A 57,671-nucleotide genomic window follows, 5' to 3' on the forward strand; every position below is an offset into this window, starting at 1 on the left:
TGGCATATGGATACCGGGATAATGAATACTTCTTCCTGAAGATAAAAGCAGCGTTCCCCGGTAAAACGCGATGAACCTTTTTTTAAAGGTGTTCCGGTTGGCCCGCTGATTGCGGCAGGGCTGGTCTCGTTACTGTTTTTTAAATAATAACTCAAAAATCCAGTTAATTTTATTAGATAACAATACCTTAAATTTTTTTAATTTTCTGTTTGTGGTGTCCGGCAGTGTGCGGAAACCCCGGGCAGGTGTGGTGATAAATAACTGAAGCAATGAGCAGGAGTATAAAAGTGAGACCAACCAGTCTGGCTTTAATTATCGGGTTCTCGGTGTTTTCGGGGGCAGGGGTGCAGGCCGCTGACCATCCTCCGGCATCGTCGATAATTGAGCAGGGAAAATATTTATCCGTGGCCGCTGATTGCGGAGCCTGCCATAACTCACCCCATGACGGAGCACCGATGGCCGGAGGCTATGCGATTGCCTCGCCGATGGGGAACATTATTGCCAGTAATATTACCCCTTCAGTAACCGACGGGATCGGCCATTATACGGAAGCCCAGTTTGCCAGGGCGGTGCGTCAGGGGATTAACGCCCGCGGTGACCACCTCTATCCGGCAATGCCCTATACCGCCTACAGTAAACTGACGAATAGTGATATTCATGCGCTGTATCAGTACTTTATGCATGATGTTCCTGCGGTGAATATTGCCGTACCGGCAACAAAACTGCCTTTCCCGTTTTCCATCCGCAGCAGTATGGCCATATGGAATATGCTGTTTGCCGGTGGCCAGCCTTTTACACCGGACAGCCGGCAATCAGCACAGCTGAATCGCGGTAATTATCTGGTCAACGGGCTGGCGCACTGTGATGCCTGCCATACACCACGTAACTTCCTGATGGGGCAGAAAAATGATCAGGCCTTATCCGGCGGACAGGTGGGCAGCTGGTATGCGCCGAATATCACCTCTGATAAGACCGCCGGTATCGGCAGCTGGACCGATGACGAACTGGTTCAGTATCTGAAAACCGGACATGTCGCGGGTAAAGCACAGGCCGCCGGGCCAATGGCGGAAGCTATTGAAAACAGCCTGCAGTATCTGAGTGATGAGGATTTACGGGCGATAGTTCTCTGGCTGCGTCAGGTGCCGCCTTCCACGGCAACTGCTCTCACGTCTCGCTTTACTCAGGGGGCAGCTTCTGACAGTGAAGCTGCACTGCGTGCTACTGAGCATCCGGATGCCGGGTGGCAGATATTCAGCAACAGCTGTGCTAACTGTCACCAGGCGAATGGTGAAGGCAGCCAGTTTTACCCGTCGTTATTTCATAACAGTGCGACCGGAGCGGCACAGCCGGACAACCTGGTTGCCACCATATTGTTCGGTGTCCGCCGTCATACGGGTGATCAGTATGTGGCAATGCCTGCCTTTGGCCCCGCCGCCTCTTTTGCCGACCGGCTGACTGATCAGCAGATCGCTGCGGTGGCCAATTACGTTCTGAAAAATTACGGTAACGCGGCACTGACAGTCACTGCTGACCAGGTGAAAACCCTGCGTGAAGGCGGCCCAACACCGGCGATTGCTTACCTGTCTCATCCGGCGATACTGACGGCGGGGGCCGTTATTCTGGTGCTGATTCTGCTGCTGATCGTGAGTGCATTACGCAGAAGGGGGAAACATGTCCGTAAATAATCATCCATCGGCTATCTCCCGCCGCCGCCTGCTACAGGGAATGGGGATTTTGTCGGTGGCGGGGTTGTGTGGTTCGTTATTTCCTGCGGTACGCGCTGCCGCGGCTGAGTTACATGACAGCGGATTTATTCCGCTGTCCGAATTTCTGGTTAACCGCCGGGTAAACCCGCTACTGGCTGCGCGTTATTACGATGCGCTACATCGCCATGATGATCAGTTTCCCCGGAAGCTGGCACTGTTGCAGCAGGATATCCAGCCGGGAAAATACCGGAATATTGACCCGTTTTTGCAGCATAATCCCGTCGGGTCGGATCTGCGGCAGGCGGCAGCGCAGATCATTTCTGCCTGGTATACCGGGGTGGTCGGAAGTAACGACAAACCGGAGCTTATCGCGTATGCAGAAGCGATGATGTATCTGCCTGCCCGCGGCATTCTTGTGGTGCCAACCTATGGCAGTGGCCCGCTTTCCTGGGCCGCTGTTGATAATAAACCCGCATACCAGGGGCCGGCCGTATGAGTCAGAATAAAAAAGATGCAGATGTCATTATTATTGGTTCCGGTGTGATGGGAGGGCTGCTGGCGACGCAGCTGTCTGGTGCCGGAAAATCGGTGATTATTGTTGAAGCCGGTCCGCGGGTGACCCGCCAGCAGATTGTCGACCGGTTCCGGAATTCGCCGTTTAAAATGTCTCTGACCAATATGAAGCTGCAGGGGGTCGGGTCGCCGTATCCCGATTTGCCTTATGTCCCATCGACTTACGGAGACTACTTACAGCAGATGGGGCCGGTAAAATACCCGACTAAATATCTGCGGGTGGTGGGCGGCACCACCTGGCATTTTGGCTCGGCATTATGGCGGATGATCCCGAACGATTTTAAATTACAGAGCCTGTATGGTCACGGCCGGGACTGGCCACTCGACTATGATGAACTGGAACCGTGGTATTGTGCAGCCGAATATGCACTGGGTGTTTCCGGGGTCGACGGGCAGGATGAAAGTGGCCATGGCGGGCATGCCTGGCCACCGCGTTCCAGGCCTTTCCCGATGCCAGGTCTGCCAACCAGTTATATGTTTGACCGGCTGAGTGAGCTATTAGGTAAGGGTGGCTACCACCCGGTACTGGAGCCTAATGGCCGGGCAACCCGGCCGTGGGGCAACCGCCCGGTATGTGCCGGGAACAACAACTGTAATCCGGTCTGTCCGATCGGGGCCAAATATGACGGGTCTATGCATATTGACCAGGCGGAACGGCTGGGGGCAACCCTGCTGGATAACTCGGTGGTCTATAAAATAGAGGCCGATGAGCAGGGCAGAATTACCCGTATCTGGTATAAAAAACCCGATGCTTCTGAGCATTCTCTGAGCGCAGACCTGTTTATTGTGGCAGCTTATGGCATTGAATCGCCTAAATTATTACTGATGTCGACCTCAGAAAAATACCCCAATGGTATTGCTAACTCTTCCGATCAGGTGGGGCGTAATCTGATGGGGCATACGGGTATCAGTATGAACTTTATGATGGCAGAGGATGTGTGGCCGGGTCAGGGGCCGACTGAGCTGCTGGTCTACCTGAACCATCGGGATGGCGAGTTCAGGAAAAAATTCCCGAGTTACAAAATCAAAGTCCGTAATACCGTACCGACGGCTGATTATGCCTCAGAGTTGCTCAGTAAAGGCGTACTGGGGAGTGAACTGGATGAACAGCTACGCACCCTGTCAGCCCGCTCGCTGAACTTTGCGATAGATTTTGAGACACTGCCACTGGCGCAAAACCGGGTGGTCCCGAGTAAGAGCAAAACGGATGCCATCGGTATCCCGTTACCTGAAATATCCTACAGTGTTACGGATTACTGGCAGGCGGGTAAGGAAGAAGGGCTAAAAGACTTTGCCAATTTTGCACAGTTACTTGGCGGGAAGATACTGAAAATTGATACGGGTTATCAGGACCGTCAGCACATAATGGGCACCACTATTATGGGCGATGACCCGGCAACTTCGGTGGTTAATGCCGATTGCCGGACGCATGACCACCCGAATCTCTATATTGCCGGGACCAGTGTTATGCCTTCAGCATCCTGTATGAACCCGACCCTGACCGGGGCCGCGTTAACCTTACGGCTGGCTGATCATTTGCTGAAAACAGTGCTGGTGTAATCGCGGGCTTTCTGACTGCCGGTAATGATTCTTCCGGCAGTCAGAAGTAGTTACATCAGTTTGTTCAGGGCCGCATATTGCAGCAGCATAATTGTTTTAGCGTCATTAATTGACCCGCACTGCATTGCGGCTAATGCGTCGCTGAAAGACATTTCCAGCACTTCAAGGTCTTCGCCTTCCTCAGGCAGTCCGCCTCCGTCACTGACCTGATCTCCGGGATGATATTCCGCGATAAACAGGTGTAATTTTTCGGTGACCGATCCCGGGCTCATCCATGCTTCAAACACTTTTTCGATATTGTTGATCCGGTAGCCGGTTTCTTCTTCGGCTTCTTTACGGACCCGCTCTTCGGGATGTTCACCTTCCAGCAATCCTGCCGCGACTTCAATTAACATACCATCGCTGCCGTTGATAAAGGCCGGAAGCCTGAACTGCCGGGTCAGGATCACGGATTTCCGCTGACGGTTATATAACAGCAGCGCTGCACCGTCACCGTGATCGTAAGCTTCGCGATGTAATCGCTGCCAGGAACCATCATGACGTTGAAAATCAAAAGTATATTTTTTCAGTAAGTACCAGTCATCAGATAGTGTCTGGGCATCCACTATCCGGACTCTGTGATTGGCTGAGTTCACTACCGGGCCTCCATCGGGTCATTCTGACGTCTGATCATCATGTTTATCGGTCAGCACAACGGCTCTGCCTGATACAACAGGATAGTTTATCGGAAAGTCAGTGTAATGGGGGACGGGAAAATATCATAAGGAAAGGCTGCGCAGGCAGCCTTTCGCGGGGCAGGATCAGAAGTTAATATTCGCGCTCAGACCGCCAACAAAGGCATTTTTCACCCGGCTGACGGCGCCGGGCGCGGTGACGAGCTGCAGATTCGGACGAACCTGTAACCAGCGGGTGGCCTGGACGTTGTAATAGACTTCATAGTCATATTCCGCACCGCTTTGTACCGGCAGATAGGTCGGGCTGTTATAGCTGTTTACACCATAAAAGTGGTTTTCATCGCGTAACATCCGGGTGTAGCTGGAGTTGACATGAATACGCGCCGCACCGACACCAATTTCATCTTCCGGACGGGCATCAAACGGCCCTTTCCAGGTTAACGCAATCGCCTGGTAATTATCTGTTTTAGACGTTTTATGGTCATTCATCACGGCCTGAACCGTCAGGGTAAGGCCACGGTTAACGCTGCCGTGCCAGCTGGTCAGTTGTTGTTGCGCCACCAGATAGCCGCCATAGGCATGTGCCGTATCATGGTAGCCTGCGTTACGCCATGAACCATAGACATTGTCATTGGCTGAAGAGTAGTAATAACCCAGACGGTAATTACCCGGCAGGTTATCTGCGCCCAGTTTCGGGGTCCAGCCGAGTTCCACCGGCACGAGATTACCCACCGTCGGGCTGAATTCCAGGCGGAAGCCATCTCCGCGATCATAGTTATACGGGTTCTGGTTGTAGAAACCGACCTGCATAAATACCGCAGGGGTGATATTCAGTTTAACGCGGCCACCCCACTGTGATACGGGCCAGTTATACCAGTGGTCACCGCGCCAGTTACCTGCCTGGCCATTGCCGAATGCCAGGTTCTGGAACTTACTGTCAATAGTGTCGAAGTCTTCAGCCACGGTCAGACGACCTGCTTTGACATCCAGCATATGATCAAAAAATCCTTTACGTAACCAGAACTGAGTAAGGCGCCACGTCTGTCCGCGGCCATAGACTTCCTGAACGGAAGACAACATACCAGTGCGCGGATCGCCTATCTGGTCTGACAGATTTTTACCGTCACGATTGGTGATGGTCATCTGGAATTCTGCATCATTCCAGTTAAGCAGTTTCTGCAGGTCGAGGTTAACGCCAAAACCCCATTGGTCACTGTAACGGGCAGTGGTTGCCGTGTGATAGCCACCTGCCAGATTAGATGCCGATTCCATGGTGTAGTTGACCTGGAAATCCACACCTTCCTGCTTCAGTTGCGAGCGGGTTCCGCCCCAGTCACCAAACATCCATGGTGATGCCGCACTGAAGGCATCAGCGGCAGAACTGATTGCCGGATAAGCCGATGCACCCAGAATAATCAGGCTTAATAGCATGTTTTTTTTCAGGGGGCTGCGCACTGCGTTATATTTGGTCATGATAGTTATTCTTATTAAATATCGGGAGTTTTACTGTATGAGTCAGGCCGTTAATTGTTTTGGAATATCGTGCTGAGAATAATTGAATTATTCAAATTTTAGATATGGTCCACAAAAAATCTGATGACAACAGCCTGCGGGCATAGAGCAGATAACCCCGTACTATAGGATTTTAATAATATTTTTCTGTTCCGGAGCCGCCGTGCAGAGACTGTTTCTGTGCCGGAAACGGGCTGCACTATACAGTAAAAATGACAGTAATAAACAATAAAGTTAATTTATTGTTACTTTTTTTACTGTTTAATGTTTATGAACCTCAGGTGTTTAATTCCTCGCGAAACCGAAAATTTACTCTGTACTGATAAATTTGTGGCTAACGGATTTTTTACCCGATCATTTGAAATAATTCGTTTTTTTTCATTGTGTTATAAACTTACCATTCACACTCATCTATAGATATTGAGTGCTGTCAGCGGGAAAAAAAAAGATAAAGTATTATTTTTTAAAGTTTTTTAATCTGAATTACCGGAAAGTATTGTTTTTATAACAGGCATGCATTAATTCTGAATAGTTACAAGTGTCTTAATGTTTTTTTGTGATTTACCTTGAAATAAAACACCGAAATCACCGAGAAAATGCTTTCTTGGTCTGAAAAAATCAGGTACATTTTCTGATGTAGGGTACAGAGGTAAGATGTTCTATCTTTCAGACCTTTTACTTCACGTAATCGGATTTGGCTGAATATTAGCCGCCCCGTTCACTCAGGTGAACGGGGCGTTTTTTATTGGAATAATTATTGCGGAAATATCCGGATAATACCGTCAGGGAAAGATTAACTTTCTTCAAAACCTTCGGCAGTAATAGAATACGTACTGAACCAGTTATCCAGTTTCTGAGTTAATTTATCGACGCCTAATTTCTTCAGCGAGGAGAATAACTCAATCTGTACATCCCCATCGAATTTCTGGCTCAGTTCGCGTACCAGGTTCAGTTGTTTTTTTCTGGCACCCGATGCCAGCTTATCGGCTTTGGTCAGTAACACCAGTACCGGAATATGGCTGGTGACCGCCCACTGTACCATTTGCTGATCGAGCTCTTTCATCGGATGACGAATATCCATTAAAACCACCAGCCCTTTCAGGGAATCACGTTTTTGCAGATACTCGGCTAAAGCGCGCTGCCATTTGAGTTTCATCTCTTCCGGAACTTCGGCGTAACCATAGCCGGGCAGGTCGACCAGCCGGATGCCGTCGGCAACTTCAAACAGGTTGATTAACTGGGTCCGGCCCGGTGTTTTACTGGTACGTGCCAGCGATTTCTGGTTAGTTAAGGTGTTTAATGCGCTTGATTTTCCGGCATTTGAACGTCCGGCAAAAGCCACTTCCACACCACTGTCGGTGGGTAAGTGGCGGATATCAGGGGCACTGGTAACAAAATGGGTAACGTGATAATTCCATCCAGACAAGGTCGAACTCCGCATCATTAATTCAGGATAATAACCGCAGTATACCTGTTATAGCAGGAAAGTGCCTGTACCCTGAACCGGGTACAGTCGGCAACAGATCGGCGGTTAGCTGTGTCAGTCATTACTGAAATCATCACAGGGATAGGTGAATTTATTTTAAAGATCATCAGGGAAATATGATCTGACAGACAGAATTATAGTTTGCTGATTGCAGAATCTCAGAGATCGACTACATTACTTCTCACTCAGGACGAGACTCAGGGACTTCATCGCTCAGGGAACGGATGACGGGCACAACCTGCCACGGAACAGGCAGCGGGACGAAATACCTCTGATGGATAAGATAAGTATCTTACCCGGACGTGAGATACACAGCTTTCTGTTATGCAGAAAGTCAGAAATGAGCGACAGCGATAGCTGTCGCTTTTTTCTTGTGCTGGTTTCTGCTAGATTTCGCCGCAATTCTATACTAAAGAAAAACAGTTGAGACTGAACACCATGAAACAACCCGCCAAATCCCCCCGGGGTAAGTCCGCCGATAAACGTAAAACACGTGCTGAACTGAATATGGAAGGCCGTGACCGCCAGCGTCAGAAAAAACGTAAAGGTCTGTCATCGGGTAACCGCAGCAACCCTGATGCGCAGCAGAGCGCAGGTAAACGCAGCGGTAAACAAGCCGCTGATCCGCGTCTGGGCAGTAAAACGCCGGTGCCGTTAGTGGCAGCAGGGCCGGTTGCTGCAAAGCCGGCACTCAAACCCCGTGAAGCTGCACCGGCACTGAGTGCCCGTGATGAGCTGGACGCTCTGGAAAATAACCCGCGCCTCGATGCGCTGCTCGACCGGCTGGAAAACGGTGAAAAGCTGGCGACAGACGATCAGGCATGGCTGGACAGTACTCTGGATCGCATCGAAGTATTGATGGAAAAACTGGGTATTGATCTGGACGATGGCAGCGCAGCAGAAGATCCGGAAGCGGAAGAAGATATGTACCGCTTACTTAAGGGCAACTAAGAGTGCTGACCGGACACAGGGCGTTACCTGTGTCCGAACCTGGAATATTTCATTATGTTTTGGCCGGGATCAATTTTTGCGCTGCTGTATGCGTGTTTTATCCTGTTGTTATTGGGTAAACTACGTCGCCTGTCCCGATTGAAATCGCGGTTAGGCCGCAGGCAACTTTCTCCGCTATCCGGCGCTACGCGAGCTTCTTTCAGACCCCGTCATCGAAAGGAGTGAATATGTCTTTACCACGCATTGAGTGGGATCAGTCACTCATCGAAAAATATAATTACTCCGGCCCTCGCTACACGTCTTATCCGACAGCACTGGAATTCGATCAGCACTTTACCGGACAACACTTTCTGCAGGCTGTTGAGCGTTATCCGCAACGCCCGCTGTCCTTGTATATCCATATTCCGTTCTGCCACCGGCTCTGTTATTTCTGTGGCTGTAATAAACAGGTAACCCGGCAGACGCATAAAGCTGACCAATACCTCGATAGTCTGGAAACAGAAATCCGCAGCAGGGCACCGTTGTTCAGAAACCGTCTTGTCACCCAGATGCACTGGGGCGGCGGAACACCGACATTTCTGACCCCCCGACAGATATCACGGCTGATGGCCGTGTTAAGGCAGCAGTTTACCTTTTCCCCTTCGGCTGAGATGTCGCTGGAACTGGACCCGCGGGAGATAGAGCTTGATGTCCTCGATCACCTTAAAGACGAAGGTTTTAACCGGCTGAGTATGGGGGTGCAGGATTTTAATAAACAGGTCCAGCGGCTGGTGAATCGTGAGCAGGATGAAGCCTTTATTTTTGCACTGATGGACCGGGCACGGGCTCTGGGGTTTGTGTCGGGAAATATTGACCTGATTTACGGGCTGCCTAAGCAAACCTCAGACAGTTTTGCGTTTACCTTACAGAAGGTACTGGAACTCCGTCCCGACCGCCTGAGCGTGTTTAATTACGCCCATATGCCGGAACTGTTTGCTGCTCAGCGTAAAATTCACCGTGCTGACCTGCCGGATGCAGCGCAGAAGCTGGCTATTCTGCAGGAAACTATCCACACCCTGACCACCGGCGGTTACCAGTTTATTGGTATGGACCATTTTGCATTACCGGAGGATGAACTGGCGGTAGCCCAGAGAAACGGGGTACTGCACCGGAATTTTCAGGGATACACCACCTGTGGTGATACAGATCTGCTGGGAATGGGGGTGTCTGCGATCAGTATGATCGGCGACAGTTATGCGCAGAACGAGAAAGTCCTGAACCAGTGGCACCAGCGTGTGGCCTCGCAGGGAAATGCCCTGTGGCGGGGTATCAGCCTCAGTAGCGATGATTGCCTGCGTCGTGACGTCATTAAGGCACTGATTTGCCAGTTCACCCTGAATTTCAGCCAGACAGAGCAGCAGTGGGGCATTGTATTTGAAGACTATTTCGCCGAAGACCTGCAATTACTGGCCCCGTTTATTGAGGACGGACTGGTTACTCTGTCGCAGCGCGAACTGCGGGTGACGGCCCGCGGACGTTTACTGATCCGCAATATTTGTATGTGTTTCGACCGTTATCTGCGCACCAGAGTCCGCCAGCAGCAATATTCGCGGGTGATTTAACCAAACAGCCTGCAGACAGTGCCTGCAGGCTCAGAGGGCGGACGCTATTCCATGCCCAGCTCTTTCAGTTTGCGGGTAAGGGTGTTCCTCCCCCAGCCCAGTAGTCTGGCTGCTTCCTGCTTATGTCCCTGGGTATAGCGCAGAGCTGTGGTCAGTAATGTCCGTTCCATTTCCGGCTGGGCTTCAGATAACAGGTTTTGATGACCGGAACGCAGAGCCCTGTCCGCCCACTGGGCCAGTAACGTTGCCCAACTGTCCGGAGAAGCCTGTAGCGGTGTATCCGGCGGGCTGGTTTCGAACAGCTCCGGCGGCAGGTCCTGTATCAGTACTTCCTGACCTGCGGCCATCACTGTCAGCCAGCGACAGGTATTCTCCAGCTGTCTGACGTTACCTGACCAGTGCAGCCGTGTCAGGGCTGCTTCCGTTTCCGGATGCAGGATTTTGGTTTCCACCCCGAGTTCCCGTGCTGCAACCTGCAGAAAGTAGTGTGCCAGCCGCGGAATATCTTCCCGGCGTTCACGGAGCGGGGGCAGGTGGATACGGATAACATTCAGACGGTGGAACAGGTCTTCACGGAATTTACCTTCCTGCACCCGCAGTTCCAGATTCTGGTGGGTTGCCGCAATAATCCGCACATCGACTTTTACCGGGGCGTAGCCACCGACACGGTAAAACTGTCCGTCGGCCAGCACCCGCAGTAAACGGGTCTGGACATCAAGGGGCATATCACCGATTTCATCTAAAAACAGAGTGCCGCCATCGGCCTGTTCGAAACGTCCCTGGCGCACGGCATTTGCCCCGGTAAAAGCGCCCTTTTCATGGCCGAACAGTTCAGATTCGATTAAGTCTTTGGGGATAGCGGCCATATTCAGCGCGATAAAGGGTGACTTTGCCCGCGGGCTGTGGCGGTGCAGGGCATGTGCCACCAGTTCTTTACCGGTCCCGGATTCTCCGTTAATCAGCACACTGATAGACGAACGGGACAGGCGGCCGATAATACGGAACACATCCTGCATTGCCGGTGCTTCACCGATAATATCCGTTGTCGGCCCGCTGACCGGCTGATTACGCGGCTGCTGCTGTTCCTGATAATGGCTGATGGCCCGTTCGACCAGAGCCACCGCTTCGTCGATATCAAAGGGTTTCGGCAGGTAATCGAAAGCCCCTTGCTGATAAGCGCTGACTGCCGCGTCCAGGTCCGAATGGGCGGTCATTATGATGACCGGCAGCATCGGATGGCGTTTTTTAATTTGTTTCAGTAACGCCAGCCCGTCCATACCCGGCATCCGGATATCGGACAGTAAGACATCCGGCGTTTTGGTGGCCAGCGCATCCAGTACTTCATCACCGTTTTCAAACGTTGTACAACTTAAACCGGCTCCAGTGAGCGCTCGTTCAAGCACCCAGCGGATGGAGCTATCGTCATCGACGATCCAGACTATCCCTCGTTGCATGGAAACCTCACTGGCGAATCGGCAGGAATATCGAAAATTCGGTATGTCCCGGCCAACTGTTAAATTCTATTTTTCCTGAGTGTTGATCTATCAGGCTGCGGGCAATGGATAATCCAAGACCGGTGCCTCCTTCACGTCCACTCACCATGGGGTAAAACAATGTGTCCTGCAGTTGCTGGGGGATCCCCGGCCCGTCATCTTCGATATCAATACGGGCTACCAGCCGGTAACGCACACCGTGCAGGGTCAGCTGAAACGCAGTACGGGTTCGCAGGGTAATAGTCCCGCCCTGTTCGCCTAAGGCCTGCAGGGCATTACGCACCACGTTCAGCAGCACCTGTTCAATCTGGTCCGGGTCATGGGCCAGCTCCGGTAAACTCGGATCATAGTCCCTGACCAGCGAAACGTTATCCGGTAACTCCATGGAGACCAGGTTAACAATACGCTCAGCAACCTGGTGTATGCTCTGGGTGACATGCATTCCCGGTTGCTGCGGGCCGAGCAGCCGGTCGACCAGATTACGTAACCGGTCGGCCTGTTCAATAATAACTTTGGTGTATTCGTTTAACGACGGGTCCGGCAGCGCCCGCGAGAGTAGCTGAGCGGCACCGCGCAATCCGCCAAGCGGATTTTTAATTTCATGGGCCAGTCCGCGCACCAGGTCACGGGCAGCAACCTGTTGTGCATGCTGTATTTGCTCCTGGCTAAGACGGCGCTGGTTATCCATCGGTGCCATTTCCAGCAGAATTTTCTCGCCCGGATACTGCTGGGCGGTCAGAGACATGATATGTGCCCGGCCATCAACCACAATCGTGACTTCGCTGTCCGTAAAACCGAGGCCTTGTTTCAGGCTGTCGAGCATCACCTCAATATTTAAGGAGAAGTAGCCGGTCAGGTCCGGAAGCGGAGTGCCGAACAGTTTACGGGAACTCTGCGCCAGCAACTGCTGGGCTGCCGGGTTCGCGTAATGGATCACCAGATGGCTATCGACCACTAACACACTGTTGATGAGAGAGTTGAGTATCTGCACGGCATCGGGCGGTGTGTTGGTTATCATGTGTTCTTCTCCGTATTCAGCCGCTAAAACCCTTTATTTTATCGTATTCTGACCTATAGTCTGGCGGGTATTAATGATTATTTCCGGACAATAAAAAGTGACTACAGCGGCGGTCACTGCCGCGGAGAGTGCGTTTACTGCTGAATTGGCGGAGAAAAAAGCCCATCCGGAGATGGGCTAATATTTTCCACGGCAACAACACTACAAGAGAGATTAAACGCTGTAGTAAAGTTCGAATTCTACCGGATGCGGCGTCATGCGTACGCGGTCATCATCTTCTTTGCGCAGTGCAATGTAAGCATCGATAGTATCATCAGTGAAAACACCACCACGGGTCAGGAAGCTGCGGTCTTCGTTCAGTGCATTCAGTGCTTCTTCCAGAGAGCCGGCAACCTTTGGAATTTCAGCTTCTTCTTCCGGAGGCAGATCATACAGGTTCTTATCCATCGCATCGCCAGGATGGATTTTGTTGATGATTCCGTCCAGGCCGGCCATCAGCAGTGCGGAGAAGGCCAGGTATGGGTTTGCTGCCGGATCCGGGAAACGGGCTTCGATACGACGTGCTTTCGGGCTGGCAACCACAGGAATACGAATTGATGCAGAACGGTTACGGGCAGAGTATGCCAGCATGACCGGTGCTTCATAACCCGGAACCAGACGTTTGTACGAGTTGGTGGTCGGGTTGGTCAGGGCGTTAATTGCTTTCGCATGCTTGATGATACCGCCGATATAGAACAGGGCAGTTTCAGACAGGCCGCCGTATTTGTCGCCGGAGAACAGGTTGTTACCGTCTTTAGACAGTGACATATGGCAGTGCATACCTGAACCGTTATCACCAAACATTGGTTTTGGCATAAAGGTGGCAGTCTTGCCGTAAGCGTGCGCTACGTTATGTACCACATACTTATAAATCTGAATTTCGTCAGCTTTTTTCACCATGGTGTTGAAGCGGGTTGCCACTTCATTCTGGCCTGCGGTGGCCACTTCATGGTGATGAGCTTCGACAACCAGACCCATTTGTTCCATGGTCAGACACATGGCTGAACGGATATCCTGGGCTGAATCGACCGGAGGTACCGGGAAGTAGCCGCCTTTAACGCCCGGACGGTGACCTTTGTTACCGCCTTCGTAGGCTTTGCCGGTGTTCCATGCGGCTTCGATATCATCGATAGCCACGTGAGAACCGGACATGGTGGCACCGAAACGTACGTCATCAAACAGGAAAAACTCTGGCTCAGGTCCGAACAGTACGGTGTCGGCAATACCGGAAGAACGCAGGAAGTCTTCGGCGCGTTTAGCAATAGAGCGCGGGTCGCGATCGTAGCCTTGCAGAGTGCCGGGTTCCAGGATATCACAACGAATGATCAGGGTCGGATCTTCGAAGAACGGGTCCAGGACAGCGGTAGTCGCATCCGGCATCAGCACCATGTCTGATTCGTTAATCCCTTTCCAGCCGCCGATGGATGAACCATCGAACATTTTGCCTTCTTCAAAGAAGTCTTCGTTAACCTGATGAGCAGGGATGGTGACATGCTGCTCTTTGCCTTTACTGTCAGTAAAACGCAGATCAACAAACTTAACTTCGTGTTCGTTCATCAATGAGAGAACGTGTTCAACGGACATACTCAACTCTCCTGCAATATTCATTGTTGTCGTGGTAGAGAACCTGTCCCGGGAAGAGATCACGAGGCGCCGTGCTTTTCCTGAACAATGTTCCAGACAGTCGTTCCAGCTATTTTGAAATCGTTGTCTTTTGCCTGCGAAATACAAAGCGAAAACTGTGCCAACTTTATATTTTTTCGTAAAACGGTGTACTGACGGGTTTCCTGTCCGGTTTCTGCGATGCACCGCGATGGCTCACTGCACCATTATGATCCATTGCCGGCCGCCGGTGTGCACTATTATAGTGCAACCTATAAAACACGGGCGACATTTGCACTAAAAATGAACGTTGTCCGCTTCGATAATCACCTATAACAAAAAGTCACTGAGAAAGTTTCAACGAATACTGTGAACATATTCAGTCTTTCGACTAATCCGTGTACAATAGCGCGCTATTTCTAATGCCTGAGGCAAAGCTGTGATCGAAAATTTGCGTAATATCGCCATCATCGCGCACGTTGACCATGGAAAAACGACCCTGGTTGACAAGCTGTTACAACAGTCTGGTACTTTTGATGCCCGTACTGAAGCAACTGAACGTGTGATGGACTCCAACGATTTGGAGAAAGAGCGTGGGATTACCATCCTCGCGAAAAACACTGCAATTAAGTGGAATGACTATCGGATCAACATCGTTGATACGCCGGGACACGCCGACTTCGGCGGAGAAGTTGAGCGCGTCATGTCGATGGTAGACTCTGTTCTGCTGGTAGTGGATGCGATTGATGGCCCGATGCCACAGACGCGCTTCGTGACCAAGAAAGCATTTGCTCACGGTCTGAAGCCCATTGTGGTTATTAACAAAATTGACCGTCCGGGCGCGCGTCCTGACTGGGTTGTTGACCAGGTCTTTGACCTGTTCGTTAACCTGGATGCGACCGACGAACAACTGGATTTCCCGATCATTTATGCATCGGCTATCCAGGGAATTGCTGGCGATGACCATGCAGAGATGGCTGAAGATATGACGCCACTGTATGAAGCTATCGTTAAGCATGTCCCTGCGCCAAACGTTGACCTGAATGGTTCGTTACAGATGCAGGTTTCTCAGCTGGATTATAACAATTACCTGGGTGTTATCGGGATTGGCCGTATCAAACGCGGTAAAGTCAAACCGAACCAGCAGGTGACGGTGATTGATGCTGAAGGTAAAACCCGTAACGGTAAAGTCGGTAAAGTTCTGGGCCACCTGGGTCTTGAGCGTATCGAAAGCACCGAAGCAGAAGCCGGTGACATTATTGCGATTACCGGTCTGGGCGAACTGAACATCTCCGACACTATCTGTGATCCACAGAATGTCGAAGCTCTGCCAGCACTGACTGTCGATGAACCTACCGTCAGCATGTTCTTCTGCGTAAATACCTCACCATTCTGTGGTAAAGAAGGTAAATACGTGACTTCACGTCAGATCCTTGATCGTCTGAAGAAAGAACTGGTTCACAACGTTGCGCTGCGCGTTGAAGAAACTGAAGATGCCGATGCTTTCCGTGTTTCCGGTCGTGGTGAACTGCACCTGTCAGTACTGATCGAAAACATGCGTCGTGAAGGTTTCGAACTGGCGGTATCTCGTCCGAAAGTTATCTTCCGTGAAATCGACGGACGTAAACAGGAACCTTACGAGAACGTGACCCTGGATATCGAAGAAACCCATCAGGGTTCGGTAATGCAGGCGATGGGTGAGCGTAAAGGCGACCTGAAAAACATGGACCCGGATGGTAAAGGTCGTGTGCGTCTGGACTATGAAATCCCAAGCCGTGGTCTGATTGGTTTCCGTAACGAATTCATGACCATGACTTCAGGTACCGGTCTGCTGTACTCAACGTTCAGCCACTACGGTGATCTGCGTCAGGGTGAAGTAGGTCAGCGCCAGAACGGTGTACTGATCTCTAACGGTCAGGGTAAAGCGGTTGCGTTCGCACTGTACAGCCTGCAGGACCGCGGTAAGCTGTTCCTGGGTCACGGTGCTGAAGTTTATGAAGGCCAGATCATCGGTATTCACTCACGTTCAAACGACCTGACCGTGAACTGCCTGACCGGTAAAAAACTGACCAACATGCGTGCTTCCGGTACTGATGAAGCCACTACCCTGGTACCGGCGATCAAAATGTCGCTGGAGCAGGCGCTGGAATTCATCGATGATGACGAACTGGTTGAAGTTACTCCGACTTCAGTACGTATCCGTAAACGTCATCTGACTGAGAACGATCGTAAACGTGCATCACGTGGCGGTAAAGAGTCTTAACCGGCCTGTGTCACAGTGATCCGTCTTACGGATAAAAGAGGCTGCAACCTGGTGTTGCAGCCTCTTTTTTTATGGGAGCCAAAAGAGTTATCAGCACCGCCGGCTGGCGGTTAGTGCCGGCGGGGCACTTTTTCCCTGCTGACTGCCCTGTTAACCCGGACGATTTGCCGCTACAGTGAATACACCACTCACGACCAGGGAGGCGACTATGCTCTATATCTTTGATTTGGGAAATGTCATCGTTGATATTGATTTTAATCGTGTTCTGGGCGTCTGGAGCCACTTAAGTGGCGTGCCATTAGCTCAGTTGCAACAGCGTTTTACCTTTGATCAGGCTTTTGAACAGCATGAGCGCGGTGAGATATCCGACCAGCAGTTTGCCGACGCGTTGTGCAAGACTCTGGGAGTCAATCTCAGCTATGCCCAGTTTACGGAAGGCTGGCAGGCGATTTTTGCCGGTGTCCGCGACGATACGCTGGCACAGATGCATGCCCTGCGGGCTGCCGGACACCGGGTGGTTATTTTATCCAATACCAATAACCTGCACTGTACGTTCTGGCCGCAACAGTATCCGCAAATTGAGCAGGCTGCCGATGCAGTTTATCTTTCTCAGCAGCTAAAAATGCGTAAGCCGGAGGCGGCTATTTATCAGACGGTGCTGGAAAAAGAAGGTTTCGCGGCCATGGATGCAGTGTTCTTTGATGATAACCAGGCCAATATTGATGCGGCACGTCAGGCGGGGATCCACAGTGTACTGGTCAGCGGACCGGAGAGTATCCGCCAGTGGTTTGCTGCTCCTGGGGTGTAATGCTGAATGACCGCCACCGGCTGCTGTAGCGGTGTTGTGCAGGGAGCTGAAAACGATGAAACGATGTTTAAAATCAGCCATAAGCTGGCTGGCGGTGCTCTGGCGCAGAATCGATGAAGACAATATGACGGTACATGCCGGTAACCTGACATTTGTCTCACTGCTGGCGCTGGTCCCTTTAGCCACAGTAGTGTTTGCTTTATTTGCCGCCTTTCCGGTATTTTCAGAGATCAGCGTGCAGCTGAAACACTTTATTTTCAATAATTTTGTCCCGGCAGCGGGGACGGTTGTCGAAGACTATCTCGAACGCTTCGTTTCCAATGTCAACCGGATGACGGCAGTCGGCGCTATCGGGTTGATCGTAACGGCATTACTGTTAATACACTCGATTGACAGTGCACTGAATACTATCTGGCGCAGCCCGAAACAACGTCCGCTGGTCTTTTCTTTTGCAGTTTACTGGATGGTACTGACTCTGGGGCCGTTACTGGCCGGGGCTAGTCTGGCGATCAGTTCCCTGCTGTTTTCTGCCCGATGGCTGAATGACAGCGGTGTCACCCATTTTCTGGAACCGGCATTAAGGTTGTTCCCGTTATTACTGTCGGTGCTGGCTTTCTGGCTGCTGTACAGTATCGTTCCCACCCGACAGGTGGCATCACGGGATGCGCTGGCGGGGGCGGCGGTCGCCGGCATGTTATTTGAAGCCGGAAAAAAAGCGTTTTCGCTGTATGTCACCATGTTCCCGTCATATCAGATGATTTACGGGGTCCTGGCGGTGATACCTATCTTATTTCTCTGGGTCTACTGGACCTGGTGCATTGTATTGCTGGGCGCTGAGATTACTGTATCCATTGAACATTACCGGCAGCTTAAACATGCTCCGCAACAAGAGTCAGAGGTTTCATGATTGCGTTAATTCAGCGGGTTACCCGCGCCAGTGTCACCGTCGACGGTGAAATTACCGGACAAATAGCCGCAGGATTACTGGTCTTACTGGCCGTGGAGAAAGATGATGACCAGGCAAAAGCCCGGCGTTTAGCTGAACGGGTGCTGGGGTATCGGGTATTCAGTGATCCACAGGGAAAAATGAATCTTAACCTGCAACAGGCCGGCGGTAGTCTGCTGGTGGTATCGCAATTTACCCTGGCCGCAGATACCCGGAAAGGGATGCGGCCGTCATTCTCCGGAGGGGCGGCGCCGGATCAGGCCCGTGAGTTATATCATTATTTTAGTGACCACTGTCGCCAGCAGGGGGTGAATACTGAAAACGGCCGCTTTGCGGCAGATATGCAGGTCAGTCTGGTTAACGACGGGCCGGTGACATTCTGGCTACAGGTATAGGTGAGTTGCTGGCGACGGCAGCCTCGCTATCGTCGTCAGGCCACAGGGAGGATCGGTTGATGTATCATTTGCGTGTACCCCGGACAGCACTGGAACTGGAACGTTATTTCCGGTTTCGCTGGGAAATGCTGCGTAAGCCCCTGCAACAACCCGAAGGCTCAGAAAGAGAAGCCTGGGATGCTACTGCCCATCATCAGATGGTGGTGGATGAACAGAATAATCCGGTGGCCGTCGGACGGCTGTATATCAACGGGGATTATGAAGCATCAATACGCTTTATTGCGGTAGACCCGGCCCTCAGGGGGAAAGGACTCGGTACCTTGCTGATTATGACGCTGGAATCTGTCGCCCGCCAGGAGGGCGTAAAACGAGTGACCTGCAGTGCGCGGGAAGATGCCATCGAGTTTTTTGCCAAACTGGGGTATATCAATCAGGGCGAAATTATGGCGGCCCGCACCACACCGGTACGCCACTTTCTGATGATTAAACCGATGGTCTCCATGGATGATATTTTGCACCGGGCGGACTGGTGCGGACAGTTACAGCAGGCATGGTATGACCATATTCCCCTGAGCGACAAAATGGGGGTCAGGATCCAGCAGTATACAGGGCAGCGGTTTATGACCACGATGCCGGAAGCCGGCAACCAGAATCCCCACCATACCCTGTTTGCCGGTAGTCTGTTCTCGCTGGCGACTTTAACCGGCTGGGGGCTGATCTGGCTATTGCTGCGCGAGCGTCACCTGGGGGGAAATATTATTCTGGCAGATGCCCATATCCGCTATAAAAAACCGATTACCGGCCGTCCGGCGGCGGTGGCTGATTTAGGGTCGTTATGTGGCGATTTAGACCGGCTGGCCCGTGGCAGAAAAGCCAGGGTCAGGCTGGATGTCTTGTTACAGGGCGATGATGTTACCGGGGCGGTGTTTGAGGGAGTCTATATTGTATTACCGGCAGATCCGTTACTGACACTGGAGCAGGGTGGCTCAGGAAGTGAGTAACGCCCTCAGCCCGGTCACCGCAGGGCGGTAAGCGGGCTGAGGGAGGGGTTACTGATTTTTTCCTGCAGACATATCGTACTGCTGACTGCCGGTTGCGGTGGTTACCCGCAGTGAGCCGCTGACGGACGGACGCAACGGAAGATCAGCCTGTAAGCTGCCGCGGGCATTGAACGTAATATCACCTTTCCCCGGCTCGCCGGTTACCGGCCATCCCCAGTCAGTAAACATACTCACCGGTACCGCCTGACCCCGCAGGCTGAGGCTGAAATCACGTGAAGGCAGCTGAGAAATTTCAGCATTGCCGATCACCGGCCCCTTATCGGCCAGCATTTTGATATCGCTGACACTGATTTTCTGCCCGTCCGCATGCAGCTTCAGCCAGGGGGCGCGGAGATCCCGGCGGTTAAAGGTCGCTTCTGCGGCCTGCCATTCACTGTCCCCTGACCAGATCCCCCACTGATGCTGACGCGCCAGCAGTAACTGATTTCCCGTGGCATGTAATGCCGTCATCTGAAACGGGAAAGCCGGATTGATATCAATGATCAGCGAGTTATCGATAGTCAGCTTATGCAGCATGACAGAGTCGAGCCATTCCGGCAGGGGAGACAACCAGAACTGACGCCAGTCCTGAGGCAGGGTGTATTCCAGCCCGTTAAATGACAGGTTATTCAGTGCCAGTTGCCGGGTATCCTTCAGCCATTCACCGTCAGCGGTCACTGTTCCGTTTACCCAATGGGTACTGAATTTATTGATCTTCAGCCCCTGCGGGGTCGCTTCCAGCTCAGCCTGTGGACGGGTCAGCGCGTAGTCCCGCCAGACGAACTCGTTTGCCTGCAGGGAGAGTGTGCCGTTTTCTGTCAGCAGATTATTTTGCGGTATCGCCGGATTACTGAGTTGCAGAGTGAAATCGGTCACTGCCCAGTCAGGGCCGACAATAGTGGCGTGGTTCACCGAAATCTGCCGCGGGCGGATATTATGTTGTACCAGTGGTGCCAGAAAGTCAGGCAGTGTCTGCTGTGTCTGAAAGCGGGTATTCTCCAGGGACAGCTGCCGGATTTGCCAGTGGCCCTCTTCGCGGGTCATTGAACCGGAAAAGGTTCCGCGTTCTGCGCTGCCGCTTATCGTCTGCAGGTTAATTTGCTGCGGGGTAACGCTTCCCGTCGCATCAATGGCAGTCAGCTGCTGCTGCCCCAGTGTCAGCCGGCCGATACCTGCGCGAAAACGGTAATCACTGCCCAGCATATGAGCCGGGTCAGGTTTCCACGGCGTAATATCTGCAGAGGTCTGGCTGGCCTGAAAACCAGGGGTATCATCAGGCTGCACAATACTGATATTGTTCAGGGATAAGCGGTTGGCCTGCAACGGGAATGCTGTGCCGGGACGGATATTGGCCAGATCAATTTCACCGTCAGTCAGGGTCAGACTGTCAAAATGTGACGGATCGCTGAACTGCAGTAAAGAAAGGCCGAGCGTCACTTTCCCGGCGACCACCATGGCTGGCTGACCATCGTTCCCGAAGGTAAAATCGTCGAGGGTAACGACCAGTGGTGAACTGAGAGAGTGCCGTATTCTGCCGATAGACAGGTGATAAGCAGTATCGTCACTGATCCAGCGGCTCAGCGTACCTGCTCCCCAGGTACTTTTCAGGGCGAACCAGGCAGCAATCACTAACAGCAAAAGGATAAGCAGCAGTATCAGGAAAAATTTTCCAATAAATTTCATTATGTCAGTCCTGAGTCCTGAAAATAAGCTACTGCCTGTTATGCCTGAATTTCGCTCAGACCTCAATGTTGAAGATGCCGGTTACTGTCAAAAAAGCCGATAAATCGCCGGATAAGCGTTAAAAGAAATGAGCATTAAAAGAAAGCAGCCTGCCTCCCGGTGAGGGGGCAGGCCGGAAACTATGCATCCCGTCCGGTTTCCGGAAAAATCAGGTTAAGGATAATGGCGGTCAGGCCACCGGCGGCAATTCCGGAAGAAAGTAATGTTTTTAACCATTCCGGAGCAAATTGCAGAATTAACGGTTGCTGAGAGACACCGAGCCCGACGGCCAGGGAAATAGCAATGATCATAATCGCGCGACGGTCGATAGCCTGTCTTGCCACAATACGTACCCCGGAAGCGGCAATGGTGCCAAACATCACCAGAGTTGCTCCGCCGAGTACCGGTTCAGGAATATGTTGTACGATTCCGCTGACGGCCGGAAATAACCCCAGCAGGATCAGCAGCAGAGCGACTAAAAACCCGACATAGCGGCTGGCAACTCCGGTCAGCTGAATAACCCCGTTATTTTGTCCGAAACAGGAGTTCGGGAAGGTATTAAACAGGGCAGAGACACAGGAGTTCAGTCCGTTGGCCAGTACACCACCTTTCAGACGTTTCATATAGACCGGGCCGCTGACCGGCTGTTCTGAGACATCGGAAGTTGCTGTGATATCACCGATGGTTTCCAGCGAGGTCACCATAAAGACCAGCATTAAAGGCAGTAGCAGGTTCCAGTCAATGCCCAGCCCGTAATAGAAAGGTGTCGGCACCATAAGTAACGGCGCGTCGGCCTGCGGTGCGCTTGCCGGTAACATATTCAGGCACCAGGCCAGCAGATACCCTACTGCCATCGCGATCACCAGTGAGGCAATGCGCAGGTACGGGTTTTTCTGGCGGTTGAGCAAAATGATTGTCAGCAGGACTGCCCCGGCCAGTAACAGATTTTTCGGTGCCCCGAAGGTATGGTTATTCAGAGCGCTGAAACCACCTCCGATAGAGGTCAGCCCGACCTGAATCAGTGACAGCCCGATGATCATGACCACAATGCCCGAAACCAGCGGGGTGATCACCCGCCGGGCATAAGGCAGGATACGGGATAACAGCATTTCGGTGCAGGATGCCAGCATCAGGGTACCAAATAAGGCTGCCATCATACTGCTAATGTCTGCCCCGCCCTGTTTCAGGGCCAGCCCGCCCATGATCAACGGAGAAACAAAATTAAAGCTGGTGCCCTGAATAGATAACAGGCCTGAGCCTACCGGACCCCAGGTCTTGATCTGTAAGACAGAAGCAACGCCGGAAGCGAATAACGACATACTGATAATATGCCGGGTATCCTCAGGGGGCAGCCCCAGCGCCTGGCAAATTAATAATGCCGGGGTAATCACGGCGACAAACATCGCCAGCAGATGCTGGAGTGCCGCGAACAGTGCCTGAGGCAGAGGGGGGCGGTCATCAAGGCGATAAACCAGTTCACTGCGTGAAGATACGCTGGATTGACGGTAATGCGGAGCGTCGGCGGACATGAAACCTTTCCCGGTGGCAGAAAAAACAGCGATTTTAATTATCTGCCGCCTAAAAGCAAACGTTTGCCGGACGAAGGCAGAAAAAATCAGGCATGGCTAAAACGTTCGGTGGCCGGCAGCCAGCGTTCAATTAATGCGGCCGACTGTTGCGGATATTTCTGGTGAAGGTGACGGGCGATACGTTGTATCGCCGGAATCATCGCCTGATCACGCAGTAAATCGGCAACTTTAAACCCGGCATTACCGGTCTGGCGGGTACCCAGCAACTCACCGGGGCCGCGTATTTCCAGGTCATGCTGGGCAATCACGAAGCCGTCATTACTGTCACGTAATACCTGTAACCGTTTGCGGGCGGTTTTACTGAGGGGCGCTTTATACAACAGAACACAGTGTGATGCGACGGCACCACGGCCGACACGACCTCTTAGCTGGTGGAGCTGTGCCAGGCCCAGTCGTTCCGGGTTTTCGATAATCATCAGGCTGGCATTAGGTACATCGACACCCACCTCAATAACGGTGGTGGCAACCAGTAGCTGTAGCTGATTTTCTTTGAACTGCTGCATGACAGCCTGTTTTTCGGCAGGTTTCATTCGGCCGTGTACCAGGCCGATTTTCATCTCAGGCAGTGCCAGTTGCAGCTCCTGACAGGTTGCTTCGGCGGCCTGAGCTTCCAGTTGATCAGATTCTTCAATCAGCGTACATACCCAGTAGGCCTGACGTCCCTGCTGACATGCCTGTTCGACACGACGGATAATCTCTTCGCGGCGGGTATCCGGAATAGCCACTGTCGAGACCGGGGTACGGCCCGGAGGCAACTCATCAATGGTGGAGGTATCCAGGTCGGCATAGGCGGTCATTGCCAGGGTCCGCGGAATCGGGGTAGCGGTCATAATCAGCTGATGTGGGTGAAACCCCTGCTGTTCGCCTTTTTCGCGCAGTGCCAGCCGCTGATGAACGCCGAAGCGATGCTGTTCGTCAATAATAACCAGTGCCAGAGAACTGAAAATAACCTGTTCCTGAAACAGGGCATGGGTACCGACAATCATCGATACCTCGCCACGGGCGATGGCTTCCTGTTGTGCCTGACGGGCTTTGCCTTTTTGCTTTCCGGCCAGCCAGCCGACGTTAATCCCCAGCGGGGCCAGCCACTGGCGAAAGTTGGTGGCATGTTGTTCTGCCAGCAGCTCTGTCGGCGCCATCAGTGCAACCTGATGGCCACTGGCGATAACCTGCAGTGCCGCCAGTGCCGCAACCAGGGTTTTCCCTGATCCGACATCACCCTGTACCAGACGCAGCATGGGGTAATCCCGCGCCAGGTCCTGTTCAATTTCCTTGCTCACCCGCTGCTGGGCTGCCGTCGGGGTAAAGGGCAAGCTGGCGAGGAACTGGTGGGTTACAGGCTGACTGGCGGGAACCGGTAATGCATGATAGCGCTGAGCACCTGCCCGTACTGCCAGCATGCTCAGGTTATGGGCCAGCAGTTCTTCGGTGATCAGCCGTTGCTGAGCCGGGTGTTTGCCTTGTTCCAGCTCGGAGAGCTGCATCTCTGGCGGCGGACGGTGTAATACTTTTAATGCTGCGGGCAGAGACATCATGCCGCGGCTCAGTTCTGCGGGCAGTAATTCAGTGATCGGGCAGCTGTCCAGCAGTTGCAAAGCCTGATCCGTCAGTTTACGCAGTGTTGCCTGGCGTATCCCTTCGGTGGCCGGGTATACCGGCGTCAGGGTTTCCTGTAATTCGGTGTGATGTTGTTGTCCGGTGATACGGTATTCCGGATGGATAATTTCCGCACCACGCTGCCCGCGCTTAATTTCTCCATAGGCCACTACATGGCTACCGCTGGCCAGATTATTTTTCATTCCGGCATTAAAATTGAAGAAACGCAGGGTCAGAATACCGCTGCCATCACTGATTTGGCAGACCAGCATACGACGGCGACCGAAGGAGACTTCGCTGGAAAGTACCTCGCCTTCGACGGTGGCATAAAGACCTGGCAGCAGGTCATTAATCCGGTAGAGACGGGTACGATCTTCATAGCGTACCGGCAGGTGGAGCAACAGATCCTGCAGATTATGCAAGCCGAGTTTTGCCAGCTTAGCAGCCTGGCTGGCACCGACGCCGGTCAGGGTATTCAGCGGGATAGCGTCGAGCAGACGGCCTTTCATCTTTTCATCTTTTCATCTTTCGGCTGCGTTCGGTTTCCTGCATAGCAGACCACCAGTCATCATCAGCCTCAATCTGCCCTTGCGGGTTGATATGCGGGCAGGGCAGGCCTTTCTGTTTCGCCACCCGCGCCAGTACCGGATAACCGCCTTCAAACAGCAGCCGTTGTTGTTCCTGGTTATCGAGCAGGCAATGACTGCGCTGATACATCCCGGCGATTTGCCGTTGCCGCTGGGCCTCATAGAGGATCAATGCCGAGGCCACGGAAACATTCAGCGACTGAACCATGCCCAGCATAGGAATAATAATGTCCTGATCGGCCAGCGCCAGAGCTTCGCGGGTAATGCCGGTTTTTTCCTGACCCATCAGAATACACACAGGACGCGTATAATCGATATCGCGAAAATCGACAGCCGTGTCTGACAGGTGAGTGGCCAGTACCTGCATCCCCTGCGCCTTTACCGCGCCGACGGCCTCGCCGATAGTGCGATGAGTGATAACTTTCACCCAGCTGTTGCTGCCGGCAGACGCAGAAACCATGGTGCGCATCCGGTCTCCGGGCCAGACGGCATGGACGTGAGGGATCCCTACCGCATCTGCGGTACGGATCACCGCAGAGACATTGTGGGGTTTGTGTACCTGCTCCATGCAGACCGTCAGGTCATGCTGGCGGCGGGCCAGCATTTCCGAGATCCGGGCAAAACGTTGGCTATTCATGCAAACTAATTTCGGTTCCGGTGTACTTTTATAACATCCGGCATGACACGGATTTTCCGCATAATATCTGCCAGGTGAATACGGTCATGGACCGTGAGGCGCATATACGCACTGTAAACTCTGCCATCCCGTTCTTCCGTATTCAGGCTCTGAATATTTGACTGGCTGGCATTGATCGCTGCTGTCAGGTTGGCAAGCGCGCCCTGATGATTCAGCATATCGACTTTTATTTCTGTGACAAAGTCCTGACCTGCTCCGCTGTCGTCCCACTCCACCGGCATAAATTTCTCGGCTTCTTTCTGGTAACCACGGATATTCCTGCAGGAATCATGGTGAATAACCAGCCCTTTACCGGGGCTGACATGCGCCACAATCGGGTCTCCCGGGATTGGACGGCAGCATTTGGCGAAGGTAATCAGCACACCGTCTGCCCCTTTGATCGGCAGCTTATGTCTTTTCGCCGATGCCTGAGGCAGGGTATCGGTAGTTTCCCCCGGCAGCAGATTTTTAGCCACCACCACACTCATCGCATTGCCGAGCCCGATTTCTGCCAGCAGGTCATCGAGACTGGCCAGTTTCATCCGTTCCAGTTCCTGTCGGATATTTTCCTGCGGTACGTCAGCCAGTTTTTTACTGCCTCCCAGCGCATGGCTGAGCAGGCGACGGCCGAGGCTTACGGACTCTTCCCGTTTCAGGTTTTTCAGTAACTGACGAATTTTCGCCCTGGCTTTGGAACTGACGACGAAATTCAGCCATGCGGCATTCGGTCGTGCGCCCGGGGCTGTGATAATTTCGATGGTCTGGCCGCTGCTCAGTGGCTGTGACAGGGGATAGGGCTGACGGTCGACCCTGGCACCAACACAGGCATTGCCGATATCTGTATGTACGGCATAAGCGAAATCGACGGGTGTGGCTCCGGCAGGCAATTCAACAATCCGGCCTTCCGGGGTAAAGACGTAAATTTCATCGGGAAACAGGTCCGATTTTACACTTTCGATAAATTCAAACGAGTTACCGGCACTTTGCTGCAATTCGAGCAGGCTTTGCAACCAGCGCTGGGCCCGCACCTGCGCAGTGGTGGTGCCGCTTTCTCCTTGCTGTTTATAAGCCCAGTGTGCCGCGACCCCCATTTCTGCCATCTGATCCATATCTTCGGTGCGGATCTGGACTTCTACCGGTACGCCGTGCGGGCCTATCATCGAGGTATGAAGCGACTGATATCCGTTGGCTTTGGGAATGGCAATATAGTCTTTAACACGGCCCGGACGGGGTTTGTACAGACTGTGCATTTGTCCGAGTACGCGATAGCAGGTATCCACATCTTTTACGATAACGCGGAAGGCGTAGATATCCATGATGGAATGAAAACGCTGCTCTTTGAGATGCATTTTCTGATAAATCGAGTAGAGATGTTTTTCCCGGCCACTGACGCGACACAGGATTCCGGCTTCCTGTAATCTGCCGTCTATTTCGGCGAGGATTTTCTGGATCATCTCTTTACGGTTACCGCGCGCCGCTTTTACCACTTCTTTGATAACGCGGAAACGGTTCGGGTACAGGGCTTCAAAGCCCAGCTCTTCCAGCTCGGTTTTCAGATGATGAATACCCAGCCGGTGAGCTAGCGGACTGTAAATCTCAAGTGTTTCTAAGGCGATACGCCGCCGTTTGTCCGGCCGCAGCGAACCAAGGGTTCGCATATTGTGGGTCCGGTCTGCCAGCTTGATTAATATGACCCGGATATCCTGCACCATGGCCATAATCATCTTGCGGAAGTTTTCTGCCTGGGCCTCTTTCTTATCGCGGAATTTCAGCTTATCCAGTTTGGATACGCCCTCGACTAATTCGGCGACACTGGAGCCAAACAGCTGTTCCATATCCTGGAAAGTTGCCGGGGTATCTTCAATGACATCATGTAACAACGCGGCCATCAGTGTTTCATGGTCGAGTTTCATTTCTGCCAGGATACAGGCAACCGCCACCGGATGGGTAATATAAGGTTCACCGCTGGAACGCGTCTGACCCTCATGAGCATCACGAGCGACAAGGTAAGCCTGCCTGAGTCGTTTAATCTGATCTTCAGGCAGATATTTTTCAATCAGTTGATTGAGGCTTTCAAACAGATACAAGGGCGGCCTGCAACAGTCAGATTAACGGTGACCTTCAGCAATCGCGGTGACAGCCTGAAGTTCGGCGGCTTCCTGCTCATGCTGTTCCTGACGATCACGGACATCCAGAATCTGGTTTGTGATCAGACCTTCTTCGATTTCGCGTAAAGCGATAACCGTTGGTTTGTCGTTTTCTTCCGGAACCAGGGCATCTTTACCGCCGGTCTGCATCTGACGCGCACGACGTGCAGCGACCAGTACCAGGTCAAAACGGTTTCCAACTTTTTCTACTGCGTCCTGAACGGTTACGCGTGCCATAAAAGTGCTACTCCACAGATGAGGAAATGACTGGGCATAATACTGAAAGCTGCTTCAGTGTGCCAATAGTTTGCTGATTAATGCATCATGCCGGGCCTGCTGACGGCCCATACGCAGACGTTCTGCGCGGATAATCGTTTTCAGGTCAGACAGGGCCAGATCAAAATCATCGTTTACGATCAGATAATCGTACTCTGCGTAATGACTCATTTCATCGACCGCTTTTTCCATCCGTTTTTCGATGACCGCTTCGCTGTCCTGACCACGGCCTCTCAGACGACGATCTAACTCATCCTTCGATGGCGGAAGCACGAAAATGGTTCGTGCCGCAGGCATCTGCCGGCGTATTTGCTGTGCCCCCTGCCAGTCGATATCCAGAAAGACATCGACGCCGGTAGCCAGCACTTGTTCAATCGCCTGGCGTGAGGTGCCGTAATAATTACCAAAGACTTCGGCGTACTCAAGAAATGCCCCGTCAGTAATCATTGCGCGGAACTCATCTTTCGTCACAAAGAAATAGTGGTCGCCCTGAACTTCACCGGGGCGCATATCCCGGGTGGTATGGGAAACAGAAACCTGAGTGTCATAAAGGGGCTGTGTTTTTAACAGCGCCTGAATCAGGCTGGACTTACCCGCACCACTGGGCGCGGAAACAATAAACAGTGTACCTTGAGCCATGATTATCTTGAATTGAGTAAAGAGCGGGGACAATATCCTGCCTATTATACACAGCCTCCGGCCCCGGCGCAGCGTTTGCATGCATTTAGCCGCAGATTTCTTTCTGTCAGTCGCCTGAACCGGCCGCTTCCCCGGCAGCAGTCTGTGGATGAACTCAGGAAATAATGGTGAAAACAACCGGCTGGATGAATATACCGGCCAAAAAGACGCTGACCGGTAATGATATTACGGGAATAATAATAACGGTCTTATTCTGCGTTCTCTCTGTAATAGCCAGAGTTTAAAATAATATGGCTGAAATGTTTATTTTTTTTAATGTTTTGTTTTATTTAATAATTGAAAATTTATTACTTATCAGTAAGTAAAAATATCCTCCTCCCGTTCGCACGAAAAAAACCATAATTTCCGGAAAAGAGACTATCTTTAAAGAGCGTTTTGTTCTGCATTGCATCAGCAGGTAGCTCCTTCTGTCTCTGTGGCTACCAGACCGCTGAAATAAGTGTTTTTCTGCCTGCAGATTCAGAAGGCACGGTGCCGCCTGTTATCCGGTGTTTCCTGACCTGTATATCAGACGACAAACTCCTCTTCAGAGAAATCATGAGGTTTACATGAGCAGCACGACCAAAGATTCCATCCGTGATCAGAACGATGATGTTTATGCTTCCGTTGATTTAGCCGCATCGTTACCTAAGTCCGAATTCCCTGAGCCAGAACGCAATCCGCGTAATGTTTTTAATGCGATCCGTGATGAGTTAATGCTGGATGGTAACTCTCGTCAGAACCTGGCAACCTTTTGTCAGACATGGGTTGATGATGAAATTCGCGAATTGATGGATCTGTCTATCGATAAGAACATGATCGATAAGGATGAGTATCCGCAGACGGCAGAGATTGAAGCCCGTTGTGTCAGAATGCTGGCAGACCTGTGGCACTCACCTTCTCCGGAGACGACCCTGGGATGTTCGACCATTGGTTCTTCTGAGGCTGCGATGCTGGGCGGCCTGGCCCTGAAATGGCAATGGCGTAAAAAAAGAGCGGCACAAGGTCTGCCTGCCGATAAGCCAAACCTGGTCTGTGGCCCGGTACAGATCTGCTGGCATAAATTTGCCCGTTATTTTGATGTCGAATTACGTGAGATCCCGATGGAAGGTGATCGCTTAATTATGTCGGCAGAAGAGGTCGTTAAACGGGTGGATGAAAATACCATCGGTGTTGTTCCGACCCTGGGGGTAACCTTTACCTGTCAGTATGAGCCGGTGAAGGAAGTGAGTGATGCGCTTGACCGTGTGCAAAAAGAGACCGGATTAGATATTCCTATTCATGTCGATGGCGCCAGTGGTGGTTTCCTGGCACCGTTCTGTGCGCCTGATTTGGCGTGGGATTTCAGTCTGCCACGGGTGAAATCGGTGAATGCCTCGGGGCATAAGTTTGGTCTGGCGCCACTGGGTGCCGGCTGGGTAGTGTGGCGTGAAGCCAGTGATCTGCCGGAAGAACTTATTTTTAATGTGAACTATCTCGGCGGTAATATGCCGACCTTTGCACTGAATTTTTCCCGTCCCGGCGGACAGATTGTGGCTCAGTATTATAACTTTCTGCGCTTAGGCAAGGAGGGTTACGCCAAAATCCACAATGCCTGCTACGCCACCGCACAATATCTGGCGGAAGAGATTAGTCGTCTGGGGCCGTTTGAAATTCTGTTTGACGGTGACAGCAGCAAAGGGATCCCTGCGCTGGCCTGGAAAGTCAAAGAGGGTCAGAATACCGGCGGTTATACACTGTATGACCTGGCGGATAAACTGCGCTCCCGTGGCTGGCAGGTACCTGCCTACTCGTTACCCGCCCACCGTGAAGACCTGGTGATCCAGCGCATTCTGGTACGTCACGGGGTTAGCTATGACTTAGCGACTCTGTTAATTGATGATATTAAACGTGCCTTAGAACACTTCAAACAGCATCCGATTGTTGCACCGCTTTCAGAACAAGAAGCCAGTGGCTTTAATCACGGCTGATTACCCTGTTATCTGAACCGGGGGGGATAACCCCCCGGTAATTTCATCTGCATTATTATCGGACAGAATAATCAGCTGTCGGGAGAACCTTATGACTACGACTACGACTAACGCAAATATCAGCCCCAGAAAGTTAACGCTGTTAGGTTTTTTCGCCATTACTGCATCGATGGTCATGGCCGTTTATGAATATCCGACCTTTGCCACCTCAGGATTCTCGTTAATATTTTTCTTATTACTCGGAGGATTTCTGTGGTTTATCCCGGTGGGTCTGTGTGCGGCAGAAATGGCGACTGTCGAAGGATGGCAGGAGGGGGGAGTCTTTACCTGGGTTTCTAATACCCTGGGTAAAAAATGGGGCTTTGCGGCAATTTCGTTTGGGTACTTACAGATAGCGGTTGGCTTTATTCCTATGCTGTATTTTGTGCTCGGGGCCCTGTCCTATATTTTGAAATGGCCGGAGCTGAATACCAATCCGTTACTGAAAACCGTTGCGGCACTGGTCATTTTATGGGGACTGGCACTGACTCAGCTGGGGGGCACGAAAAATACGGCCAGGATTGCGAAAGCCGGTTTCTTTGCCGGCATCCTGTTACCGGCGCTGATTCTGGTCGTGCTGGCTATCTGTTATCTGGCATCGGGCGCACCGGTAGCCATCGAGATGAGCCGTAATACTTTCTTTCCTGATTTCACCCAAATAGGCACCTTAGTGGTGTTTGTGGCGTTTATCCTCAGTTATATGGGCGTTGAAGCTTCTGCCACCCATGTTAACGAAATGAGCAACCCCGGCCGCGATTATCCGCTGGCGATCCTGTTGCTGATGGTGGTGGCGATTATCCTGAGCTCGGTCGGCGGTATTTCGATTGCCTCGGTTATCCCGAAAGACCAGATCAACTTATCCGCCGGTGTTATGCAGACTTTCAGTATTCTGATTGGTCATTTTGGCCAGGGTCTGGAATGGATCGTCAGAGTTATTTCGGCACTGTTGCTGTTAGGCGTGCTGGCTGAGATAGCAGCGTGGATTGTCGGACCTTCGCGCGGTATGCTGGTTACCGCCCAGCAGGGTATTCTGCCGGCACGCTTCGCGAAAATGAACAAAAACGGTGTTCCTGTGGCTCTGGTGATTTCTCAGTTGCTGATCACATCGGTTGCGTTAATTATTCTGACCAATACCGGTGGCGGGAATAATATGTCATTTTTAATTGCCCTGGCTTTAACGGTGGTGATTTACCTGTGCAGCTATTTCATGCTGTTTGCCGGGTATCTGGTGCTGGTGTGTAAGAAAGGTGACCTTAAACGTTCTTTTAATATTCCCGGAGGCCGGGGCGTGAAAATGGTGGTTGCCATTATCGGCTTCTGTACGTCTGCGATTGCGTTTATTGTCTCGTTCTTTCCGCCGTCTGGTCTGCCGGACAGCCACGACAATAGTATTTATGTAACCCTGCTGGTGGTCTGTTTTCTGGTTGTGCTGGCGTTGCCGTTCATTGTTTATGCGATGGGTAAAAAAGGTGCTCCCGGTTCGAATGTCAGGCTGGAGCCGGTTAAAGCGCATACGGCAGATAAAGGCCATTTCTTTATCCACCCGCGTGCCCGTTCACCTCATCATATTTTTGTCGATGATAAGAAGTTACATTAATCCGACCCCGGGTGATCAGGGTCTGTGACTGGTGCTGCGGCGGGGAAACGTGCTCCCCGCCGTACGGTATAACATCCGGCAGATGCAAAAAAGGCAGCCTTGCGGCTGCCTCTCCCGGCAATTCCTTTTGCAACCATTCGGCTGGAGTATTTACAATATCGCGAATAAAATACCTGATAGTTCATATCGTTATCGCTGTACTGACAGGAATGTTAACAACCGTGACCCCGGGTAAAGTGGCAAAAAATGCGGTTGTTGATCTGCGTGGAGGTGGTCTGCTGGCATTGTGAGCGGTGGTTTTATTACCGGTTTTTATCCGCGGGTCGGCCGGACAGGTCTGTGGCTGTCATAAAACTGTCATATTTCTTACATATTAATGTCACCAAACTGTCCTATTTTCCCTCGTGCAGCATGACAAACTCATTTAAAAATGGCACTGAGCCTGAGATTAACTCCCCCGGAGGGAATATGACACTGATGCGTAATACGGTAGCCCGCGTACTGGCAGCGACACTGTCTGTTGGTGCTGTTTCTGCTTTTGCAGCGACAAACTTAACCGGAGCTGGCGGCACCTTTCCTGTGCCGGTCTATGCCCGTTGGGCAGCAGATTACCAGAAGGTCGATGGCAGCCAGGTGAACTACCAGGGTATTGGTTCTTCCGGTGGCGTAAAACAGATCATTGCCAAAACCGTTGACTTTGGTGCGTCAGATGCGCCCCTGAGTGATGCAGATCTGCAGAAAAACGGTCTGTTCCAGTTTCCGACGGTGATTGGCGGCGTGGTACTGGCAGTGAACCTGCCTGGCGTCAAATCCGGTGAGCTGACGCTGGACGGTAAAACTGTCGGGGATATCTACCTCGGTAACATTAAAAAGTGGAATGACCCGGCTATCGAGAAACTGAACCCGGGCGTTAAGTTGCCGTCGACGGCGATTAATGTCGTACGCCGTGCTGATGGTTCAGGCACCTCATTCGTATTTACCAGCTACCTGTCAAAGGTGAATGATGAGTGGAAGGAGAAAATTGGTAAAGGGAATACGGTCAACTGGCCAACCGGTCTGGGCGGGAAAGGTAACGATGGTGTTGCTGCCTTTGTTCAGCGTCTGCCGGGATCTATCGGCTATGTTGAGTATGCTTATGCCAAACAGAATAATCTGACCTATACCAAACTGGTCGATGCCAGCGGTAAAGCGATTCTGCCGTCCGAAAAAAGCTTCAGTAACTCTGCGAAAGGTGCCGACTGGCAGCAAACCTTTGCTCAGGACCTGACCTACCAGAAAGGTGATGATGCGTGGCCGATTTCATCCACCACTTTTATCCTGGTGTATAAAAAACAGGCGGATGCAGAAAAAGGTGCGGCAGTGCTGAAATTCTTCGACTGGGCGTATAACAACGGCGGAAAAACCGCAGAAAGTCTGGATTATGCTGCTCTGCCGGAATCGGTAGTGACACAAATTCGCAGTGCCTGGAAAGCGAATATCACAGACAATAACGGCAAAGCACTGTATCAATAGGGTTATACTCCGTTACATCATGTGAACCCCATGGGCGGCTGATGCCGCCCTGTTAATAGTGAAGACTGAGACTCTTATGGCGGAAAGAAAGCCGACATTTAAAGCACCCGGAAAGCAGGGTGATATCATTTTCAGCGCATTGGTTAAACTCTCTGCGCTGGTGGTGCTATTACTGCTCGGTGGTATTATCGTTTCCCTGATTATTTCTTCCTGGCCCAGTATTCATAAATTCGGCTTTGCTTTCCTCTGGGATAAGACCTGGGACGCGCCGAATCAACAATTTGGCGCTTTAGTGCCGATTTACGGGACAGTTGTTACCTCAATTATTGCTCTGTTAATTGCGGTCCCTGTGAGCTTTGGTATTGCCCTGTTTCTGACCGAGCTGTCACCCGGCTGGCTGCGCCGCCCGCTTGGCACGGCTATTGAACTACTGGCGGCTATTCCCAGTATCGTTTACGGCATGTGGGGGCTGTTTATCTTTGCCCCGTTATTTGCCGAATATTTTCAGACGCCGGTCGGTGACCTGCTGTCATCGGTACCCTTTATAGGCCGGCTATTCTCGGGCCCTGCCTTTGGTATTGGTATTCTGGCGGCGGGTCTGATCCTCGCGATTATGATTATTCCCTATATTGCTTCGGTGATGCGTGATGTCTTCGAGCAGACACCGGTTATGATGAAAGAATCAGCTTACGGGCTGGGTTGTACCACCTGGGAAGTTATCTGGCATATTGTGCTACCGTTTACCCGTAACGGCGTTATTGGCGGAATCATGCTGGGCTTAGGCCGGGCACTGGGTGAAACCATGGCGGTGACCTTTATTATCGGGAATACCTACCAGCTGGATAGTGTCTCTCTGTATATGCCGGGCAATACCATTACCTCGGCGCTGGCGAATGAATTTGCTGAAGCCGAATCGGGACTGCATGTCTCTGCACTGATGGAGCTGGGGCTGATCCTGTTCTTTATCACTTTTGTGGTACTGGCTATCTCCAAACTGATGATCCTGCGTTTGGCGAAAAGTGAAGGAGCGCGCTCATGATTCCGGTGGATATAGAAAACCGCGCAGCGCTGGAAGCATCACGGCGCAAGATGCAGGCATGGCGTGGTTTTAAAAATAAAATCGCCTTATTACTCTCAATACTGACCATGGCGTTCGGTCTGTTCTGGCTGGTATGGATCCTCTGGACTACGGTATCTCGCGGGATTGGTGGCTTATCAGTTGATCTGTTTACCCAGATGACCCCGCCGCCAAATACGGATGGTGGCGGCCTGGCAAATGCCCTGGCAGGCAGCGGTTTACTGATCCTCTGGTCGACCCTGGCAGGCACACCTCTGGGCATTATGGCCGGTGTTTACCTGGCGGAATATGGCCGTAAATCTGTGCTGGCAGAAGTGATTCGTTTTATTAATGACATTTTACTGTCCGCCCCGTCGATCGTGATTGGCCTATTCGTTTACACCCTGGTGGTGGCGTATATGCATCACTTCTCTGGCTGGGCTGGTGCGCTGGCACTGGCACTGTTGCAGATCCCGATTGTTATCCGGACCACCGAAAATATGCTGAAGCTGGTCCCGGATACGATGCGTGAAGCTGCTTATGCCCTGGGAACGCCGAAATGGAAAATGATTCTGGTTATTACGCTGAAAGCCTCCGTCTCGGGCATCATTACCGGGGTACTGCTGGCGATTGCCCGCATTGCCGGTGAGACGGCACCATTACTGTTCACTGCGTTATCGAATCAGTTCTGGAGCACCGATATGATGCAGCCGCTGGCTAACCTGCCGGTGACGATTTATAAGTTTGCTATGAGTCCGTTTTCACAATGGCAAAACCTGGCCTGGGCAGGGGTGCTGATTATTACCCTCTGTGTGTTAGTGCTGAATATCGTGGCACGGATGATTTTTAGCAAACGTAAAAACTAATTTTTGCGGCGCGGCGAGAAGCGGTGCCGGAATAAGAGAGACGAACAATGAGTATGGCAAACATTAACCCGGCGTCGGCAAAAATCCAGGTACGTGATCTGAATTTCTTTTATAACCAGTTCCACGCACTGAAAAATATCAATCTGGATATTGCCCGTAATCAGGTGACTGCTTTTATCGGCCCGTCAGGGTGCGGTAAATCGACGCTGCTGCGTACCTTTAACCGGATGTTTCAGCTGTACCCTGAACAACGCGCAGAAGGACAGATTTTACTCGATGGCGATAATATCCTGGATAACGGACAGGATATTGCGTTACTGCGAGCCAGAGTCGGGATGGTGTTTCAGAAACCGACCCCGTTCCCGATGTCTATTTATGACAATATCGCTTTCGGCGTACGGTTATTCGAAAAATTATCCCGTGCCGAGATGGACGAACGTGTGCAGTGGGCGCTGACTAAAGCGGCGTTATGGACCGAAACCAAAGACAAGCTGAACCAGAGCGGTTACAGCCTGTCGGGTGGTCAGCAACAACGTCTGTGTATTGCCCGCGGGATTGCGATTCGTCCGGAAGTTCTGCTGCTTGATGAGCCCTGCTCTGCGCTGGATCCGATTTCTACCGGACGTATCGAAGAGCTGATCAGCGAATTAAAACAGGATTATACGGTGGTGATTGTGACCCACAATATGCAGCAGGCGGCGCGTTGCTCTGACCATACGGCCTTTATGTACCTCGGTGAACTGATTGAATTCAGTGATACGGATACCCTGTTTACTAAGCCGTCATGCAAGCAAACTGAAGACTATATTACCGGCCGTTATGGCTGATGCTCAGCCGGTATTCTGTAACGCTTAATTTTCGCCACCATTTTTCGCTGCCATACGGGTGCGACACTGGAGAACATGATGGACAGTCTTAATTTAAATAAACATATCTCCGGTCAGTTTAATGCTGAGCTGGAGCACATTCGTACCCAGGTAATGATTATGGGCGGACTGGTTGAGCAACAGCTGACGGATGCCATTAATGCGATGCAGAATATGGACCCGGAACTGGCCCAGCGGGTGATTGATGACGACCATAAAGTGAATATGATGGAAGTCGCGATTGACGAAGATTGCGTGCGTATTATTGCCAAACGGCAACCGGCAGCCAGTGATTTACGGATGGTGATGGCGATCATTAAAACCATCTCTGAACTGGAACGGATCGGTGACGTAGCGGAGAAAATCAGCCGGACGGCGCTGGAGAAATTTGGTCATAAACATCAGCCTTTACTGGTCAGCCTGGAGTCCCTTGGACGTCATGCGGTACAAATGCTGCATGAAGTGCTGGACGCCTTTACCCGTATGGATCTCGAGGCAGCAATACAGATTTACCGGGAAGATAAAAAAGTCGATAAAGAATATGAAGGTATTGTCCGCCAGTTAATGACTTATATGATGGAAGATCCGCGGACAATTCCCAGTGTGCTGACGGCATTATTCTGTGCCAGAGCTATCGAACGTATCGGCGACCGCTGCCAGAATATCTGCGAAATTATCTTCTACTTCGTCAAAGGTCATGATTTCCGGCATATGGGCGGTGATCAACTCGATCAGTGGCTGGCCGGAGATGACACCCCGGAATAACCCGGTGTTCCGCAGTCTGCCCGCCGCGTGGCAGGCTGCCCCTTTCTGTTTTTTCCTTTCTTCCTGATATTGGTAGCGTGTTGGTATCCCTGTTTTTATACTTTGCAGGTTTATTTTTCCGACCAGTCAAGGAACCCGAGCGTGCAAAAAAAGAAAACTGTAACCCCGGCAAAAGCCATGCTGGCTGCTGTCAGCGGCTATGCTATGGATGGATTCGATCTGTTAATCCTCGGATTTATGTTACCGGCTATCAGTGTCTCCTTATCACTGGACCACTCACAGGCGGGCTCACTGGTTACCTGGACGCTGATTGGCGCCGTAGCCGGCGGAATTATTTTCGGTCACCTGAGTGACCGGTTTGGCCGGGTCAGGGTATTAACCCTGACAATTTTAATGTTCTCGGTATTTACCGGACTCTGTGCGACGGCCCGCGGCTACCATGACCTGCTGATTTACCGGACCCTGGCCGGGGTCGGCCTGGGGGGCGAGTTTGGTATAGGGATGGCGCTGATTGCCGAAGTCTGGCCGGCCAGCAAGCGCAACAGAGCCTCTGCCTGGGTAGGTATTGGCTGGCAGGCCGGGGTGTTGCTGGCGGCAGTAATTACGCCACTGCTGCTGACAGTGATTGGCTGGCGTGGCATGTTTCTGGTGGGGCTGGTCCCGGCGCTGTTTTCGTTTGCCATCCGTCACGGGCTGAGCGAACCGGAATCGTTTATTCGTCAGCCAAAGAAAGAACAACAGCGTTCATTTATGTCCCGCCTCAGATTACTGGTAAACGATCGTGCCACGGCAAAAGCCAGCCTGGGGATTTTCATTTTATGCTCGGTACAGAATTTCGGTTATTACGGGCTGATGATTTGGATGCCCAGCTATTTGTCTTCATCGTTCGGTTTCAGCCTGACCAAATCGGGGTTATGGACCGCCGTGACGGTGGCAGGTATGACCCTGGGGATTGGGCTGTTCGGTATGCTGGCTGACCGTTTTTCCCGCTGGAAAATCTTTATTCTTTACCAGCTGGGTGCGGTGGTGATGGTGATTGTCTATGCCCGGCTGACCGACCCGTCCCTGATGCTGGTGGCCGGCGCGGTTATGGGGTTGTTTGTGAATGGTATGATAGGCGGTTACGGTGCATTAATTTCCGATACTTTTCCGGTCGCCTCGCGGGCCACTGCCCAGAATGTTCTGTTTAACCTTGGACGGGGCGTCGGCGGGTTTGGCCCGCTGGTAACAGGGATGCTGGCTTCAGAGTGGTCATTCAGTGCTGCGATTACGCTGCTGGCATTGATTTATGTGCTGGATATTGTGGCAACCCTGTTTCTGCTACCGCGCCACCAGGGCCAGGATGATGCGCTGGGTGCTATCGGCTAACCCCGCCAGCGGACAGACCGGCAATCAGGGTCTGTCCGCAGCGCAACTAATACAATTAAAAGAAATTTATTAATGAAACTTTCTGATAATCAGGTTTTATATTTTTACTGATCACGGTTATTTTCCCGGTTTCCGGAAGTTACCGGCAACCCTGTTTTTTCTTTCTGCCTGTTTCTGATGGATTTTTTTATTCACAGCAAATTACCTGGCTATTTATTGTTAATTACCGGAAGGCATTGGCTGACCGGCGGATAAATGTATGATATTGAAAACAGGGAGGGCAGTGTATATTTTGTTCCGGTAGCAATAACCGGGATATCAGGCTGATGACTGGATTATTGCTACTTACAACACCGGGAATATTAAAAAAAGGAAATTTTTATGAAAGAATTAACACAAACTGAAGTACAGACTGTTTCTGGCGCCGGGACTCTTGCCAGTTCACTGGGCTCGCTGGGTTCTATGGTCGGCGGCGCAATGAAACTGATCGGTATGAAAAACTCTGTCGCGAATGCTGCTGCTATCGGTAACAATATCGGCATGATATTTGAATCGGTATATGGTGCGTTTTCATCGACAGTGAAATTTTTCTTTGATAAAAAATAATTCTCTCTGAATAAAAGGTGTCGCCTTGCGCGACACCTTTTCATATTTCCAAAGGGTGAATAACGGATGTTTATCCTGGTGGTTAATTATACATAGCAATTTACATGGTTATCTGTCATGGAAGGTAAATCTATTTTCAGAAAGGAAGCGCTGGATAATATTAAAAATCAATGGCTGGGGAAGGCATTGTTAATTTCGTCCTGTCCCTCATGGCTGGTCGCTATTTTATCCGGGTTGTTCTTTTTAATAATTATGGCCGGTATTATCTTCGGACAATATACCCGGCGAATTAACGTTGACGGGGAAATTATTTCCCTGCAACAGGCAATCACTATATATGCGCCGCAGCAGGGCGTGGTGACCAGGACATTTCTGCAGACCGGACAACGGGTTAACAAAGGTGAGCCTCTGTATGAGATTGATGTCAGCCGGACCACCAGTAGCGGTAATGTCAGTGCTCGCGGGGCAGAAGCCATTAATTATCAGCTGACTCTGATAGAACAGATCATTGAAAAAACAGAACAAAATAAACAATCGTCATTAAACAGCCTGCAACAGCAACTGGCCCAATACCGGCAGGCTTATAAAAAGTCACAGGAATTGATCAGCAGTGCCGGACGCGGGCTACAGGATATGCAGAAAAGCATGGGTAATTATGACGATTACTTACGTAAAGGTCTGATTAATAAAGAGCAGTTTAATAATCAGCGTTATCTGTTTTATCAGCAGCAATCCTCGTGGCAAAGCCTGAATACTCAGCTGATCCAGGAAGGGCTGCAGGTTATCAGTCTGGAGACTGAGATTGCTACCCAGTCAGCCGACTTTGATAATAAAGCAGCAGAATATGCGTTAAAACGCAGTGAGTTACAGCGCGAGCTGGCTGAGGTGAATGCCAGTGGTACGCTGATTATTACCGCGCCTGAAGAGGGTAATATCGAAAATATGGTGTATACGGCCGGGCAGATGGTGGCCGCCGGCGATAGCCTGGCACAACTGATGCCGGGAGGGCGTCCACAGTTTTTGCTGGTGTTGTGGCTGCCGGACAGCAGTGTGCCTTATGTGTCCCCGGGAGATGCGGTTAACCTGCGCTATGACGCTTATCCTTTCCAGAAATTTGGTCAGTTTCCTGGCAGGATTAAATCTGTATCACGGATCCCCGCCAGTGCGAAAGAGCTGATGATGTACAGCAGCATTGCACCTGCGGTGAATAATGGTGCAGGCCAGGCTTACTATAAAACGATTATTGAACTGGCGGCCGACAGCTTCAGGTTCCGTGGAGAATCAATGAACTGGTCAAATGGTATGAAGGCTCAGGCCACCCTGTTTCTGGAGCGCCGGCCCTTATATCAATGGATCCTGTCGCCTTATTACGATATCCGGCGTAGCCTCGGAGGGCCGGTCTGATGAATGCCTCTTTTTTTGAGCAAATAAGCCGTCGGGTGAACTTTAGCCTGTGGCGGCGGGTGCCCGCCATCTTACAGACCGAAGCCGCTGAATGCGGGCTGGCCTGCCTGACGATGGTATGTCGCTATTTCGGGATGGACATTGACCTGTTAAACCTGCGTCGCCGTTTTGGTGTTTCATCTCATGGGGCGACACTGACCACCCTGATGCATATTGCCGGGCAACTGGCAATGAAGACACGCCCTTTGTCCCTGGATCTGGATGAAATAAATCAGCTGAAAAGGCCCTGTCTGCTGCACTGGGATATGAACCATTTTGTGGTACTGGTCGCAGTCCGGCGTTCACGGTTTATTATCCATGATCCGGCCCTTGGTCGCCGGATTATTGGGATGCGTGAAATGTCACAACATTTCTCGGGTATTGCCCTCGAAATCTGGCCGGATAACGAGTTTATCCCGCTGAAAGCCCGCTCCCGCCTCAGCCTGTGGTCAATGATGCGGAATATCTCAGGCCTGCCGGGCTTTCTGATTAAAATCTTTTGTCTGTCGCTGGTCGTTGAGGCGGTTAACATTCTTATTCCGGTCGGTACCCAGCTGGTTATGGACCATGTGCTGATTGCCCGTGACCATGATCTGCTGAGCCTGATTTGTCTGGGACTGCTGACCTTTATTCTGTTCCGCACTTTTATCAGTATGCTGCGTTCCTGGACATCACTGGTGATGCAGTCACTGATTGATATTCAGTGGAAAACCGGCCTGATGGATCATCTGCTCCGCCTGCCGCTGGTCTATTTTGAAAAACGCAAAGCCGGTGATATTCAGTCCCGTTTTGCGTCACTGGATACTATCCGCGGTACCCTGACCAGCAGCCTGGTGAACGGCATTATTGATATTATTGTTTCTGTCAGCGTGCTGGTGATGATGTATCTGTATGGTGGCTGGCTGATTTTTGTCGTGCTGGGGTTCACCCTGTTGTATATGCTGCTGCGCTTAACGACTTACCAGCGCTACCGCCAGGCGCAGGAAGAGCATATTGTGAAAGGAGCCCGTGCCAGTTCTCATTTTATGGAAACCTTGTACGGTATCAGCACCCTGAAGGTGCTGGGCCTGTCAGGCACCCGTTCCCAGTACTGGCTTAACCTGAATATTGATACCACCAATGCTGGAATCCGTATGAGCCGGCTGGATATGTTGTTTGGCGGGGTTAACTCGCTGATCTCGACGGTCGATCAGGTCGTCATTCTGTGGCTGGGAGCTTCAATGGTGATTGACGGCAATATGACAGTCGGCATGTTCGTAGCTTTTAATGCTTACCGTGGTCAGTTCTCAGAACGGGCGTCATCGCTGATCGATATGCTATTACAACTGCGTATGCTGGCACTGCATAACGACAGGATTGCCGATATTGTATTGCATGAGCCGGAAGCATTTCAGCCCGCCAGAAGTCTCTGTCAGCCGGATAAAGCAGCCGGTTTACAGGTTCGCGACCTGAGTTATCAGTATGACAAACTCAGCCGGCCAATCTTTTCGGACATAAATATAAGGGTCGATGCGGGGGAAAGTGTGGCCATTACCGGGCCTTCAGGGGCCGGGAAAACCACCTTAATGAAGGTGATGAGTGGCCTGTTAGCCCCGGACAGTGGTTCGATCCTGTGTAACGGCATTGATATTGCCGGGGCAGGAATTAATAACTACCGGCAGGGGATTGCCTGTGTGTTGCAGGAAGATAAATTGTTTGCCGGGTCGATCGCCGAAAATATTTCCGGATTCAGTGAACAAAAAGATATGCAGTGGGTGACTGACTGCGCCAGAAACAGTCATATTCATGACGAGATTATGCAGATGCCGATGGGTTACGAAACACTGGTTTCTGAACTGGGCGGCAGTTTATCCGGAGGGCAAAAACAGCGGCTGCTGATTGCCCGCGCGCTCTATCATCGTCCCGCGATTCTGTTCCTGGATGAAGCCACCAGTCATCTGGATCTGGATAATGAAGCCAGGGTTAATGCCGCCATCAGCCAGCTTAAAATTACCCGAATTTTTATTGCCCACCGCCCTTCAACTATTGCCTCTGCCGACCGGGTCATCGAATTACGCTGACCGGCCGGTACACCTGACACTGTCGTCTCTGACGACAGTGTCTTTCCCTCAGCCCCGGAGACTGGCTATCCCGTACTGCTGGCGGGTGTTTTAATTTTTCATAATATGCTATTGGTTCTGTATTCTGTCTGAATTTCAGCCACAATGATGGCTGCCGGTAACATGATGAGTATTTCAGGGGAAATTAACCGGCAGTACTGATCGGACAAAGGAGCACCGATGGAAATTAGCGGAGTGTTTTGGTTCTGGATCGCGATTGCTGCTATTTTTGCGCTGGTTGAGATATTTACCACCACCTTTTTCGGCCTGTGGATGGCTATTGCTGCCCTGATTCCGGCCATGCTGGTCCTTTTTCTGCCGGACTTCCCGGTGGCCGGGCAGTTGCTGGTCTGGATAGTGGCGTCGGTTCTCTGTGCCTGGGTATGGGTGCGCTGGATACGCAGTAAACCTGAGCCCTGGCTCGCTGAACCACTGACCGGTCAGCAAGGTATACTGGCCTGCGCGCTGACCCCGGGACAGCAGGGTATTCTGTTGCTGAGTAAACCGGTACAGGGACGTCAGGAGTGGCCTTGTATCAGCGACAGGGCGTTACCCAGGCAGACACGGGTAAAAGTGATTGCGATGGCGGGTGACGGTGTAGTGAAAGTTGACCTTGTATAATTGTTCTGTTCACCTTTAAGGAGGAGACCTTATGTCACCGGGACTGATGGCGTTAGGCTTAGTAATTGTGTTACTGGCAGTGACGTTTTTTAAATGTGTGCGTATTGTTCCGCAGGCTGACCAGTGGATTGTCGAGCGACTGGGGAAATATCACAGTACCCTCAATCCGGGACTGAATATTTTAATCCCGTTTATTGATGTGGTGGCTTATAAAATGTCGGCCAAAGACCAGATGTTTGAGGTGAAAGGTATTGAAGGGATCACCAAAGACAATGCCACTGTCGGGGTCAATGCGATTTGCTTTGTCCGGATAGCCGATCCTAACAAGGCGGCTTACGGCGTGGATAGCTATAGTGCGGCGGTACAGAATCTGGTGATGACCACTATTCGTAATGCTGTCGGGGGGATGAACCTGGATGATACCCTGTCTAACCGTGACCAGTTGGCGATTACCCTGCGGGCCAACATGGAAGAGCAGATGAATGACTGGGGGCTGATCCTGAGAACGGTGGATATTCAGGATATCACGCCCTCTGATTCTATGCGTAAATCGATGGAGCAACAGGCAGCAGCAGAACGGGAACGTAAAGCGACTGAAACCCGTGCTGAGGGGAACAAGAATGCAGCGATCCGTGAAGCTGAAGGGAAAAAACAGGCGATGATCCTGGATGCGGAAGCCAGACTGGAGGCCTCCCGGCGTGAAGCGGAAGCGATAGAAACCCTCGCCAGCGGTCAGAAGAAAGCCACCGACCAGCTAGCGGCTGCACTGAATGCCAGCGGCGGACATCAGGCGATGTCATTTCAGCTGGCTAATAACTATGTACAGACCCTGAGTGAGTTATCAAAAAGTGATAATGCTAAAGTTATCGCCATGCCAGCCGATCTTGCTCAGGCCGTTGGCGGGCTGCTGAATGCAGGTGCACTGATGTCGGTGGGTGCGGAAGCCGGTGCGTCGGTTAAATCACCACGCACTCAGGGGTAATCTGTTTTCCCGGCCGCTAAGCAACGAGTAAGGTGGCTGAGCTACTTGCCGGTCAGGATTTACGGCGGGCCACTCCCAGCTGACTGGCGACCTGCAGATGACGATATAACAGGGCCGAAGCCTGTTGATTATCACCCTCTGCCAGGGCATCCAGTATTGCTAAATGCTCCTGACAGGACACTTTGACCCGCCGGAGATTATTAATAGTATGTGTCTCTGTCAGACGCCGCAGACGGTTTTGCTGCTGAATGCTATGCAGGATAAAACGGTTGCCTGACCAGGCGGCCAGTAATTCATGGAACCGTGCATTACTTTCAATAAAATGTTGACTGTCCGGTACGCCATTGAGCAGTGCCAGCTGATTATCACGGCATTGCCGGAGCTGTTCTGGAACCACACAAAATCCGGGTTCCATCAGGGCTGCCGGTTCCAGTAGCATACGAAACCGGTAACTTTCCAGCCGCTGCTCTGCGCTTGCCAGCGTCGGCATCATCACCCAGCCATGACCATGTTTTCGCTGTATAATTCCTTCTTCTGTCAGGCGCTGCAGGCAGCGCCGCAGGATACTCTTGCTGCACTGATAACGGCGCAGCAGGTCACTCTCATTTATGTGCCCGGGCAGTGTCTGATTCAGATGGTCGTCAATAATAAGACGGTAGAGATCGTCTTCTGCAACCCGCAGTCCGGCCAGCGTGTTCTGCAAAGCCTCACTACAGGCCGTTGCTACAGTAAAGCCACAGTGTTTCTCTGCCGTCAGGATCTGTTGACCGGCCAGATAAAACAGAGCCCCGCGGATCGGTGATCGGGACACACCGAAATGCTGCGCCAGTTCGATCTCTTTTATGTGGCTGCCTGGCGGGAAATCTCCGCAGGCGATCGACTCAAGGATCTGTCCGGCGACTTTTGTTTGCAGAGGGGTCAGCTTACTCATTTACGGAATACTCATGTCACGTTCTCTCCGGACCGTCCGGAGGGGCACAGATAAACACTTATACTACGGGTTTACCCGTCGTATGTCAGGTTATGGTCAGAGCAGGCTGGTTCTGTCGGGGCAGAGGCCCCTTTAATCGGTATACCGGACACCGGGGGGAACCCCCCGGGAGATATTTGCGATGCAGGCAGGGCGGAAGCGCAGTCAGAACTGTGATATCACAGGTGTGTTCTGAACCGATGCGTTTTGCTGTTTTATTTGCCGATACAGAAGCTGGAGAAAATACGTCCCAGCAGATCATCGGCGGTGAACTCTCCGGTAATTTCGCTGAGTGACTGCTGCGCAAGACGTAATTCTTCTGCCAGCAGTTCGCCGGCCCGGGCACCGAGTAACTGGTACTGGCCCTGAAGCAGGTGACTGCTGGCAGCTTCCAGTGCTTCCAGGTGGCGGCGTCTGGCGATAAACCCGCCTTCAATATTTCCGGAAAAGCCCATACTCTGTTTCAGATGTTCGCGCAGCAGATCAATACCTGCGCCGGTGCGCGCCGACAGGCGGATCACGGTATTATCCCCTTGTTGTTCTGCCCCGAGAGCCTCACTGGTCACATCAGCCTTATTACGGATAACGGTTACCGGCAGGGCGGGTGGCAGCCGCGCGATAAAGTCCGGCCAGATTTGCTGCGGGTCTGTGGCGCGGGTGGTGGTGCCATCGACCATAAACAATACATGGTCGGCGGCGGAGATTTCCTGCCATGCGCGCTCAATCCCTATCCGCTCCACTTCATCACTGGATTCACGTAACCCGGCAGTATCAATGATATGCAACGGCATGCCATCAATATGAATATGTTCGCGCAGGACATCACGGGTAGTACCGGCGATATCCGTGACGATAGCGGCTTCTCTTCCCGCCAGTGCATTGAGCAGACTGGATTTTCCGGCATTTGGCCGCCCGGCAATCACCACCTTCATTCCTTCGCGCAATAAGCTGCCTTGCCGCGCTTCGGTACGGACGTTTTCCAGATCCTGCATAACCTGATTAAGCTGCGCCTCAATTTTTCCGTCCGACAGGAAATCAATCTCTTCGTCAGGGAAGTCGATGGCAGCCTCGACGTAAATACGCAGATGAGTCAGGGCCTCCACCAGATGGCTGACCCGCTGAGAGAAAACACCCTGCAATGAGTTAACGGCAGAACGCGCGGCCTGTTCTGAACTGGCATCAATTAAATCGGCAATCGCTTCGGCCTGGGCAAGGTCCAGTTTATCATTGAGAAATGCGCGTTCCGAAAATTCGCCCGGCCTCGCAATCCGCAGTCCCGGTAAGGCAATAACCCGTTTCAGTAACAGGTCGAGGATCACCGGGCCGCCATGCCCCTGTAACTCGAGTACATCTTCTCCGGTAAAAGAGTTCGGGCCGGGGAACCACAGAGCAATCCCCTGATCCAGTACAGTGCCATTGGCGTCCATAAAGGGCAGGTAGTCGGCATAACGTGCTTTGGGCAGTTTGCCTAAAATCTGTTGTGCAACTTCTGCGGCTTTCGGCCCCGAAATACGTAATATACCGACTCCGCCGCGGCCAGGAGGTGTTGCCTGGGCGACGATAGTATCGCTGTGGCTCATAGCTGTTCTCTCTTTTACCAATAAAAAAAGGCGGTCAGAAGACCGCCTTATCATATCCTGAGTGCCGTTAATGATCACGCCGCCGGTGGCTGGCGTGACAGGTTATCAGGCTTTTTTCTTACGGCTGTGTAATCCGCGTTTTTCCAGGCCGCGATAAATCAGCTGCTGCTGAATAATCGTGACCAGGTTACTGACGATATAGTACAGCACCAGACCTGACGGGAACCACAGGAAGAAGACGGTAAAGATGACCGGCATAAAGGTCATAATCTTCTGCTGCATTGGGTCGGTCACCGTGGTCGGAGACATCTTCTGAATGAAGAACATGGTTACACCCATCAGTACCGGCAGGATGTAGTACGGGTCCTGTACTGACAGGTCGTGGATCCACAGGATAAACGGAGCCTGACGCAATTCAACCGAGCCCATCAGCATGTAGTACAGGGCCAGGAAGATTGGCATCTGGATAACCAGAGGCAGACAGCCGCCGAGCGGGTTCACTTTTTCTTCTTTATACAGCGCCATCATTTCCTGACTCATACGCTGCTTATCTTCACCCAGACGCTCACGCATTGCCTGGATTTTTGGTTGCAGCATGCGCATTTTCGCCATTGAGGTGTATTGCGCACGAGTCAGCGGGTACATGATACCGCGGACAATAAAGGTGATAACGATAATTGAGAAGCCCCAGTTACCGATAAAGCTGTGGATAAATTTCAGCAGCTTAAACAGTGGCTGAGAGATAAACCACAACCAGCCATAATCCACAGTTAAGTCGAGGTGCGGGGAAACGGCAGCCATCTGATCCTGAATTTCCGGGCCAACCCACAGGGTCGCATTCAGGTCCTGTTGTGCACCGGCGGCAATAGTGACCGGCGATGATTTGTAACCGATAGCCGCCAGACCGTTACCCAGATTACTGGTATACAGGGTGTTGCTGCCAGATGTCCGCGGAACCCATGCGGTAGCGAAATACTGCTGCAGCATAGCCACCCAGCCATTATCGGTACTGGTATTCAGGTTCTCATTATCAGCAATAGTATCAAATTTATATTTTTCATACTTTTCATTGCTGGTGGAGTAGGCCGCACCACGGAAAGTATGTAGTGCAAAGTTATTGCTGCCGGTATCGCGGGCTTTAGGCAGGGTGATTGTCTGCTTCAGCTGACCAAACATTGAAACTTCCAGCGGCTGTGCCGAGCTGTTATCAATATGGTAGTCAACATCAACCGCATAACCACCCCGTTTGAAGACAAACGTCTTGGTGTATACCACACCGTTCTCACCGGTCCAGGTCAGGGGAACACGAAGTTCGGTCTGACCGTCAGCCATCTGGTAGCTGTCCTGAGTGGTGGTATACAGCGGGCGGGCACCATTGGCAGGGTTATCCGGACCGTTACGGCCGGTTAAACCACTTTGCGCCTGGTACATAAAGTCAGGTGAGGTTTCCAGCAGCTGGAAAGGCTGGGTTGACCCGAGCGTCTTCGGGTAAGTGAGTAACTGGGCCTGCTCTACATCACCGCCACGGGTATTAATTTCAACAGACAAGACGTCTGTTCTAACAGTAATCGTTTTGCCCTGACCACTGGCCGGAACGCCCTGGTTTGCGGCATCGCTTGCGGTATTGTTCGTATTCTGAGTGGTCCGGGTTTGCTGTGGCTGTGGATTGTGGTCCGTCTGCCAGGCTTGCCAGATCATAAAAGACACGAACAGAAAAGCGATGAAAAAAAGATTGCGTTGCGAATCCATCGTTAGTTTTCTCTGGTATCAGTGTTTTTTGGCGGCACAGGATCGTCACCACCCGCGTGTAACGGATGGCATTTTAATACGCGTTTCACCGTCAACCAACACCCTTTTATCACCCCGAAACGACGTAAGGCTTCGATCCCGTAATGGGAACAGGTTGGATTGAAACGGCAATGAGGCCCCAGCAGGGGACTTATTGCCCGTTGGTAAACGCGGATCAGAACAATCAGGAGCCGCGTGCCAGGCGACAATGACGACGCCATAGTTTCTCCAACACTTCCGTCAAAGTATGGTTATCCAGGTCGGCAATCCCTTTTTTTGCAACGATGACAAAATCCATCGCCGGAAGCTCGTGCTGGCGCAAACGAAAACTTTCCCGGGTTAAACGTTTAATCCGGTTACGTTCATGGGCGCGTTTTACGTGTTTCTTAGCGACAGTAAGACCGATGCGGGGATGCCCCAGCGAATTCTGGCGGCCGAGAATAGTCAATTGCGGCGTGCCAGCTCGTTGTGGCTGCTGGAAGACGAAAGTGAAATGATTGGGAGTTAACAAACGTAACTCCCTGGGAAATGCGAGCTTACCCACCAGGGTTCGCTTTATTACTTAGAAACGGTCAGACGAGCACGGCCTTTAGCACGACGACGTGCCAGAACCTGACGACCATTTTTAGTAGCCATACGAGCACGGAAGCCGTGAGAACGGTTGCGCTTCAGTACAGACGGTTGAAAAGTGCGTTTCATGGCGATTTCTACCTAAACTTGAGAATGTTCACTTGGTGACGCGTAGCAGAGTCAGTAAACCGACCGACGCCTCAGTGTATTTTAATTAAAGAGGCGGGATTGTAATAACTGTACAGTCCTGAGTCAATTTACTTCGGCTAATAATGCCACCTTTATACTGGGTAACGGCCTGTTTGCCTGGTCACAATCCCCGGAGTCCGGAGACTGGCGGACAAACAGGCTGAGAATTATACGGGCTTCCTTATAAAGAGCAAGGATCCTTCCGGATCATCTGGTGATCGGCAGAAAAAAAGTGGCGGTAAGGAAGTCACGCCAGTGAAAAGATGAGATCTGTAATAGATTTCCGGCACCCGGGAGTACAGAGCGTGACCTCATCGCTGTCATTCTGAAATCCTGTGGATAAAATGGGTAAAATCAGTGTAGAAAAGGAGGATCTCTTGTCCGCTTTGCGCTATGATCCGTCGTTCCGCTGATGATCCTTCAGGGTCTTCCGGCGAGAATGATTTGCAGATCGTTGCAGCAGGCGATTTCTCCGTCTGTATCAATAATTAGTGTTTTCAAAAGATTAGCACCGTTTCTTGTCTTATTTTTGTACCAGTGGAGTCCGCCGTGTCACTTACGCTTTGGCAACAGTGCCTTACCCGTTTGCAGGATGAATTACCTGCCACTGAATTCAGTATGTGGATCCGCCCGCTGCAGGCTGAATTAAACGACAATACTCTGGCTCTGTACGCACCAAACCGCTTTGTACTCGACTGGGTGCGTGATAAATACATCAATAGTATTAATGCCTTGCTGAATGAGTTTTGTGGTGCTGACATTCCACAGCTACGTTTTGAAGTGGGTGCCAGACCTGCGGCGGCACCTGCGGCAGCACCTGCAGTGAGTACTGTTGCACCGCCGCATATTTCACAGCCTGTTCCGCCAGCTCGCCCGCCCGTTAGTCCGAATAACGGTCGTCCGAGCTGGGACAATGTGCCCGCGCCGGTAGAAGTGGCTTATCGTTCGAATGTTAACAGCCGGCATAATTTTGATAATTTTGTCGAAGGTAAATCGAACCAGCTTGCCCGTGCTGCCGCGCGTCAGGTCGCAGATAATCCGGGCGGTGCTTATAACCCGCTATTTTTATATGGCGGGACGGGATTAGGTAAAACGCACCTTTTGCATGCGGTGGGGAACGGCATTATTGCCCGGAAACCGAATGCAAAAATTGTGTATATGCATTCTGAACGCTTTGTTCAGGATATGGTAAAAGCATTGCAGAACAATGCGATAGAAGAGTTTAAACGCTATTATCGCTCGGTTGATGCACTGTTAATTGATGATATCCAGTTTTTTGCAAATAAAGAGCGTTCCCAGGAAGAGTTTTTCCATACCTTTAATGCACTTCTGGAAGGTAACCAGCAGATTATCCTGACATCAGATCGTTACCCGAAAGAAATTAACGGGGTTGAAGATCGTCTGAAATCACGGTTTGGCTGGGGCCTGACAGTGGCGATAGAGCCGCCTGAACTGGAAACCAGGGTCGCCATCCTGATGAAAAAAGCGGACGAGAATAAAATCCGTCTGCCGGGGGAAGTGGCTTTCTTTATTGCCAAACGCTTACGGTCAAACGTCCGTGAGCTGGAAGGGGCATTAAACCGTGTGATTGCGAATGCCAATTTTACCGGCCGGGCAATCACCATCGACTTTGTCCGGGAAGCGCTGCGCGATTTACTGGCTTTACAGGAAAAACTGGTCACTATCGATAATATTCAGAAAACAGTCGCAGAATACTATAAAATTAAAGTCGCTGATCTGTTGTCTAAACGACGTTCACGCTCGGTGGCCAGACCCCGGCAGATGGCAATGGCGATGGCAAAAGAACTGACCAACCATAGTCTGCCCGAAATCGGTGATGCTTTCGGCGGCCGCGACCATACGACAGTGTTGCATGCCTGCCGTAAGATTGAGCAGTTGCGTGAAGAAAGTCACGATATAAAAGAAGATTTCTCCAATTTAATCAGAACATTATCTTCCTGACGCTATGAAATTTATTGTAGAAAGAGAGCAGTTGCTCAAACCATTACAACAAGTGAGCGGCCCCCTGGGGGGACGTCCGACATTACCTATTCTCGGCAACCTGTTGTTGCAGGTTACCGATGGCGCGTTGTCTCTGACCGGTACCGATCTCGAAATGGAGATGGTAGCCCGTGTTGCTCTTAGCCAGCCTCATGAGGCTGGTGAAACGACTGTGCCGGCACGTAAGTTTCTGGACATCTGTCGCGGCCTGCCGGAAGGTGCTGAAATCCACGTTATTCTGGAAAACGACAGAATGCTGGTACGTTCAGGACGCAGCCGTTTCTCATTATCGACCTTGCCGGCGACGGATTTTCCAAATCTCGATGACTGGCAAAGTGAGGTGGAATTTACTCTGCCACAGGCGACACTGAAACGACTGATTGAAGCCACCCAGTTTTCGATGGCGCACCAGGATGTACGCTATTATCTGAACGGTATGCTGTTTGAAACTGCCGGAGAGGAATTGCGTACTGTCTCTACCGATGGCCACCGCCTTGCGGTGTGTGCCATGCCGGTGGGCCAGTCTTTGCCCGATCACTCGGTGATTGTACCGCGTAAAGGGGTGGTTGAACTGGTCCGATTGCTGGATGGCGGCGACACGCCGTTACAGTTGCAAATTGGCAGCAGTAACATCCGAGCCCATGTCGGTGACTTTATTTTTACCTCCAAACTGGTGGACGGACGCTTCCCGGATTACCGCCGTGTGCTGCCAAAAAATCCGGATAAAACACTGGAAGCCGGTTGTGATCTGCTGCGGCAGGCATTTGCCCGTGCGGCTATCCTGTCGAATGAGAAATTCAGAGGTGTCCGGCTGTTTATTACGGAAAATCAGCTGCGTATTACGGCAAATAACCCGGAACAGGAAGAAGCCGAAGAGATCCTGGATGTCAGTTACCAGGGCAGTGAGCTGGAAATTGGTTTTAATGTCAGCTATGTGCTGGATGTACTCAATGCCCTGAAATGTGAAAATGTCAGGCTGCTGCTGACTGACTCGGTTTCCAGTGTGCAAATTGAAGATGTCGCCAGCCAGCATGCCGCTTATGTGGTTATGCCGATGCGTCTGTAGCCTGCCATTCTGATCTTTTGTTTTCCCTGCCGCCATCTGCTGCAGGGAAACGGCTTTCCTGAATACGTTTTTCTCGCCCCCGGACGAATTTATGGCTCTTACCCGCCTGATAATTAAAGATTTCCGCAATATCGCTCAGGCTGATCTCTGCCTCTCTGAAGGGGTTAACTTCCTGATCGGCCCTAATGGCAGCGGAAAAACCAGTGTACTGGAAGCTATCTATACTCTGGGCCATGGACGGGCATTTCGTAGTACTCAGACCGGACGTGTGATCCGCCATGACCAGCCTTCGTTTGTACTGCATGGGCGGATTGACGATGCAAATCATCAGCACAGTATCGGGCTCAGTAAAGACCGCGCCGGAGAGAGTAAAGTCCGGGTCGATGGCAGCGACGGACACAAGGTGGCTGAACTGGCCCAGTTATTGCCAATGCAGTTAATTACCCCGGAGGGTTTTACCCTGTTAACCGGTGGCCCTAAGTTTCGGCGGGCCTATATTGACTGGGGCTGTTTTCATAACTACCCGGGGTTTTACAGCGCATGGAGTGATCTGCGGCGGCTGATAAAACAGCGTAATGCAGCACTGCGTCAGGTGACCAGCTATCGCCAGCTACGGCCGTGGGATCAGGAACTGGCCCCGGTGACACAGCAAATCAGTGAGTGGCGACAGGCTTATAGCGATGAAATTACCCGTGAGATTAAAGCCACCTGTCAGCAATTTTTGCCGGAATATGAGCTGAGTTTTTCCTATCAGCGTGGCTGGGACAAAGAGACGGATTATGCAGAATTACTGGAACGTAATTTTGAACGTGACCGGGCCCTGACCTATACGGCCAGCGGCCCGCATAAAGCGGATTTTCGTATCCGCGCTGCGGGCACACCGGTGGAAGACTTGCTGTCCCGCGGCCAGCTGAAATTATTAATGTGTGCCCTGCGCCTGGCGCAGGGAGAGTACCTGACACGTCAAAGCGGACGACGTTGTATTTACCTGATCGATGATTTTGCTTCGGAGCTTGATGACCAGCGTCGTCATCTGCTGGCAAGTCGCCTGAAATCGACAAAAGCGCAGGTTTTTGTCAGCGCCATTAGTGTTGACCACGTAATCGACATGAATGATGAAAAGGGCAAGATGTTCAGCGTAGAAAAAGGTAAAATAGCAGTTCAACCTGAAGATTAAAATGAGCGAGAAACGTTGATGTCGAATTCTTATGACTCCTCAAGTATCAAAGTCCTGAAAGGGCTTGATGCGGTACGCAAACGCCCCGGTATGTACATCGGTGATACGGATGACGGCACCGGTTTGCATCACATGGTATTCGAGGTTGTGGACAACGCCATCGACGAAGCACTCGCGGGCCATTGTAAAGAAATTATAGTTACTATTCATGCAGATAACTCGGTCTCTGTTCAGGATGACGGGCGCGGTATTCCGACCGGTATTCACCCTGAAGAAGGGGTATCGGCTGCCGAAGTCATTATGACGGTACTGCATGCCGGGGGGAAATTTGACGATAACTCCTATAAAGTCTCCGGCGGTTTGCATGGTGTCGGCGTTTCTGTGGTTAACGCCTTATCGGAAAAACTGGAACTGACCATTCGTCGTGATGGTAAAGTTCATCAGCAAACCTATCTGCACGGTGTCCCGGGCGCACCTCTGGCCGTTATCGGCGAAACGGACAGCACCGGGACGTCGGTTCGTTTCTGGGCAAGCCACCAGACTTTCACCAATGTCACCGACTTTGAATACGACATCCTGGCCAAACGCCTGCGTGAGTTATCGTTCCTTAACTCCGGAGTTTCTATCCGGCTGATCGATAAACGTTCTGACAAGAGCGATCATTATCACTACGAAGGTGGTATTAAAGCCTTTGTGGAATATCTGAATAAAAATAAAACACCTATCCACCCGAATGTTTTTTACTTCAGTACCGAAAAAGACGGTATTGGTGTGGAAGTCGCATTACAGTGGAATGATGGTTTCCAGGAAAATATTTACTGTTTTACCAATAACATTCCCCAGCGGGATGGCGGTACGCACCTGGCTGGTTTCCGTGCCTCCATGACCCGTACCCTGAATGCCTACATGGATAAAGAAGGTTACAGTAAAAAGGCGAAAGTCAGTGCCACGGGTGACGATGCCCGTGAAGGTCTGATAGCTGTGGTTTCTGTTAAGGTTCCGGATCCTAAGTTCTCGTCACAGACCAAAGACAAGCTGGTCTCTTCGGAAGTTAAATCGGCGGTTGAGTCGCAGATGAATGAGTTACTGGCAGAATATCTGCTGGAAAACCCGTCAGATGCGAAAATTGTCGTCGGTAAAATTATTGATGCGGCCCGTGCCCGTGAAGCAGCACGCCGTGCCCGTGAAATGACACGCCGTAAGGGTGCTCTGGACCTGGCTGGCTTGCCCGGCAAACTGGCTGATTGTCAGGAACGTGACCCTGCGTTCTCCGAAGTCTACCTGGTGGAAGGGGACTCGGCGGGCGGTTCTGCGAAGCAGGGACGTAACCGTAAGAACCAGGCGATTTTGCCATTGAAAGGTAAAATCCTGAATGTGGAGAAAGCGCGTTTTGACAAAATGCTTTCTTCTCAGGAAGTTGCGACCCTGATCACCGCCCTCGGCTGTGGTATTGGCCGCGATGAATATAATCCGGATAAATTACGTTATCACAGCATCATTATCATGACGGATGCGGATGTTGATGGTTCACATATCCGTACCCTGTTGCTGACATTCTTCTACCGTCAGATGCCTGAGATCATTGAACGCGGTCATGTGTTTATTGCACAACCTCCGTTATATAAGGTGAAGAAAGGTAAGCAGGAACAGTACATCAAAGATGATGATGCGATGGACCAGTATCAGATAGCCATTGCGCTGGATGGTGCGACCCTGCATACCAATGCCAGTGCTCCTGCGCTGAGTGGTGCTTCCCTGGAAGAGCTGGTTGCGATGTTTAACAGTACCGGGAAAATGATCAAACGTATGTCCCGCCGTTATCCGGTCGCGCTGTTACAGCGTCTGATTTATCGTCCTGAGTTAAAAGATTTAACTGATCAGGCAGAGGTTCAGCAATGGCTGGACGGGCTGGTGAGTGACCTGACTGAGCGTGAGGTTCATGGCAGCAGCTATTGCGGATTGATCCGTGAAAATCGTGAGCATCAGCGTTTTGAGCCGGTGTTACGTATCCGGACACATGGTGTCGATACGGATTATGCGCTGGATGCTGAGTTTATTGATGGCCCTGAGTATCAGAAGATCAATGCGCTGGGTGAGAAATTACGCGGACTGATCGAAGAAGATGCCTTTATTGAACGTGGTGAACGTCGTCAGCCAGTGGCGAGTTTTGAGCAGGCTGTTGAATGGCTTGTAAAAGAATCGCGTCGTGGTTTGTCGGTACAGCGCTATAAAGGGCTGGGTGAAATGAACCCGGAACAGCTGTGGGAAACCACTATGGATCCGGACAGCCGCCGTATGTTGCGGGTGACCATAAAAGATGCCATTGCTGCAGATCAGCTGTTTACCACCCTGATGGGGGATGCTGTTGAGCCACGCAGAGCCTTTATTGAAGAAAACGCACTGAAGGCTGCGAATATCGATATCTGATCCCGACGGGATTGCTCAATAACCCTCTTTGGTAACAAAGGGGGTTTTTTTTGGTCAGTAGTGCCGGGCAATGATGACTATTGCTGAACTAAAACTGCGGAAATACAGCGGCGTCCTGTGATCCCTGTGGAGTACTGGCAGGTTAATACTGTCAGGCTCAGGCTAAACAAGATAGCATCAGACGATATTTGGCAACTGATGAGGATATTATGGCAATAAAACTGATAGCACTCGATATGGACGGCACACTGCTGGATCCGGAGCATAAAATTACCCCTGCGGTGAAATCAGCAATCGCACGAGCACAGCAGCAGGGGATTATTGTTGTCCTGGCGTCCGGCCGGCCGCATATCGGCATGCAACGCTATATTACTGAGCTGGGCCTGGATAAACCAGGCCAGTTTTGTATCAGTTATAACGGTGCATTAGTACAACGTGCTGAAGATGGCAGTTGCGTTGCTGAAGTTACCCTGGGTCATGCGGACTATCTGAAATTTGAACAACTGGCACGGGAGTTTGGGGTACATTTCCAGGCGCTGGATAAAACCCATCTGTACACCCCGAACCAGGATATCAGTAAATACACTATCCATGAGGTATCTCTGACCGGAATACCACTGCGTTATCGCGCGGCAGCGGATATGGATCCGTCATTACGTTTTCCGAAACTGATGATGATCGATGAGCCTGAATTACTGGACGCTGCCATCTGCCGGTTACCTCCGGAAGTGAGGAAAGAGTATACCATTCTGAAAAGTGCACCATTCTACCTGGAGATCCTCAACAATCAGGTAAATAAAGGTGCAGCGGTACGCAAACTTGCTGAGCTGTCAGGTTTTTCTGCAGATGAAGTGATGGCGATTGGTGATCATGAAAATGATCTGGCGATGATTGCTTACGCCGGCTGCGGGGTAGCGATGGGCAATGCTATTGATTCAGTAAAACAGCAGGCCCGTTATCAGACGTCGTCGAATGCTGAAGATGGTGTTGCCCGTGCGATTGAACAGTGGGCATTATCTGACTGAACCCTGTACACAGGCCGTATCTGCGGCCTGTCATCGGTTCTTTTTCCCCCCTGGTTTAGAAACACTCAGCCGGTAAATCTTCCCCGCCATTTTTCCCGACCAGTATTACCCATAAGTTAAATAGTCTTTAGCAGAAGACGGCCGTACCT

47 protein-coding genes are annotated in these 57,671 nt (G+C 51.5%); 28 read left to right on the forward strand and 19 right to left on the reverse strand.

Going from position 1 to position 57,671, the window contains the following annotated elements; genetic code table 11:
• Positions 1-269 precede the first annotated feature (269 nt).
• The 3 genes from JK211_RS03440 to JK211_RS03450 are packed head-to-tail and all read left to right on the forward strand — an operon-like array spanning position 270 to position 3,839.
• Positions 270-1,685, forward strand: a complete 1,416-nt coding sequence (locus JK211_RS03440) for a c-type cytochrome (protein ID WP_212707283.1) — start codon at positions 270-272, stop codon at positions 1,683-1,685.
• Positions 1,672-2,202, forward strand: a complete 531-nt coding sequence (locus JK211_RS03445; protein WP_212707284.1) for a sugar dehydrogenase complex small subunit — start codon at positions 1,672-1,674, stop codon at positions 2,200-2,202. Before JK211_RS03440 ends, JK211_RS03445 begins: the two co-directional genes overlap by 14 nt.
• Positions 2,199-3,839: a GMC family oxidoreductase gene (locus JK211_RS03450; RefSeq protein ID WP_212707285.1), complete on the forward strand. Its 1,641-nt coding sequence runs from the start codon at positions 2,199-2,201 to the stop codon at positions 3,837-3,839. The genes JK211_RS03445 and JK211_RS03450 overlap by 4 nt, the downstream gene beginning before the upstream one ends.
• 50 nt (positions 3,840-3,889) lie before the next feature.
• Here JK211_RS03450 and JK211_RS03455 read toward each other — a convergent pair whose 3' ends face one another.
• The 3 genes from JK211_RS03455 to yihA all read right to left on the reverse strand — a co-directional run bounded on the left by JK211_RS03455 (position 3,890) and on the right by yihA (position 7,451).
• Positions 3,890-4,474, reverse strand: a complete 585-nt coding sequence (locus JK211_RS03455; RefSeq protein ID WP_212707286.1) for an NUDIX domain-containing protein — start codon at positions 4,472-4,474, stop codon at positions 3,890-3,892.
• Positions 4,475-4,639: 165 nt separating this feature from the next.
• A complete protein-coding gene (locus JK211_RS03460) occupies positions 4,640-5,944 on the reverse strand; it encodes a carbohydrate porin (RefSeq protein ID WP_249213752.1) in 1,305 nt (434 codons plus the stop codon).
• An 874-nt stretch (positions 5,945-6,818) separates the two neighbouring features.
• Complete coding sequence (gene yihA, locus JK211_RS03465; RefSeq protein ID WP_212707288.1) at positions 6,819-7,451, reverse strand: ribosome biogenesis GTP-binding protein YihA/YsxC; 633 nt, start codon at positions 7,449-7,451, stop codon at positions 6,819-6,821.
• Between the two features lie 498 nt (positions 7,452-7,949).
• Here yihA and yihI point away from each other — a divergent pair, with 498 nt between their 5' ends.
• Both yihI and hemN read left to right on the forward strand, forming a co-directional pair.
• Positions 7,950-8,462 (forward strand): Der GTPase-activating protein YihI, encoded by a 513-nt coding sequence (gene yihI, locus JK211_RS03470; protein ID WP_212707420.1) that lies wholly within the window; start codon positions 7,950-7,952, stop codon positions 8,460-8,462.
• Positions 8,463-8,689: 227 nt separating this feature from the next.
• The gene (gene hemN, locus JK211_RS03475; RefSeq protein ID WP_212707289.1) at positions 8,690-10,063 is read left to right on the forward strand and encodes an oxygen-independent coproporphyrinogen III oxidase; all 1,374 of its coding nucleotides are present in this window, start codon (positions 8,690-8,692) and stop codon (positions 10,061-10,063) included.
• 44 nt (positions 10,064-10,107) lie between these two features.
• On the opposite strand, the gene glnG is transcribed toward hemN, so the two are convergent.
• From glnG to glnA, 3 genes are all read right to left on the reverse strand, one after another.
• Complete coding sequence (gene glnG / locus JK211_RS03480; RefSeq protein ID WP_212707290.1) at positions 10,108-11,517, reverse strand: nitrogen regulation protein NR(I); 1,410 nt, start codon at positions 11,515-11,517, stop codon at positions 10,108-10,110.
• 7 nt (positions 11,518-11,524) lie between these two features.
• Positions 11,525-12,574 carry a nitrogen regulation protein NR(II) gene (glnL, locus tag JK211_RS03485; RefSeq protein ID WP_212707291.1) on the reverse strand — a complete coding sequence of 350 codons (1,050 nt, stop codon included), beginning with the start codon at positions 12,572-12,574 and terminating at the stop codon, positions 11,525-11,527.
• Positions 12,575-12,787: 213 nt separating this feature from the next.
• Positions 12,788-14,197, reverse strand: coding sequence for a glutamate--ammonia ligase (glnA, locus tag JK211_RS03490; protein WP_212707292.1), 1,410 nt, complete (start codon positions 14,195-14,197; stop codon positions 12,788-12,790).
• A gap of 457 nt (positions 14,198-14,654) precedes the next feature.
• Here glnA and typA point away from each other — a divergent pair, with 457 nt between their 5' ends.
• The 5 genes from typA (at position 14,655) to fabY (ending at position 19,628) form a co-directional block, all read left to right on the forward strand.
• Positions 14,655-16,478 (forward strand): ribosome-dependent GTPase TypA, encoded by a 1,824-nt coding sequence (gene typA / locus JK211_RS03495; RefSeq protein ID WP_212707293.1) that lies wholly within the window; start codon positions 14,655-14,657, stop codon positions 16,476-16,478.
• 208 nt (positions 16,479-16,686) lie between these two features.
• Positions 16,687-17,286 (forward strand): glucose-1-phosphatase, encoded by a 600-nt coding sequence (yihX, locus tag JK211_RS03500; RefSeq protein WP_212707294.1) that lies wholly within the window; start codon positions 16,687-16,689, stop codon positions 17,284-17,286.
• A 55-nt stretch (positions 17,287-17,341) separates the two neighbouring features.
• The gene (locus JK211_RS03505) at positions 17,342-18,193 is read left to right on the forward strand and encodes a virulence factor BrkB family protein (RefSeq protein WP_212707295.1); all 852 of its coding nucleotides are present in this window, start codon (positions 17,342-17,344) and stop codon (positions 18,191-18,193) included.
• Positions 18,190-18,627, forward strand: a complete 438-nt coding sequence (gene dtd, locus JK211_RS03510; RefSeq protein WP_212707296.1) for a D-aminoacyl-tRNA deacylase — start codon at positions 18,190-18,192, stop codon at positions 18,625-18,627. Before JK211_RS03505 ends, dtd begins: the two co-directional genes overlap by 4 nt.
• A 59-nt stretch (positions 18,628-18,686) precedes the next feature.
• Positions 18,687-19,628, forward strand: a complete 942-nt coding sequence (gene fabY / locus JK211_RS03515; RefSeq protein ID WP_212707297.1) for a bifunctional GNAT family N-acetyltransferase/hotdog fold thioesterase — start codon at positions 18,687-18,689, stop codon at positions 19,626-19,628.
• Between the two features lie 48 nt (positions 19,629-19,676).
• Here fabY and JK211_RS03520 read toward each other — a convergent pair whose 3' ends face one another.
• The 7 genes from JK211_RS03520 to gmk form a co-directional block, all read right to left on the reverse strand.
• Positions 19,677-21,350, reverse strand: coding sequence for an AsmA family protein (locus tag JK211_RS03520; protein ID WP_212707298.1), 1,674 nt, complete (start codon positions 21,348-21,350; stop codon positions 19,677-19,679).
• Between the two features lie 179 nt (positions 21,351-21,529).
• The gene (locus tag JK211_RS03525) at positions 21,530-22,918 is read right to left on the reverse strand and encodes an NCS2 family protein (RefSeq protein ID WP_212707299.1); all 1,389 of its coding nucleotides are present in this window, start codon (positions 22,916-22,918) and stop codon (positions 21,530-21,532) included.
• A gap of 86 nt (positions 22,919-23,004) precedes the next feature.
• Positions 23,005-25,083, reverse strand: coding sequence for an ATP-dependent DNA helicase RecG (gene recG, locus JK211_RS03530; RefSeq protein WP_212707300.1), 2,079 nt, complete (start codon positions 25,081-25,083; stop codon positions 23,005-23,007).
• Positions 25,084-25,087: 4 nt separating this feature from the next.
• Positions 25,088-25,798, reverse strand: a complete 711-nt coding sequence (gene trmH, locus JK211_RS03535) for a tRNA (guanosine(18)-2'-O)-methyltransferase TrmH (protein ID WP_212707301.1) — start codon at positions 25,796-25,798, stop codon at positions 25,088-25,090.
• A gap of 5 nt (positions 25,799-25,803) precedes the next feature.
• Positions 25,804-27,924, reverse strand: a complete 2,121-nt coding sequence (gene spoT / locus JK211_RS03540; protein WP_212707302.1) for a bifunctional GTP diphosphokinase/guanosine-3',5'-bis pyrophosphate 3'-pyrophosphohydrolase — start codon at positions 27,922-27,924, stop codon at positions 25,804-25,806.
• A gap of 21 nt (positions 27,925-27,945) precedes the next feature.
• Complete coding sequence (rpoZ, locus tag JK211_RS03545; protein WP_212707303.1) at positions 27,946-28,221, reverse strand: DNA-directed RNA polymerase subunit omega; 276 nt, start codon at positions 28,219-28,221, stop codon at positions 27,946-27,948.
• Positions 28,222-28,275: 54 nt separating this feature from the next.
• Positions 28,276-28,899 carry a guanylate kinase gene (gene gmk, locus JK211_RS03550; RefSeq protein WP_212707304.1) on the reverse strand — a complete coding sequence of 208 codons (624 nt, stop codon included), beginning with the start codon at positions 28,897-28,899 and terminating at the stop codon, positions 28,276-28,278.
• Positions 28,900-29,507: 608 nt separating this feature from the next.
• Between gmk and JK211_RS03555 the strand changes: the two genes are divergently transcribed.
• The 13 genes from JK211_RS03555 to JK211_RS03615 all read left to right on the forward strand — a co-directional run bounded on the left by JK211_RS03555 (position 29,508) and on the right by JK211_RS03615 (position 44,729).
• Complete coding sequence (locus JK211_RS03555; RefSeq protein ID WP_212707305.1) at positions 29,508-30,908, forward strand: glutamate decarboxylase; 1,401 nt, start codon at positions 29,508-29,510, stop codon at positions 30,906-30,908.
• Positions 30,909-30,999: 91 nt separating this feature from the next.
• Positions 31,000-32,544 (forward strand): glutamate:gamma-aminobutyrate antiporter, encoded by a 1,545-nt coding sequence (gadC, locus tag JK211_RS03560; RefSeq protein ID WP_212707306.1) that lies wholly within the window; start codon positions 31,000-31,002, stop codon positions 32,542-32,544.
• 468 nt (positions 32,545-33,012) lie between these two features.
• Positions 33,013-34,056: a phosphate ABC transporter substrate-binding protein PstS gene (gene pstS, locus JK211_RS03565; protein ID WP_212707307.1), complete on the forward strand. Its 1,044-nt coding sequence runs from the start codon at positions 33,013-33,015 to the stop codon at positions 34,054-34,056.
• A 76-nt stretch (positions 34,057-34,132) separates the two neighbouring features.
• Positions 34,133-35,095: a phosphate ABC transporter permease PstC gene (gene pstC / locus JK211_RS03570; protein ID WP_212707308.1), complete on the forward strand. Its 963-nt coding sequence runs from the start codon at positions 34,133-34,135 to the stop codon at positions 35,093-35,095.
• A complete protein-coding gene (pstA, locus tag JK211_RS03575) occupies positions 35,092-35,979 on the forward strand; it encodes a phosphate ABC transporter permease PstA (RefSeq protein ID WP_212707309.1) in 888 nt (295 codons plus the stop codon). Before pstC ends, pstA begins: the two co-directional genes overlap by 4 nt.
• 53 nt (positions 35,980-36,032) lie before the next feature.
• Positions 36,033-36,806, forward strand: a complete 774-nt coding sequence (pstB, locus tag JK211_RS03580; RefSeq protein WP_212707421.1) for a phosphate ABC transporter ATP-binding protein PstB — start codon at positions 36,033-36,035, stop codon at positions 36,804-36,806.
• Positions 36,807-36,884: 78 nt separating this feature from the next.
• Positions 36,885-37,610, forward strand: coding sequence for a phosphate signaling complex protein PhoU (phoU, locus tag JK211_RS03585; protein ID WP_212707422.1), 726 nt, complete (start codon positions 36,885-36,887; stop codon positions 37,608-37,610).
• 177 nt (positions 37,611-37,787) lie between these two features.
• Positions 37,788-38,978: an MFS transporter gene (locus JK211_RS03590; RefSeq protein ID WP_212707423.1), complete on the forward strand. Its 1,191-nt coding sequence runs from the start codon at positions 37,788-37,790 to the stop codon at positions 38,976-38,978.
• 381 nt (positions 38,979-39,359) lie between these two features.
• The gene (locus tag JK211_RS03595; RefSeq protein WP_212707310.1) at positions 39,360-39,584 is read left to right on the forward strand and encodes a hypothetical protein; all 225 of its coding nucleotides are present in this window, start codon (positions 39,360-39,362) and stop codon (positions 39,582-39,584) included.
• 117 nt (positions 39,585-39,701) lie between these two features.
• Positions 39,702-40,988 (forward strand): HlyD family secretion protein, encoded by a 1,287-nt coding sequence (locus JK211_RS03600; RefSeq protein WP_212707311.1) that lies wholly within the window; start codon positions 39,702-39,704, stop codon positions 40,986-40,988.
• Positions 40,988-43,087 carry a peptidase domain-containing ABC transporter gene (locus JK211_RS03605; RefSeq protein WP_212707312.1) on the forward strand — a complete coding sequence of 700 codons (2,100 nt, stop codon included), beginning with the start codon at positions 40,988-40,990 and terminating at the stop codon, positions 43,085-43,087. Before JK211_RS03600 ends, JK211_RS03605 begins: the two co-directional genes overlap by 1 nt.
• A gap of 219 nt (positions 43,088-43,306) precedes the next feature.
• Positions 43,307-43,747, forward strand: a complete 441-nt coding sequence (locus JK211_RS03610) for an NfeD family protein (protein ID WP_212707313.1) — start codon at positions 43,307-43,309, stop codon at positions 43,745-43,747.
• 31 nt (positions 43,748-43,778) lie between these two features.
• Positions 43,779-44,729 (forward strand): SPFH domain-containing protein, encoded by a 951-nt coding sequence (locus JK211_RS03615; protein WP_212707314.1) that lies wholly within the window; start codon positions 43,779-43,781, stop codon positions 44,727-44,729.
• Between the two features lie 52 nt (positions 44,730-44,781).
• Here JK211_RS03615 and JK211_RS03620 read toward each other — a convergent pair whose 3' ends face one another.
• From JK211_RS03620 to rpmH, 6 genes are all read right to left on the reverse strand, one after another.
• Entirely contained in the window at positions 44,782-45,660 is an 879-nt protein-coding gene (locus JK211_RS03620) for a GntR family transcriptional regulator (RefSeq protein WP_212707315.1), read from the reverse strand.
• Between the two features lie 254 nt (positions 45,661-45,914).
• Positions 45,915-47,279: a tRNA uridine-5-carboxymethylaminomethyl(34) synthesis GTPase MnmE gene (mnmE, locus tag JK211_RS03625; RefSeq protein ID WP_212707316.1), complete on the reverse strand. Its 1,365-nt coding sequence runs from the start codon at positions 47,277-47,279 to the stop codon at positions 45,915-45,917.
• A 105-nt stretch (positions 47,280-47,384) separates the two neighbouring features.
• Positions 47,385-49,028, reverse strand: coding sequence for a membrane protein insertase YidC (gene yidC, locus JK211_RS03630; RefSeq protein ID WP_212707317.1), 1,644 nt, complete (start codon positions 49,026-49,028; stop codon positions 47,385-47,387).
• Between the two features lie 2 nt (positions 49,029-49,030).
• The gene (yidD, locus tag JK211_RS03635) at positions 49,031-49,288 is read right to left on the reverse strand and encodes a membrane protein insertion efficiency factor YidD (RefSeq protein ID WP_212707318.1); all 258 of its coding nucleotides are present in this window, start codon (positions 49,286-49,288) and stop codon (positions 49,031-49,033) included.
• Positions 49,252-49,611 carry a ribonuclease P protein component gene (rnpA, locus tag JK211_RS03640; protein ID WP_212707319.1) on the reverse strand — a complete coding sequence of 120 codons (360 nt, stop codon included), beginning with the start codon at positions 49,609-49,611 and terminating at the stop codon, positions 49,252-49,254. Before rnpA ends, yidD begins: the two co-directional genes overlap by 37 nt.
• A gap of 14 nt (positions 49,612-49,625) precedes the next feature.
• Positions 49,626-49,766, reverse strand: coding sequence for a 50S ribosomal protein L34 (gene rpmH / locus JK211_RS03645; RefSeq protein WP_000831330.1), 141 nt, complete (start codon positions 49,764-49,766; stop codon positions 49,626-49,628).
• A gap of 609 nt (positions 49,767-50,375) precedes the next feature.
• Here rpmH and dnaA point away from each other — a divergent pair.
• The 5 genes from dnaA (at position 50,376) to yidA (ending at position 57,522) form a co-directional block, all read left to right on the forward strand.
• The gene (dnaA, locus tag JK211_RS03650) at positions 50,376-51,788 is read left to right on the forward strand and encodes a chromosomal replication initiator protein DnaA (protein WP_212707320.1); all 1,413 of its coding nucleotides are present in this window, start codon (positions 50,376-50,378) and stop codon (positions 51,786-51,788) included.
• A 4-nt stretch (positions 51,789-51,792) separates the two neighbouring features.
• Positions 51,793-52,893: a DNA polymerase III subunit beta gene (gene dnaN, locus JK211_RS03655; RefSeq protein ID WP_212707321.1), complete on the forward strand. Its 1,101-nt coding sequence runs from the start codon at positions 51,793-51,795 to the stop codon at positions 52,891-52,893.
• 91 nt (positions 52,894-52,984) lie between these two features.
• The gene (gene recF / locus JK211_RS03660; RefSeq protein WP_212707322.1) at positions 52,985-54,070 is read left to right on the forward strand and encodes a DNA replication/repair protein RecF; all 1,086 of its coding nucleotides are present in this window, start codon (positions 52,985-52,987) and stop codon (positions 54,068-54,070) included.
• Between the two features lie 18 nt (positions 54,071-54,088).
• Positions 54,089-56,497, forward strand: a complete 2,409-nt coding sequence (gene gyrB / locus JK211_RS03665) for a DNA topoisomerase (ATP-hydrolyzing) subunit B (protein WP_212707323.1) — start codon at positions 54,089-54,091, stop codon at positions 56,495-56,497.
• Between the two features lie 209 nt (positions 56,498-56,706).
• Positions 56,707-57,522 carry a sugar-phosphatase gene (gene yidA, locus JK211_RS03670; protein ID WP_212707324.1) on the forward strand — a complete coding sequence of 272 codons (816 nt, stop codon included), beginning with the start codon at positions 56,707-56,709 and terminating at the stop codon, positions 57,520-57,522.
• The last annotated feature ends 149 nt before the right edge of the window (positions 57,523-57,671 follow it).

Origin of the sequence: Tatumella sp. JGM130, assembly GCF_018257525.1 — a bacterium.
Lineage (GTDB): Bacteria > Pseudomonadota > Gammaproteobacteria > Enterobacterales > Enterobacteriaceae > Tatumella > Tatumella punctata.

Excerpts from the sequence above, each read along its gene's own strand:
- JK211_RS03440 (WP_212707283.1), top strand. The coding sequence starts at position 270 with ATGAGCAGGAGTATAAAAGTGAGACCAACCAGTCTGGCTTTAATTATC.
- JK211_RS03445 (WP_212707284.1), top strand. The coding sequence starts at position 1,672 with ATGTCCGTAAATAATCATCCATCGGCTATCTCCCGCCGCCGCCTGCTA.
- JK211_RS03450 (WP_212707285.1), top strand. The coding sequence starts at position 2,199 with ATGAGTCAGAATAAAAAAGATGCAGATGTCATTATTATTGGTTCCGGT.
- JK211_RS03460 (WP_249213752.1), bottom strand. The coding sequence starts at position 5,944 with ATGCTATTAAGCCTGATTATTCTGGGTGCATCGGCTTATCCGGCAATC.
- yihI (WP_212707420.1), top strand. The coding sequence starts at position 7,950 with ATGAAACAACCCGCCAAATCCCCCCGGGGTAAGTCCGCCGATAAACGT.
- hemN (WP_212707289.1), top strand. The coding sequence starts at position 8,690 with ATGTCTTTACCACGCATTGAGTGGGATCAGTCACTCATCGAAAAATAT.
- glnG (WP_212707290.1), bottom strand. The coding sequence starts at position 11,517 with ATGCAACGAGGGATAGTCTGGATCGTCGATGACGATAGCTCCATCCGC.
- glnL (WP_212707291.1), bottom strand. The coding sequence starts at position 12,574 with ATGATAACCAACACACCGCCCGATGCCGTGCAGATACTCAACTCTCTC.
- glnA (WP_212707292.1), bottom strand. The coding sequence starts at position 14,197 with ATGTCCGTTGAACACGTTCTCTCATTGATGAACGAACACGAAGTTAAG.
- yihX (WP_212707294.1), top strand. The coding sequence starts at position 16,687 with ATGCTCTATATCTTTGATTTGGGAAATGTCATCGTTGATATTGATTTT.
- JK211_RS03505 (WP_212707295.1), top strand. The coding sequence starts at position 17,342 with ATGAAACGATGTTTAAAATCAGCCATAAGCTGGCTGGCGGTGCTCTGG.
- dtd (WP_212707296.1), top strand. The coding sequence starts at position 18,190 with ATGATTGCGTTAATTCAGCGGGTTACCCGCGCCAGTGTCACCGTCGAC.
- fabY (WP_212707297.1), top strand. The coding sequence starts at position 18,687 with ATGTATCATTTGCGTGTACCCCGGACAGCACTGGAACTGGAACGTTAT.
- JK211_RS03520 (WP_212707298.1), bottom strand. The coding sequence starts at position 21,350 with ATGAAATTTATTGGAAAATTTTTCCTGATACTGCTGCTTATCCTTTTG.
- JK211_RS03525 (WP_212707299.1), bottom strand. The coding sequence starts at position 22,918 with ATGTCCGCCGACGCTCCGCATTACCGTCAATCCAGCGTATCTTCACGC.
- recG (WP_212707300.1), bottom strand. The coding sequence starts at position 25,083 with ATGAAAGGCCGTCTGCTCGACGCTATCCCGCTGAATACCCTGACCGGC.
- trmH (WP_212707301.1), bottom strand. The coding sequence starts at position 25,798 with ATGAATAGCCAACGTTTTGCCCGGATCTCGGAAATGCTGGCCCGCCGC.
- rpoZ (WP_212707303.1), bottom strand. The coding sequence starts at position 28,221 with ATGGCACGCGTAACCGTTCAGGACGCAGTAGAAAAAGTTGGAAACCGT.
- gmk (WP_212707304.1), bottom strand. The coding sequence starts at position 28,899 with ATGGCTCAAGGTACACTGTTTATTGTTTCCGCGCCCAGTGGTGCGGGT.
- JK211_RS03555 (WP_212707305.1), top strand. The coding sequence starts at position 29,508 with ATGAGCAGCACGACCAAAGATTCCATCCGTGATCAGAACGATGATGTT.
- gadC (WP_212707306.1), top strand. The coding sequence starts at position 31,000 with ATGACTACGACTACGACTAACGCAAATATCAGCCCCAGAAAGTTAACG.
- pstS (WP_212707307.1), top strand. The coding sequence starts at position 33,013 with ATGACACTGATGCGTAATACGGTAGCCCGCGTACTGGCAGCGACACTG.
- pstC (WP_212707308.1), top strand. The coding sequence starts at position 34,133 with ATGGCGGAAAGAAAGCCGACATTTAAAGCACCCGGAAAGCAGGGTGAT.
- pstA (WP_212707309.1), top strand. The coding sequence starts at position 35,092 with ATGATTCCGGTGGATATAGAAAACCGCGCAGCGCTGGAAGCATCACGG.
- pstB (WP_212707421.1), top strand. The coding sequence starts at position 36,033 with ATGGCAAACATTAACCCGGCGTCGGCAAAAATCCAGGTACGTGATCTG.
- phoU (WP_212707422.1), top strand. The coding sequence starts at position 36,885 with ATGGACAGTCTTAATTTAAATAAACATATCTCCGGTCAGTTTAATGCT.
- JK211_RS03590 (WP_212707423.1), top strand. The coding sequence starts at position 37,788 with ATGCTGGCTGCTGTCAGCGGCTATGCTATGGATGGATTCGATCTGTTA.
- JK211_RS03595 (WP_212707310.1), top strand. The coding sequence starts at position 39,360 with ATGAAAGAATTAACACAAACTGAAGTACAGACTGTTTCTGGCGCCGGG.
- JK211_RS03600 (WP_212707311.1), top strand. The coding sequence starts at position 39,702 with ATGGAAGGTAAATCTATTTTCAGAAAGGAAGCGCTGGATAATATTAAA.
- JK211_RS03605 (WP_212707312.1), top strand. The coding sequence starts at position 40,988 with ATGAATGCCTCTTTTTTTGAGCAAATAAGCCGTCGGGTGAACTTTAGC.
- JK211_RS03610 (WP_212707313.1), top strand. The coding sequence starts at position 43,307 with ATGGAAATTAGCGGAGTGTTTTGGTTCTGGATCGCGATTGCTGCTATT.
- JK211_RS03615 (WP_212707314.1), top strand. The coding sequence starts at position 43,779 with ATGTCACCGGGACTGATGGCGTTAGGCTTAGTAATTGTGTTACTGGCA.
- JK211_RS03620 (WP_212707315.1), bottom strand. The coding sequence starts at position 45,660 with ATGAGTAAGCTGACCCCTCTGCAAACAAAAGTCGCCGGACAGATCCTT.
- mnmE (WP_212707316.1), bottom strand. The coding sequence starts at position 47,279 with ATGAGCCACAGCGATACTATCGTCGCCCAGGCAACACCTCCTGGCCGC.
- yidC (WP_212707317.1), bottom strand. The coding sequence starts at position 49,028 with ATGGATTCGCAACGCAATCTTTTTTTCATCGCTTTTCTGTTCGTGTCT.
- yidD (WP_212707318.1), bottom strand. The coding sequence starts at position 49,288 with ATGGCGTCGTCATTGTCGCCTGGCACGCGGCTCCTGATTGTTCTGATC.
- rpmH (WP_000831330.1), bottom strand. The coding sequence starts at position 49,766 with ATGAAACGCACTTTTCAACCGTCTGTACTGAAGCGCAACCGTTCTCAC.
- dnaN (WP_212707321.1), top strand. The coding sequence starts at position 51,793 with ATGAAATTTATTGTAGAAAGAGAGCAGTTGCTCAAACCATTACAACAA.
- recF (WP_212707322.1), top strand. The coding sequence starts at position 52,985 with ATGGCTCTTACCCGCCTGATAATTAAAGATTTCCGCAATATCGCTCAG.
- gyrB (WP_212707323.1), top strand. The coding sequence starts at position 54,089 with ATGTCGAATTCTTATGACTCCTCAAGTATCAAAGTCCTGAAAGGGCTT.
- yidA (WP_212707324.1), top strand. The coding sequence starts at position 56,707 with ATGGCAATAAAACTGATAGCACTCGATATGGACGGCACACTGCTGGAT.